Below are 53,556 nucleotides of genomic sequence, written 5' to 3'. Positions count from 1 at the left end.
TAATAACCCTTCAGACATAACTTTGATACCTTCAGCATCATTATCCATTACGTCGTGATTCATGTAACCATGAATGTGTGTATCAACTAAACCAGGTGCAATCCATTTACCACTTTGATCAATCACCTTTGCTTCTCCATCTGGTAATTCTTGTGAATACACACCAAATAGTCCATCGGTAATTTCTAGGTAACCGGCATTTTTTACACCTGACGATAAAAAGAATTTGTCAGCATAAATAAAAGTTCTCATTCTAACTCGCTCCTTTGATTTTCTACCCTTAAGGTACTCTTATTTCTATCAAAAGTCAATAATGGTCTACACCATTTATGAGTTTTTTGAAATCTTTCGAACAGCTTGCGCCAATTCTTCATAAAAAGCTGCTTTTTGCGGTTCATTTTTCTTTTTATAAATCAAACTTTTCAATGCAAACAAGTCATTTAAAAAGTAATAACTATTTTTTTCTTGCGTCCAACGAATCCCTCGATTGACATGCTCAAGTGCCGTATCGATTTCTCCTTGCTGAAATAAGAATGTTCCATAGTTATAAAAGATTTGTGACAATTCACTTTTGACACGTGTTTCAATCGATTGTTGAAAAAGTTGGATACTTTTACTCAAATAATAGCGTGCTTCCGTTGGTCTTCCTGCAACTCCATAAATCTTACCAATTGCACTAATCAACTGAACTTCCGTATCAGAAACATGCACATGCTCACTATGACTCGAATAAGTCAGCGCTTCTTTTAAATAACAAACAGCTTGAGAAATGTTTTTTGCTAGATAAAATTCACATACACCTAAATAGTAATAGTAACGTTGGTAATCTGCATCTGAGTACAGGCTACTTTTGACTTCATCATTTTTCAAAAGCTGTGCTAATTTGCGATAGTCGCGCCTTTGAAAATAAAAATCTAGCAAGTCTAACTGTTGCAGATTTTTACGAATATCCCCATTGGATAAGGTCATCACATGATCAATGGTCACACCTAGCCGTTGACAAATTTGTGCCATTACCAGAACATTTGGCAATTCTTCATTATTTTCAATTCTGCTTAAAACACTTTGAGAACAAATACCTTGAGAAAGCATTTTTTGTGTCATGTTTCGTTCTTTTCGTATTGTCTTGATAATTGTCCCAAAGGAATCGACAAACGTTTCCATTATGTATCCTCCCCAAAATATGCGTGCTCGCATGATAACAGTATTTTACTTTACGGATGAGTAAACTTCAAGAAAAGGGCTGTTTCACTTTTTCTTGGGAAAGAAAATTACTCACTTACTTTTTGCTAACTTTTTTAACAACAAAGAAAAAGCTGTGACATTTTTAATGCCACAGACATTTCTAAACTGTTTGGCTAGCAAAACAATTCCTTAAGAATCGTCGTTATTTTTGTTGATAAGTCGTCAAAAATTCTCGCATTTTTCCAGCCATGACCTTCAAATCATCTAATTTTGGTAAATAAACGATTCGGAAATGGTCTGGCTGATGCCAATTGAATCCGCCACCGTGAACAAGTAAAATATGGTGTTCATGCAAGAAATCAAGTACAAACTTTTCATCATCAAAAATATTAAAACGTTTTGTATCAATTTTTGGAAAAATATAAAATGCTGCTTTAGGTTTCACTGCTGATAAACCTGGAATATCATTAATCGCATTATAAACATATTCTCTTTGTTCGTAAATTCGGCCACCAGGTAGCAATAACTCATCTACGCTTTGATAACCACCTAAAGCGGTTTGTACGATTTGCTGGGATAAAACATTAGAGCACAAACGCATCGAAGATAACATATTTAAGCCCTCAATATATCCTTGCACTCGTGACTTATCTCCACTAAGTACCATCCATCCTACGCGAAAACCTGCTACTCGATGGGATTTTGAAAGACCATTTAGAGTCACGACAAACAAATCTGGTGCCAAAGTTGCGATTGGGATATGCTCTAAGCCATCCATTACTAGGCGATCATAAATTTCATCTGAATAAATGATTAAATCATTTTGACGAGCAACCTCAACAATTTCTTCTAATAACTCTTTAGGATAAAGAGCCCCTGTTGGATTATTTGGATTAATAATCACGATTGCTTTCGTGCGACTAGTGATTTTAGCCTTGATGTCTGCAATATCCGGATACCACTCCGCTTCTTCATCACAAATATAGTGAACGGGGTTTCCTCCTGCAAGTGCAATGGAGGCTGTCCATAACGGATAATCTGGCATTGGGACTAAAACTTCATCACCATTGTCTAACAACCCTTGCATACACATTGAAATTAATTCACTGACACCATTACCTGTATAAATGTCGTTGATTGTAACATTAGGAAATTTTTTTAATTGACAGTACTGCTGAATCGCTTTTCTTGCAGAAAAAATCCCTTTTGAATCAGAATAACCTTCTGACTCACGCACATTCATAATCAAATCACGAATAACTTCATTAGGTGCCTCAAAGCCAAACGGGGCAGGATTCCCCGTATTCAATTTCATGATGCTAATTCCTTCTTCTTGCATGCGGTCTGCTTCTTCAAGAACCGGACCACGTACATCATAACTAACACCTTCTAATTTGTTGGACTTTTCAAATTCTCTCATATTCTCCGATCCCTCATTTCAAAAAGTTAGAAACTTCTGACTATATTATCGATAGTTATTTACTAAGTTATCCAATATCATACTCTATCCCGTATAAATATACCAGCATATTTCGTTAAATCCAGTCCTTCAACCTTATTTTTTTAACTATCATCGTTTCTATTTTGCTGATAGTCATTCCATAAATTAGCGCCCCAATCCATTGCCACACCACAAACGACACCAAGCATCAAGCCAAACAAAATATTTCCTTTTGCTAAACCAATTAAAAGCCCGGCAAGCATTCCTAATCCAGAAAATTCACCATCATATTTTTTCATCGTTCTTTTCACTACTTTCTATCTTGACATCTGAAGCAATCATCGCTATGATTATTTTGTTATTTATTTTGCAGACGTGATGGAACGGCAGACATGCCGTTTACCGTTAGTAGTCTTGCATTTTCTATCCTAGGCAGGTGTGTTGGAATTGGCAGACAAGTACGATTGAGGGTCGTATGAGCGTTCGCTCGTGTGGGTTCGAGTCCCATCACCTGCATTTTTTAGCTCTTAAAGCAATTATTGCTTTAAGGGCTTTTTTATTTAGCATACCATAATCAAACAAGAATAAATTATAATTGATTTATCGAACGTTTGTTCGTATAATGTTTCTGAGGTGATACTATGCTAGAAGTCGATGAAGTCTATCTGTGGTTCAAGTATGACCCAACGCATAAATTTATCAATGATTTATACAAATTTTGGGACACTGAAATCATATTTGAAGCTATCGAAGATAGATTGCTAATCAACTTGCATTATAGCCAAAAAAATTACATTAAGATTTCTGCATCGAAGAGTATGATTGGCAAGTCGATCTATTTTTTATTTAATGTTAAAACAGATGTCCCCGATGTCCGCCAAAAACATCAGCGTTATGACTATATTGGCTATTCTTTCATTAAACCAGACAAGGAGTGATCGCTTTGGAACGACTTTATGGAACCATTGATAAAATTAAAATCGTACAATACAGTTCTTCTCCGCTCGTACGATTTAGCTTGAATGATGTTAATTGCTTAATTGCTAATCACAGTTTGAACTTCTTAGCTGATGTTGAAGAAAACATGAGTGTCACGATTTTTGGATATTATAATAGTAGAAAACAATTTGTCGTGAAAAAATATAAGCTAAACAGCAAACCAAAAATCGTTGTTGAATTTGAAAAGAGCATTTATCCAAACAAAAAACCTTACTAAAAAAGTAAGGTTTTTTCGCTTTTTATTATGTAAAAGTGTTGACTTATTATAACGTATACGTTATAATAAGTATGTAAGTTAGTTAATGACTTATAAATCTAATGAAAGGAGTTAGATATGAAATGGAAGCATAGAAAAAAGAGAACTAAAAAAACTGAATTGACCTTCGAAATCAACATTTTGTTTTTCAAGTTCTCAATTAAACGTAGCTGGGAGGGTTAACCTCCCCAGCTTCTATAAATCCATTATATCATATCATGTGGCTAATATGAAAATAGGTGATAAAAAGGTCGTAAAAAAAGGCAACTGGATATTCTCATTAGAAAGGATTAAATTCGATTGGAAAGCTTTACTAGCTTGGTTAATCGTATTAGCAACTGTCGGTTGGTTTATTTGGTTTAAGTGAGGTTGATAACATTGAAAGAGAATAAAACTCCTGCTTCTCAACTGGAAGCAAGTCGAAAATACAGAGAACGCATTAACACTGATGAAGAAAAAAAGGCACATCGCAATTACATGACATCAAGAAGAGCAGCACGATCATTTGTAAATACGAAAGCAACTCTCGAAGATTTAGCAGAACTAGAGCAACTGATTGCAGAACGAAAAAAACAGCTTGAGAGCTAGGAGGAAAAATCATGGATGAAGTATTGAAGGCATTTTACAACGATGTAATCATAGAGTCATTTAATCAACAGCTTGCGGAAAATGGCGCAGTTAACGTGAGCATTGGTTCACGTGATGAAATGATCGAAGCAGCAAAAGCAATTAATGAACTAGATGACTACATTGCTTTTGTTCCCGAGGGCGGAGGTCTTCGTATTCGGAAAGCTGAATATACTAAAACATTCACTGATGTTTATCTTCGATTTGGAATTATTCCAGACGATGAGCGTAGTTATAACTATATCTCAAAAGGTTATGAAGATGGTGTTTCAGTATTTGAAATGAGAAATGAAAAACCCGTGCTGTCAAGCCTACAGTTATTAGACAGCTATTCCGGACGCAATAATATGCAAGCTTTTTTAGTCACCGGTGACCGTGTCGGGACTGGGCATGATGGTGAGCCATTGCTTAAAAATGTTCAATATATAAAGAAAATTAATGTTGACACTTTTACAGATACAATGAAAGTTTTAGACGAAAATTTTTCTATCAAAAACGGTGAATTCAACTCAGAATATAATGAAATTCATCTATTTTTTACTACTGGAGAGCTTGAAGTTTCGTTCGCAGGATTTTACTACAGCAAGCCCAAACCCCACTTCGACGTGCGTATGGGTCATGATTTATAAATTTATGGAAGTGATTAATTGAAAACTGGAGTCAAAGGAATTACCTCCTACACTCAAAACGAGGTAACGAAATATCGCGTTGATCTAGTTGTGAATCGTAAACACTATCAAAAAAGAGGATTTACAACTTTAGAGTCTGCTCGTAAATACAGAAATGAATTAGAAGAAAAATACAAAAAAACTGTTCAAGTAAATGCGGACGATATTGTTCGCACTTACTTGAATAGTAGCTCTATCCGAGAAACAGCTATTCATCATAATATGTCACGCCAAAAAGTGCGAAAAATTTTGATAACTGAAGGTGTCTACTCTACTCCACAAAGCATCCAGGTTAATGAATTGCTCGACAGTGGTTATACGACACAAGAAATTGCTGATAAATTGGATGTTTCCGTCGGGACAGTTAATAACTTATCCGCTTATCGTAAAGGTGAATATGATGTTGGTAAAAAATAAAACAATAAACTTTTTTTATCACGAAAATATATATTCTCTTTGCAATTGCTTATTTTACTTGATATACTATTATTGTACAAAAGTAAAGTGTTGACGTACACCATACTTTGTTGTATAATGTTTAACTTTTAGAATGGAGGAAGAGGAAATGACAATGAGAGATTTAGCTGATCATGTAATTGCCCATGCTCAAAATACCGAAGTAGGAATTACTAACTTACAGCTTCAAAAAGTACTCTACTTCACATTGATTAATAGTATCAGACAAGGGCTTATAAATGAAGAGTGGTTACAAGAACAATATGATTCAGAATTTTTGGTATGGAGATATGGACCTGTTATAGAAGATATTTATGAAGAATATCGTATTTACGGAGCTGCCAATATCTTTGAACAAAAACAGGAGGCAGAAGAATTTTCATTCTTGAATCCGATTATTGAAAACCTATTACATGAAAATGTCTTTAATTTAGTAAACGAAAGCCATCGCCATGACCGTTGGTTGAACAATAGAAACCAAATAATTTTTGGTCGTAGTGATGTACCTTACAGCGTGGAGGATTTGATTGATGCAGCAGGATAACAAACTTAGCCAACGCGATATTAAAAAATTAGAGCAGAATTACATTCACAGTGATTCTGCTTCTTTTTCTTTTGTAAAAAAAATAGAAAAATTATATTCCGAATACATAAATAACCAAGACGCTTCGCCCGCTAACCTAAATGAGGAATTAGATAAACTCTATGCTTTAGCCTCAGAAATCAATCCCGCAGCGTTACCTTACGCTGAACTAACTACTTTAATTTTCATAAATGATACAACTGAAGAAGCAACTGGATATTTCATTAAGATTCTTGAAAACTTTTATATAAGCAAATTCACATCTAAGAAAAGGGAAAAACAACTAACCAAGGCCGATGAAACTGCAATCTCAGCTTTAGCAAAAACGAAAGAGCATTTAAGTTTAGCTTTGAATCAAAAAAATAATCTTTACAACGAACAGAAAAAAGAATTGGCAACTTTAAAAAGTATTCTGGCTAAGGAACAAGCTCAATTGAAAACTTTACAAGATCATACCAATGCCTACAAAGAGAAATACGATAAAATGACAATTGATTTTCTTAGCATGATGGGTATATTTTCAACAATCATATTTGCTGTTTTTGGTGGATTATCACAAATTGGTGCCATCGGCGACAATCTAGCGGAAACTCCCATCTCTAAAATTCTTATGTACGTTTCTTTGTCGTCAATCACTTTAATATTGATTGTATTTATTTCTTTTAACGCCATTTCTAAGCTTACAGGACTAAAATTAAGAAGTTGTACTTGTAAAACAGAAGAAGAATGCACGTGCACGCTTAGACAGAAACACCCTTCTCTTTCCTTTAGTTTATTCTTTTTCGTAGACTTATTTTTATTTTCACTAGTTTTAAAAGCAATAAGGTACTCTGATTGGGTCAGCCCTTTTAGGGATATATTTGTTTTTAAAACTGATAACTTTTTGAAACTTATAATTTTTAGCATTTTCATCATTTTTAATGGCCTTGTATTACTAAAACTTCTTTTCCCTCAATCCAAGCGTTTTTTTATACGGTGGATAAAATTTATATAATTATGTACTGCCCCTCAGTGAGGGGCTATTTTTATCGTTTAGGAATATTCAAATACCAACGTGAGTCGTGAAAATCTTGCGCTCCACCTTGTGTGTTTCCTTTTGAATCATTGGTTGCACGCATCATGACATAGACTTTTTTATTCGGGAATCTACGCATATTGAATGAAATATGATAACCAACGTTTCCGCTTGTGCCGTATGCAGAGTTTACATCTGAACGTGAAACCCCATTCGCTTTTACACGAGCTAATTCTTTGCCAGTATTATAGTCCATAATAAAAATATACTCGTATTTGTAATTAGCTACGTGCCAACCTGCCACATGCAAGTTCGCATTTTCGATTTCTCCGAATTGGTCAATGTGAGCGGAATTTGTTCCATCTGTCAGTGTAGGATTTGCTGCACCTGCTCTGGTTGGATCAATCACGGGTTTATCGTTTGAAGTAGTGGGATTTTCATCGGTAAATCCATGAGCTAAATCATAAGCAAGCTTTTCTTTGCTGACTCCCATTTGCGATAAGTAACCATACGGATCGGTGTGATTCCCCCAAACATAATTTGTCACCCACAAATGAGAAATGATTCCTTTTGTAAATAAAGAAGTTCCTTGATCAAGAGTCAATGGAATTCCATATTTTTTTGCACTATCTCTTGTATATTCAATGTAAGCTCGATAGTTTTTTTCAAATAATGCTTTATCATATGTGCGCTGTAATTCAATTTGTACAGGTGCATAAGGGTTGGCGTTACCAGCTCCCCACGAAACATATCCTTGCTCACCCACACGATAAACAATCCCACCGTCACCAATAACATCTGTGGTATAAGGATTACTTCCGTTATAATTATTTTTCATGTTGGCTGCTACGTTTCTTGCAGGTGCATCTATCCCAGTTTCATGTAAAATAATTTTGTTAGGGATTGCTAGCCTTGAATCACCTTGATTAGGCGCTAAATTGAATTCATTGTTAATTGTGTAAGCAAAAGCATTAACGGGCAATAAAAAAAGAGCTACAATAGCTCCAAACAAAAATTTCTTTTTCATGTAGTACCTCCTATTTATTCGAATTGTATGCAGAAACACCAGTAACAACACCTAAGAAAGTAGCAATTGCATTGATGGTTAAAACAGCCATATCGGCTCCTTGCCAACCGTAAGCTTTTCCTAATGTCGCTACTAAAACGGACGCTGCAGGTAACACTGTCAGCACACCCCACTTTATTACGTTGTAATACTTATCTGGTAAAATCATAAAACTGTCCTCCTATAATTTTGTTAAAAAATAGCCAATAATGGTGATGCCAAGACCTATCATATAACCCCATGACCACTTATTATTGGCTTTCATTTCTCTAATATCATCAGCATTGTTCAAAGCGATAGAATATGCTTTTTCAGCTTGATCTTTTGCACTTTCTGCTTTTTCTCTTAGAGCTTCATAGTTATCAAGCTTAGTTTCAATACGAACCAAACGCTCGACAACATCTTGCACTGCCTCATCTTTCACTTACTCACCAACTCCCATAAGAAAAGACGTACTCAATTGAGCACGCCTCTCACATTTTATTTACTAATAATTTGTTCCGCTTCTTCTTCAGTGATGCAGGTTGGAACAAATTCTTGTACTTGTTCATCTGTAAAACAGCCCCAGTCGTACATCATCTTGACATCATCAAAACTAAACATATTACTCGCCTCCCTCAGTCGGATTTAATTGTTGCTTAATTAATTCAATGTCTTTGCTATTTTGTAATGAAGCAAGCATTGTTTTTGAATTGATTTGAGCTAGACTTTCTGATTTTGCTTTAAGCTCTGCATTTTCTTTTTTGATTGCAAGATCATTTAGCATAAGTTTTGCGTTTAGTTGACTTAAACTATCCGCTTTTTCTTTTAATTGTTCATTTTCTTCTTGTAGCACAGGATAAAGAGCAGTTAAGTTGTCTAGTTTCTCTTTATCCAATTCATTGATAATTTCTTTCCATCGCGCTTCTGATGGAATAAAAAACTGATCTTCTAATTCGATTTCTTCCAGCGGTGGTACATCCGTAAACGGCACTTGAATTGGAAAATCATCTGCTACTTCGTACTCTTTACCACCCGTCCGACCATATTGCCAAACCCTTATCATCTTATTTCCCCCTTATAACTAAATAATTTCCATAACGTGAAAATGAATAATTTGTCCTGAGATTAATTCTTTACCGCTTTCCATTGATAAACCAAGAGAAATTTGTGTTCCTGCTTTGATTTCCATATATCTTGAAAAAGCAACATTATGTCTGTACCAAAGAGTTCCCTCAGTGGCTGCGCCAACGCCATATCCTGTGCCAATGTACTGAGTCTGCTCCTCATTGTTCCAAACATCAATGTACGCCCATTTCCCAGCCGAACCTCCTAGCTCGAGTACTGCAACTCCATCGACAAACAACTTACAATCTCTTAAAACTTCCGCTTTCGTTTGATCAGAATTCCATTTCAAAGGATTACTTTTCATTTTTCTTCCATATTGCTTGCCAATAGTTGTTGCTTCCCTTCCTACCGGCAAGCGACCTTTGTCAGCTATTTTTTTAATTGAGACAGCTTGAACATACCATGCTTCAAAAGGCAGTTCTGTATCAGTAAGAACAGATACCGAATTAATCGTTGGCACTTCTAAGAAGTTTTTAACGCCTCCAACCGACTGAGGGTCTGTAGTATTAACTGTATTGGAATCATTCATTGCAGTTTTCCAAGGAAGTACTGAACCGTTTCTAACAATTCTATAAACCATCGTTTGAGCTGTCGTATTAGCAATTAATGTTTGCGTCGCATTATTTACATCTATACCTGCACCAATCAGCATAAAAACACCGACATTTTGTAGCGTTGGAGGTAACTGACTATAGTCTTCCATCGTTTGGCTATCTGCTGTTGATAAATAATACCAGCCAGTGTAAAGACGTGCGAATTCTTCATAGCTTTTCGGCTTAGGACTTAAACTACTCAAACGAACAACTGCTCCATCATCACCCGTCAATTTATGCATTTGTGCGTCATCTTGTGATACAACTTTGCGCCATTTAGTTGGAGTATATCCGTCGGCTTTTTTTTGAATAACTCGCCAGTACGTTACAGGTGGCTGTGATACTCCATCAGTAACATTACTGGTAATTCGTTGTAAAAAATTGTTAATTGTTGCATTTGGTATATTTTCTACAAAAACACCATAAATAAATTCTGGCGGTAATTGAGTAAAATCAGACATTGCTTTACTTTCTTTTGTGGTTAAATAATAAATTCCTGTGTTCTCGCTTAATTCAAGATAACTAGTTGCTTGTTTTCCGGTAGTGGTTGCTTCAGCAATTCGATGTGCTGCACCTTGATAATAGCTACTTGATAGCATCGTGCTGTTTGTCTGCGCATATTCTGACCAAGGATTCCACGTAACGGGCGAAGCTGATTCTTGTTTACGATATAAGTGTCGAGTATTAACGACCGGATTTGCCGTATTTCGATACCATTCTTGAACCACTCCTCCACCTGTGTCACCAGGATAGATTGTTATCCAACCAGATCCAGCCATACCAGTTTGTCGGATATAGTGATCCGCAGGAATAAAGGTATTTGATTCTGCACTTGTAATATAGTAAAAGCCTGGTCGCGTCAAATCATCGATGGTGGTTGGACGAGGATTTAAGTCAGCTAAACGCATCGCTCTTCCATCATCAACAGTTAATTTATGTTTCTGAAATGATTTATAATCAAGTGCATCCATTTCTGCTTTAATCGCTTCTAAACGATCAATCACTTCTTCGAATCCTTCAAAATAGTAATCATCTACTTCTTGCGTTGTGGCATCGATGGGACTTCGCTTGATATCAAAAATAAAACGACCTGCCGTGTCTAGCGACTGATCGTTTGGAAATTCTATATAAATACTACCTTCGATTTTTCCAACATATCCGAGCAGATTATCTTTAATCACGATAGACACAATCCCGTTTACTCGATCTTCAATCGTAGCTAAATAGTCATGACTTCCATAACCGCCCTCAGCAGTATCTGAACGGAATTTTAAGCGGATTGGAACGATTGTTCCATCTGGTAAACTTTGAGCAACGCCGTCTTTCATCAGCTTAAAGCGAAGTTTTGCTGTGCTTCTGTCGTGCGACCAAAAGACGACATTTGTCTGAATTGGATTGATTGCTTCTGCTTGAATTTTGATTAAAGACTCATTCAATTTATAAACCATCAGCTTAACACCGTCCCTTTCGCAATGATCAATCCTTGAGCACTCGCTTTATGTTTTGTTGTTGCAGATAACGTTGAAGTTGTCCCGTCGCGTACGGTTCCGTTGTCGGCCTCAAACGCAATATTATTTGAAGCTCCAGTCACAGTACTTGAAGCTCTCGTTTCACCGAACAACCGAGAAACGTTGATTTGATTTTGATTTGCAAAATATGAATCATATATATGCATTTTTGACATACCACCAACATAGCTTGCAGTATGGTCGCTCATGCTTTTAGTATTTTCAGCTACTCTAACTTTGTATAAAGCTAGATACCCTCCCTGCTCGCAACAAAAACTGTACTTACGTCCTTCGTAAATAGGCGCATTAGCTTGATCTACAAGTTCTAATCCTTGAGCTTGAAAATAACCAGAACAATAGAAGAAAGATACAGATCTGACTTTCACAGGCATATCTGATTTTGTCACATCGAGTGTACTTGGACTTTGTATCGTTCGAATAATTATTTTTCCTGCGCTGATTCCTCGAATAAATACATCTTCTAAATATACCCCGTCGTCAATCCAAATCGTTGACGTTGATGTGTTAATTAGTGGTATTTGATTTATAGCAATTTGAATTGTTTTAAATGGTTTTTGTTCAGTTCCATCACCGGTTTTATCATTTCCGTTTTTTGCAGAAACATAAATATCCACGTTTGAGCCGCTTCCTGCGTACAAGCCTGCGATTACTTCGTTTAACTGACCAATTTGCTCTTTCTGACTCTCTAATTCTTTTTCAGTGTCAGCTATTTTTTGGTCTGCTAAGTCTTCATGGTAAGTCAGTCTTCCTTGTAATGTAGCGAATTTCTCGCCTTTATTATTGACTCGTGCGTCTACCACTTCGTTAGATGAATCTCCCCCAGCGTTCAACACTAGATTGTCGATTCGGCTATTAGTTGCTTCATTTTGTGAATCGACTTTTGTTTCTAAGCCGTTCAAATAATCAACATTATGATTGAAAATTTCTTTCCATTCACTAGAAATTCTATTTTTGACTAATTTTAATAGTCCCAAGTCACATCAGTCCTTTCTTAGTTAAATTGGCCAGAATAGCAGTCATCGTTTTTTTCGTATTACTTAATACAATCTCGGGCGGTTTGTTAGGTAGCGCAGGAAACGTTTTAATCCCAACCACCTGAATATAAGTATTGATATTCAGCGGTTCATAAATAAATGGAACAAAGTCACCTTTTTTCGGACTAATTTTCCACTTAAGAATCACTGTCCCTGAAACTGAAGGATAGTCTTGTAAATCGTTTTTTAGTCGTTCCATCATATTAGCTGAAACAGTGTAACGTTCATCTTCAACTGGATCTTGGATACGAATACCCCATTTTTCTGATTCTGGACTTGTGTATGTTATCGGAGTGAAGTAGTAGGTTTCATCTTCTTTTTTCTTCCCGAATCCCTTTATTTGTGTTTTTAAAGAGTAGGTATCAATTTCAAATGAAACTTCATCTGTATTGTATTTATATCGAATTTGTTCCTCAATTTTCTCGCCATACTCTGTTGTTGGATAAAAAATTAAATGTTTATTGTCCGGAATAACTACTGCATTATAATCTGACAGAATTTCATCAATGAGTTTTAAATAATTTCCATCGCCAAAGTTTTCTTGTTCAACTGTTAAGAATTTTTTATTTGGATCAATCACTTCCCAAGTGAACCCTTTGTTATTTGTCTTAAATACATGTTCTAGCAGCTGAGTAATCGATTTTTTACCACTTATTTGATCATATTGATATCCATCTTGCACCGTGTAGTAAATATGAGTTGCTGTGACACTTTTAACAACTAGTGGTCCACTCGCATCTTCTGACATTCCTTTTATCACAAACTTTTGTCCACCAAAAATCACTAAAGATTCGAATGTGATTAAATCGAATGTTTCTGAGTTTTTTTCGCTTCTTTTAACAGAAAAACTAATTTCCCAAGTTTCATTTTGTTGCCAATTTTCGTAAAAAGAATCCTTGTCGTAATCGACAAGGATTTCTTCTTTTGTTTGCTCATAGTTGCAAATAATTAAATCATTCAAATTATCACCTACCTATACAAAAAACGGAAATCCCATGACGACTTCACACGTGTAATATTTTGAATTTCAATTTCGTTTATCCCTTCAGACAGAGTTATTAAACCGTGATTTGTGTCTATACCACGAGCCACACCATTCAATTTGGGATAAACACCTTCAATCGTCAATGTCTGTCCTCTTGCTGTAGACAACGCAGGATAATAAACAAATCTATCACCTGTCGTTCGATTAAATACGGTTAAATTTCCTTCCGATTCACCTTCTATTAGAATTTTCATATCTGTGTTTCTAGGATCTATCACAAAATCTCCTGCATTAAAAATGCTAAATCTGCTCTTCTCAAACGAATACTCATAATCTAATGACTCTAAGTTTTGCGAAAACTGCCATTCATCTAGTAAATCAAAGTTACTTAGTGTTGTTGAAACAGCTTCTGAGTAACCATCCACAACAGTGAACGTGATTTCAATTGTTGAATAATCATTTTCCTCTTCTAAAAACTCAAAATTTGTAGGATTTACTTTAAACCTTTTTCCTGGTTCGAGTTCATGAATAATATAGTATTGATACCCTACAAAAATCATTTGCTGTAATTCTGTAACCATCAATGTTTTTTCGTATTCATTTCGATAAAAAATATCAAACGTTAGTGACAGATCAAACGGACGAAAAGAAGCGCTCACCTCTCTACTCCCGTTCACTCCTTCAAAGTCAGCGTAGGACACTTCATAAACAGGTGCTTGCCGCTTAATTTCCTTACAAATAATTTTATCTTTCTTTTGAGGGTCAAAACTGACACTATCTTGAACAAAAAGAAGTTTATAAAACAATTATCTTTCACCTCCCTGCCGTATATTGAAGCTTGCTCCAGTCAGAACCCAAAAAATCATTTGCAGCCTTACCAATGTCTGACTTTTTAATACCAGAATCTTTCCCAAGAATCGCTTTAAGAATCATCATCAATTCATTGTGTTGTCGTTGCTGCTGCTTAATGAGTAATAACAGTTCTTCTGAGTTATCTGATTTTGCCGAATCTTTCGTACTACCGTTCTTGTTTCCAGACAGAAAAGCGAGTGCTTCTCCTATCAACTCAATCGCTCTAGTTTTTTTGGTCATAGGCACTACCATTTCTGGTTTATTTTTTTCGCCACCTCTATAAAGTCCATCCTGAGTTATCCATCCACCGTTCTCATAACCAACACCTTTCCAGCCAGCCAACAAACTACCATAAGTGCTCTTCGTGTAACGAATTGCAGCAAGAATATTACTGATTGGATCAAAAATATCTTTATCGAATCCAGCACGAGCGTTGCTTCTAAATGTTGGATCAATTACTTGCATCAATCCTTTTGACGGCGTTCCTCGCTTCGCATTGTCATCCCAAAGGTTAATCGCTCTTGGATCTCCGTTGGACTCCGTTTGCATTTGGTAAAGCAACGCATTCAGATTTGCAGTACTGTACTGATTTTCCATCTTTAATGCCTTAGTGGCTAGTGATCGCCATTTTTCAACACCACCACCGCCAGAACCAGCATTAAAAATATTTCCAGAACCCATCGAACCGTTCAAATGGACATGATCAAAGTGATCTCCATCAGGCCAATTTACCCAATTTCCGCTTGCTCCTGTTCCAGAAAGTCCCATGCGATCTCGAACTTTTCCGTTCGTGATTACATAAGCGATTTTTGAAGGGAACTTTTCAAACGCATAATTGGCAGCTTGTGTATAAATCGGACTACCACCTGTTACTCCTGGTAATGCAATATCAATTGCTTGGTGTTTTCCATGATAGTAGGCGTCTCCAGGACGATACCCAGATGTGATAGTCATACCAGGGAATTTCGACATCACTTTTTGTGCAACATCAACTAAATACTGATAGACACCATTTCCATTCATGCTGCCATCAAAACTTCCATGTGTGAAAAATTCACTCAATTTTGATTGAAGCATAGTATTAGCTGATTGAGACATCAACTTGACACCAGATTTTGTCATATCCAACCACGGCTCGCCGATACCGTCATACTTCACTTTACTATTCAGGAATTTTTGCATTGCTTTTTCATCATCTAACAAATCCACAATATCAAAATTACCGATACCATTTTCATATCTTGGAACGTCTAAACGACTTTTTAGTTTTTTCGTTAATGACGCATTTAAAACTTGTGCTCCTTTTGGCAAATTAACTAATAAGTCTCTTCCTTTTGCAATGAATCCTTTTCCGTCAGGCATTTGAACGTACTCTTCATGAACAGGGCCTTTTTGATCGTTAATCATAGCTAGTCCGCCGGGGTGAGCCTCTGTCCCTTTTGCGTATTGCGGAACTGTCCAAGTTCCGATTGATTTGCTAGACTCTACTTCTTTCAATACATAATTGACACCAGAAATCACACCGTTGACACCTTTACCAATGCCGCCAACCATTTTGTTGGCTACACCGTTCATCGTTGCATTCAAAGAACTACCCATCGAGTTAACGCCATTTATCAATGACTGCATCAAGAATGATCCAGCATTATAATAACCACCAGATTTTGAGCGCAAATTATTAACTGAGTCATTTCCTAGTTGATTCACTCTTGCAATAAAAGACCCATACAACGAGTTCCAACCGTTTAAGTTGTTTTGTTGCCAAGCACGACCATTGCCATACATTGGTGAATTGTAACTGCGTAATGTCGTCATTGCTTGATTACAGAATGAATTGATTACGCTAATAAATGACCCCGTCAGGCTATTCCAACCGTTCATTAAATTGCGATTCCAAGCAAGTCCTTGCAAATAATTCGGTGTATTTTGTATTTTTAATGCAGTTGAGTATTGATTGATAAAGAGTTTTTCATTACTCATGTAAGTAGGAACAACAGAGTTCCATCCGTCAGAAAGATTAGTCAACCACTCAGAGCCAATTAAAGCAAACTCAGGTGTTTTTTCTTCTAACTGTTCAGGTGTGATCGATTGAATATCTGTAGCTGCACTTGTTTTTGGTGCAACTGATTCTTCAGTCGTGATTCCTACACCTGTTTGTTGTCTTAATACTGCAGTTAATTCATTTATCGCAATAACTAGTGGTGCAAAGTTTGGAATTGTTGATACTGTAGAAATATTACCGATCCCATCAGCGTATCTTGAAAAGAGCTTTTTAGTTCGTGAAGCTTTTAAAACTTTTGAACCTCTTGGCAAATCAAGAACAACATTTCGCCCTTTTGGAATAAATGAATTTCCACTAGGTAGTTGCACGAGTTCTTCGTACATAGATCCTTTCTGGTCGTTGACCATTGCGGGTCCGCCGGGGTGGAAATTTGTTCCTTTTGCATTTCCAAGTGGGTTATTGCCTTTGAACACAGACTCTACTGTTAACTTCTTAAAGTCTTCTCTCGGAAGTTTATCCCAAGAATCTTTAAGGTTATTTATATCTACAGAAAGCCCTGAGGCGTTACTTACTGCATTCAGAATCTTCTCAATGGGATTAACTTTTTCGTTATAGGTGTTGATTACTTCTGTAGCATCGCTCACCGCACCCGTCACACTAGCGTTGTCACCTAAGATTTTTTTTAGCAACGGAAGTACATTTTTGTTGTATTCTTCCACACTAATTGTTCCATCTCTGACTTTAGCTAAAATATCTTCGTTATTGCCTAGCATTTGTTTGACTGGATCAGGTAATTTTTTCCAAGCTTCGAAAGATTCTTTCGAAGTGAAAATTTTATTCAACAAGTCTGAATTGTCAGCAAGCATATTCTTTTGATCTGTTGGCAATTCATTCCACTTATTTAATGACTCTTTCGAAGTAGTAATCTTCGTCAAAAAATCAAGATTATTTGCAAGTAACTTTTTCTCTGAATCTGGAATTTCGTTCCAGCGTTTTAAACTTTCTTCAGAAGAGAATATTTTATTTAGAAAATCCGAATTCTTCGCATATAGCTCTTTAATCTCTGGTGAAGTTTCATTCCAGATTTTTATTTTTTCCTCTGATTTAGAGAGAGTTTGTAGAAACTCATAATTGTCTGCATTTAAATCTTTAATCTCGGTTTTATAGTCATTCCAAAGGCCGAGATTAAACAGTGTTTCCGCCATAACTTCTGGTGTATTCGAATATAGAACAGCTTTCTTTTGTTCGAAAGTAAGCTCATCCCATTTACCATTAACTTGTAGGGCTTGAGTCATTACTTTTGTCACATTACTATCAAGCATAGCTTGTTGTTCAGTGAATGTAAGGCTATCCCATTTGCCATTAGCAATTGCAGCTTCAGCAATCATCATTTTAACATTCGATGATACATCAGCATCTTTACTAAGCCACATCAACTGATTCCAACCAGCCTCTGATTCAGCAGCTTCGTTTACAGCTTCTTGAGCATTTGTTTTAACTTCACCTGTTTTTTTATCAAGAACTAATCCATTCCAAAACTCTCCAAATTCATTTGCTTCATCTAAAGTTAACTTAATTTTTTCTTGATTTTCTTCTGCTGTTTTAGCAGCTGCTCTAGAAAAGTCACCCATAGTTTCCATCATCTTTTTATTTTGGCTTACTGCTGATTGTGCAGCGTCACCCATTGAGGAAATCAATTGCCCATTAGCTAAAAATACTTCATCTGCTAACTCTGGGTATTTACCTAGTATCGTTGCCATTTGATCTTCAGTAATTTGGTTAGCTGAATTACTGCTAGTTTCAAGTAAATTCAGCATTTTTTTAGCATAACTACTATTTAATTCATAGCCAGCATCAACCAACTTGTTTTTCATGTCTTCTTGCATTTTGGAGTATTCAATTTTTGATTGTTGCCGCTGTTCGCCAAGAGATTGTAACCATTCAGTTGCTTGGTCCTTTGTTGCCTGCGTAACATCACCAGTCATCGCCTTAAGAATTTCCTGAGTCTCTTTTTGCCCTTTTCCTAACGATTCTACATAAGCAGTTGCTGATTCTTCTGCTAAAGCCTTAATACGTATTGTGTCGTTATAAGTTAATTCTCGGTGACTGTTGGACGCTTGTTCACGAATACTTTGAATTTTCTCATTATTCGTCTTAACTATTTCAAGATATTCTTCTTGATTGTTAATTTCTTCTTGAGTTAATTCGTCTCCAGCATTTTTAACATCTTCTGGCAATGAGTTAACAATTTCTTTTAAATTCTCAATTTTTTTAACCATATTTTCTTCAATGGATTGCCCCATTTTAGAAAAATTGGTCACAATGGATTCCGTATTTGTAGAAATTCCTTGTTCTAATAACGTAAACTCACCAGATGCATTTTGAGTATTAGTTTGCATTTTTGTTAAAGTTTCGTCTGTTGTTTGTCCAACATCTAATCCCCAACGTTTTACCCTTTCGGAAGAATTCCAAGCTTCTTCTCCAAAGGTTTTCCAAGCACCATAGCCAAGTGCTAAAGCACCACCTACACCAACAACCCCAAGCAATGCAGGTCCCAACAATCCTAAAGAAGTCGTGACTGCTCCAATTCCGCTTGAACCTGCAGCAGTAGTTGCTGCACCTGCAGTTTTACCCAGCGCTGTAGTCAAACCACCTACTCCGCTAGCACCTGCTGTTTTAACAGCTGTCGTTCCCGCTGCAGCAACTGTTGTAGAGAATGATTCCATTGCTTTTTTCTCAGCAGCTTTTGCTGCTAAATCGACTAAACTACCAGTTAAGTTACCAACTGCTGTCTTAGTTTTCCCAATTACCTTAGTCGTAAATCCTAACACTTTCGTTGTTGGACCAATTGCAGCGACTATTCCTACCCATTTAATTATGTTTCTTTGTTGATCATCACTTAATGAAGAAAAAGATTCTGCTAAATCACCTAAATTTTTAATTAACGGTTTTGAAACTTCTAATCCGTCACGCAACGCATCCACAAAAGGTCCACCCAGATCAATCGCTGCGTTTACTGCTTCGTTTTTTAGCAGCTTCAGCTTAGATTCTGTTGTTTCATAACGTTTATTTGCTTCATCCGTCAAAGCTACATTTTCACCAAACGCTTTGTTTGAACGACTCACAGCATCTTTAAACAAATCACTGGCATTACCTGCGCGCAACAAGCTATCTCGCAAACGTACTTCTCTAATGCCCATTTCATCAAGCATTTCAATCGCAGACGTTCCTTGCGCTTCTGCGCCACCTAGACCCTCAACAAATTTACCAATAGCGCCAATGGCATCTTCTTCAAATGCTTTTTTGAACTCTTGTGCTGACATTCCGGCAATTTTACCGAAATTTTCAAGGTTGCTAGAAGCTTTCATGATTCCTGTCATTTCAGACGTTGTCATCCCAATTGAATTGGCTAGCGCTTTAAAGTCTTTTGAACTATTAGAAGACATCAATTCTAGCTCTCTTCGAGTCATTCCTGTTTTAGCAGATAAGTTTTCCATCTGGCCAAGTCCGGTTTTTGCAGCTACCTGCATATTCACCATGACCTTAGATATAGCAGAACCCAATTATGTTATCGCAAAGGCTTTTTATCCTTTACTTCTTACTGTCACCAGTAAGTTCGGCATATATTTTTACCCTCGTCTTATCCCGTTAGGGTAATCGACACTCGTGGGAAAATTTTATTCTATACTTTTTGAGTAAACAAAAAGCATAGGTTCATTTCCTATGCTCTACGGTGATACAAGCTCTTTAGTTCTTGTATTTACCTCGGTATTGACTCTTTTAATATAAACTAAAGAGTGTTTTACCGATTTTGTCGATTTTACACTGCTGATTTCTCAGCAACGGGGCAGTCTTACTTACCCATCTCTGCTTCAATACCAACCGATGAAAGCGCTGCGGCCAATCCTAAAATATCTCCTTGGCTCAAACCAATTTGACTACCTGCACCTGCAAGTCGAAGCGCCATCTCTGTAATTTCTGATTCAGTAGTTGCAAAGTTGTTCAATTTTTGTTATCGTGCGGGCTTTTTATCCCTCACTTCTTATGGTTTCCCATAAGTTCGGCGTACATATTCACCTTTCTTTTAGCAAGTTAAGGTGCTAACCACTCGTGGAAGTATTTTCGCTCTCTTAACGCTCAACTTCTACGCTCTACGGTGGCGAGTGATTTTCTCGCTTACCTCGGTATTAGCATGGTCTTATTACGACTTTAGCCTTCACCGATTTTGGTTAGTGTTTTATGCTACCAATTTCTTGATAGCCGGGCAACAATTTTTACCCAAATCAACGATAGAAGCACCTAAATTACTAAATTGATCCTGTGGTAATTTTGTGATATTGGCCAATCGAGCTAATGACGTTGCCGCGGTTTCGGCTGACATATTTGTCGATTCGCCCATGTCGATCATTGTTTTTGTAAAGCTAACAACATTTTCCGTTTTTATCAATTTTGTTATCGCAAAGGCTTTTTATCCCCTGCTTCTTATGGTTTCCCATAAGTTCAGCATACATATTCATCTTCAACTTTACTTGGTCAGATGCTAACCACTCGTGGAGGTATTTTTGCTCTCTTAGCGCTCAACCTCTATGCGTTACGGTGGCGAGTGATACTCTCGCTTACCTCGGTATTAACCTAGCAAAAAAAGACTTATAAAAAGCCCTTTAAGATATTTGGTATATTCTCTATTTCGTAGTAAGGAATTGCTATGAATGGTATTCTATTGTCTTGGCAGTATTTTAATTTGATGTTATCTCTCAGTTTCTGTTTTTTAAAAGCCGTTTCTCCACCAAAAAAATCTCTTTCTTTGTAATGTTGTTCTCCTTGAAATTCTATAAGAACGATACTATTATTAGAAAAAACTGCAAAGTCGAAAGGTAAAGGATTTTTTAACTTGCATTGATTTATTTTGTATTGAGTTTCATAACTGTAATCATTCTCAATTAAATATTTTTCAATAGCTAGTTCACCTTTACTAGCATTACATTTTGGGCAACGTTTCCCATTGTAAAAATTTGAAGGTTTAGTTTTCCAAGCGTTCCCACATTTTTTATGCTTTAATAATACTTTTTTATTAACAGATTCATATTTTCCAAGCACTTTGTAATCAGGGTCAATTTGATTAACTCTTTTTTCAAATTCTCTTTGTGTTAATTTTATATTATTGGCACACTTTGGACATCTTCTTTTTCCATTTATAAATTTATGTGGAGAAACTTCGTACTCACAACCGCATTTTTTATGTTTAATCAACGTCTTTTTTTCAACAGTAGTAAATTCCCCCAAAACTTCATACTCCCCATTCGCTACGAACATAAATTGTTTTAAAAATTCTTCATGTGTTCGATTGTGATTTGGTCTCATACAATCGGGACATCGTTGTCCATAAGAAAACTTGCTTGGAGTCATGAAAAAATTATGTCCACAAATCAAATGTTTTATCTCTACCTTTTCTTTTGAATTTCGGTATTCAGATAAAAGCAAATAACCTCCTCCATATTCGACCTCTTTTTTAAATTCTTTATGTGTTTTCGAATGTACTTGAGAGAGTTTTACTCTATGGCAGTTTTTGCAAGAACCTTTCAAAATATCCCACGGATTCTTATATTCTGTCGTACCACAATGAGAACATCTAGAATATATTTTAGTTTTTGCATCTATATATTCAGATAAAATTATAAAACGTTCTCCTTGTTTTTCACGAACTTCTTCAATAAATTCTTCATGTGTTTTTCTTTTCAAAATAATTACCTCCCCAGATAATCAACCCAAAAAGCGTAGGAAAGGAAGCGGGTTACTTCCTGTTCGAGAGCTACTCTATCCTACTCTCTTATTATACCATTTTTTTGCTTTAGCCTTCACCGATTTTGGTTAGTGTTTTAAGCGACCAATTTCTTGGAAGCTGGGCATAAAATTTTACCCAATTGTCCGGCAGCTTCTGCTACACCAGCAATTTCTTGATGGCTGGCAGGCAGCTGAGTTGCTAGTTTTCGAAGACCGCTTTCTAAATCGCTATAAGAATAAACAACGTTTCCGTTCGAATCTATAACCTCATCGTTAGTTTTCTTTCAATTTTGTTATCGTGTGGGCTTTTTATCCCTCACTTCTTATAGTTTCCTATAAGTTCGGCGTACATTTTGAACTCAAAGCATGAGCTCTCGAACACTCGTGGGAGCATTATATTTATTCAGCTCCTACGCTCTACACTACTTACTAGCCTTACGTAATCTAGTAAGTTAGCACGGTATTAACATAGTTTTTGGTATAATAAAAATCCTAAAACTTTAGTCTTCACCGTTTTTGCTCGATTTAATTACCCTTACATCGCTATAAGGGAGGGCAAAGAATTCACCCCTGCGAAGGCACTTTCCCAAGAAATAGCAGCAGTTGTAACTGCTGCAGTTCCTGCAACGATTGGTGCTGTCACTCCAACTGTTAAAGCAGTGCCAGCGCTAGAAACCTTGTTTCCAAAAGACTCGATTCGTTTTCCTGATTCTATCCACTGAGCTGACTCCGCTTTTAGCCAACCAGTGGTTCCTTCTGTTTCTACCTTCATGCGAGCAAGTTGCCCGACAGTATTTTTCATTTGAGTTTCGTAACTAGCTGATTTCGCAGTTGCCTGATTTAATTGATTAGCATATTTCACAGTTGAAGCCGTAGCATTTCCATTTGCATCAAAACTATCCTTGTAAGCTTTTGTTAGCAATTCGACTTGGCGCTCATTGGATTGGAGCACGCTCCCCAAACCATTGTACTTAGCTTCAAGCACTCCGAGTGAATTCCCTGACGCACTCATCACTTTCATTTGCGCTTGCATTGCTTTTGTCTGGTGAGTGACTGCATTTTTTGCTCCTGTTAATCCTTTAGATAGCCCTGAGCTATCTAAATCTAGCTTGATAATCATGTTGCCAAGCGGCTTTCCCTTTGCCATAGTTTTCCTCCTTTCTATATAGATTTAAGAAAGTCTTTCAAATCAACTTCTTTTGTTTTTTCTTTTTTAGGTTCTGTGCAAGCAATTTTCACCATCATCTCAATTGAATTGTTCTCAATATCTGACAATGACCAGCCGGCTTTTACCAACTCTCTGCACAAATTTAAGTACATTTCTTCCGCTTCTTCAGGCGTTACTTTTTTGCTTCTGGATCGGGATTTTCTTCAACTCCCATAACTTGTCCTAAAATGTCATCCAAGACTTCGATTGTTTTTTCGCTAGGTAACCCGTCTAAGATTTGATCGTCAGTCAATTTGTCATCTCTAAAAATTTGTTTAGCAAATGTCAAATAATGTTCGAGCTGATCCCACATTTTTGTTCCTTCAGTATTTAATTTTTTAATTGTTTCTAATGCCGTTCGATAATCTTTCCCAGTTGTATCCAAATTTTCAAAAACTTCTTTTTTGCCTTCTTTGTTTTTTAAAACTAGTTGTACTTTCGCCATTATTTTTCCTCCTACATAAATAAAAAGGCTAACTAATAATAGTTAACCTTTTACTGATTTCTATTTAATTTCAACGCGTTTTTTGCTCGCGATTACTTCATTATTTTCGTTCCAACCCTCAATCTCAACGAGGTCGTTTACATCAGTTATCCCCGCGTTAATGTAGTAGTCATACTTACCATTGAGAAATGTTCCGCCAATTGCTTGGCCAACCCCATTAACGTATACCCGCGCACGTTTAATATTCCCTTCATAAGAACCATACATATATTTTTCACCGATCGTGTACACATCAGGTATTATCGCGGGGCTAACTGGGTGTTACAGTGACGGTACATTTAGCAATTTTCCCACCATCATTCGTTGTAAAAGTAACGTCTGTTGTACCATCGGCAGGTGCATCAGCTTTAACTGTCACTGTTCCACCGCTAACAGTCGCAACAGCTGTATTTGAGCTGCTCCATGCTCCCGTTTTATCAGTTGCGTTTGTCGGAGTTACTGTGGGAGTTAATTTTAGCGTTTCACCTTGTGCTAATGTAGCTGTTGTTTTGTCTAAAGAAACTCCTGTAACAGAAATAGGTAACGTTTTAAAGGCTGGAACATCCACCTTTGCGCTTTCTACTTCATTTTCAATAGCTATAGCATAATAATCGCCTGCGGCTACTTGTGTATCAGCAGAAATCCCTGTAATCGCTAATGGGCTTTCTCCTTCTACAATTTTTGTTCCATCTTTTTTATGAATTCTAAATGTACGTGTCATATTGTTCTCCTTTCTTAACTAAGCGCGACGGTTGCCCCATCCGTTGTTGGAGTAACGGTCCCAACAATGGGGCTTGTTACTCCCCCGCTGGGAAAACTAACCCTTTCAACTCTGCAATAGAAGCTTCTTCTTTTCCGATATATTTTGCTACGGATTGGCCATTGGCTTCTCCATCAGCGTCACTAGCGACAGCTGCAAAAACATATTCTTCAGCATCTGGTTCAAAGGCATCATTTGTTAAAGTATTTAAGTTAATCGACTCACGACTGAATCGTCCCTTAAACACGGCAAGCATTGCTAATTCTCCACTTAAATCTGACGATTCTAACAAAACAGCGCAGTAAGGAGGCTCTGTGTCTTTTCCCAAGAAGCTGATTTTGCTTTCATTTGTTGCATAGCCTAAAATTTTATCGTTTACTTCTTCCGGTAAATCTAACAATCCAAAATTCACACTGACATCCCCAGTACCTTTTTGAGAAACGTAATAAGCAATGTCAGAACCGTAAACTTTCGATGGCTCTTTTGATAAACCAGTAATCTCAGCTGAAACAGTAGCACCTTTGTCTTGTTTACCTTCAATTACGAATTGATTAGCGACTGGAATTTTCCCGTTTTCATCAAAGACACCAATCGTCATTTTTTTAAATCCTACTAAAGTCATAAATTTTTCCTCCTAATTTTTGACAACAAAAAAAGACACGATTTTTCGTGTCTTGGTTCTTGTTATCCATTTTTTAATAGTTCGTATCATAAATTTTTGTATTTCCGTCGTAGCGACGTGCGTCTACAAAACGTTTCGTTTCTGTAAAATACTCATCAAGTCCTTGACCAGAAACTTGACCAAAGCCCAGTTTTTTCATTTCTTTTTTTATTTCATACTGAATTTGCTTACATGTTGTTCTATAAGTCGATTCAACATCTATTTGAATCAAATGCTCTATTGACAGTTCTTGGTCACTGCCGTGATATGCTTCGTTAGGCACATCCACAGGTCTGATTGTGATAAAAGCACCTGTCTTATCTGCTGTTTCTGGTTGTTCATAGAATTTGATGCGATATTGTTCTGTTTCTTCGTTGTAAGTCATAGAATGAATATATTCATTTGAACAAAGAGATTCATAAATAATATTGAGCATATCTTTCATAAACTTTTTTTAACCTCCTGTGCTACTTCATTGAGGTATATTGGTTCTGATTTTTTCAGTGACTTAGTAATTACACCAAATCCACGTGGTTTGATTTGTTTGCCTTTTCGCGTATACCCCCACTCATTTAAGTGAATAAGTCGATATCGCTGGTGTGGCCCATTCCAACCGATTTCAGCCTCTACTTTTTGACTTTTGTAGGTAGCATCTTTTCTTACAACTTCATCGATCGTATATCCTTTATCTTTAAATACGAGCAGGTCTGTTTGAAGATTCTTCTCGACTTTTTCAGCACCAGTGTTCACGGCCTTTCTGGTCACCGTTCGCATTTTCTTTTCCCCAAGCGTGCGTTCAAGTGCTTGTATCGTTTCTTGTATTCCTTGAAATTCTACACTTCTAACCATCACGTGTAATTCCTAAAAGGATCGTAATGAATCTATTTTCAGCTATGTCATTTCTTACATCTAAAATATTCCAGTTTCCAGATAAACGGTAATCTTTAATCTCAACAAAATGATTATTTATTGGAATATACTTTCCTCTAGGGTCTCTAATGATAATAGTTGTACCTTCTTTTGTACCAGTACCGTTTAAAATTTCTAAATCTTTTCTTGAAGGAGCGTAAATTTCTGCGCGTGTACTATACAACACTTTTTTCTCTTTTTCACCTGGTTCTGGTCCACTATTAGGTTGATATTCCCAGAAATAAACGACTGTATTTAATTTTCCTGTTCTACTTTTTCTCAATACTTCCACCTTCTTTAAAAACTAAATAACTAGCTTTTAATTGTAAGAGAATTGAGTTAAACCCTAAATCGTATTCTCTTAGCGACCCGCTCTGCGTTTGAGATTCGATTGTTGCCGAACCCGCATGGTAATAGTGATCTGCTAATAACAAAATAGCTAAGTTGAGCAAATCATCGATCTCATTTTTTTGTGAATAAAAAGAGGGCTTATCGTTGCCGATTGCCCCCTTCGTGTATGCAATTGCTGCCATTGTCGCACGCTTAATACCTAGAACGTCATCTGAAAAGTCTTCCCGTAAAGCTGTTTTTATTTCTTCCAAATCTTCGGACTTGTTTGGATCTAGCATGATACATTCACCACCTAACCAAGGTTCACAGTCGCCCCATCAACAGTCGGAATTACATCCCCAATCACTGCAGGGGCTATGCTTTTTTTACTGTTGCTAATCGAAATGCTGAGGCTAATTTAATCTGATGGTCGAACCAAGCAGTCACTACAAATGAATGCATACCAGTCTTAACATTTTTATCTTGTTCATATAAAGCATTGATATCGTAGTTATAGTGAGAATAGCTAAAGTCTCCTACAACAGGAGTCACTGCTTTATCGATAAACACTGTTGGATATCCTAAGACTTCTTCTGGTTTTTTCCCAAATAGAGATTCTGCACCGTTAGTAAGGTCTTTAATCATTGAATAGTAGTCAGCTTTTCGCATAGCAACAACTGCATTCTCAGCAAAATTATCTTCTAAATCAGCAGCTGCTTGAATAATCGATTCAAATAATGTTTCAGCTTCAATTTTCTTGATGTTTACAACTGTTTCATCATAAAAACTCATATGTTCCTCACCTGTTTTAGGAGTCGTAGAGAAGGCCACTTTTTTCTCTTTAAAGGCTACTCCTCCTTGTAAATTTTGCTCAACAGTAGAAACTAAATCTGTATTCGTTCCATTTACAACTGTTTCTGATAGATCAGTAAATACTTTGAATTTATGACGACCAAATGTAACTACACTCCCTGTCGCTTTTAGCTCTTTAGCTGTTTGTCCATCTTCAATAAAATCGTCATCATCTAAAGTAAATGTCACTTTTGGTAATTCCAAATTTGGAATAGTTGTAATGGCAGATAGCCCCCGTAGTGGATTTTTCACTACTGGATCTGAAATGACGCTAGTTCCAGTATTTTTTGGAATAAAACTTTTACCACCAGTTGATGTATCATCAATTAAAGCTTGAAAAATATTGTTATCATAAGATTGATTCAACTGATCCATAGCATCCTTCGACACTGCGTCTTTTTTCATAGTTGCTCGAATCAACGCAGCTTTCGCATCAATCAGTTTTTGTTTTGGGTCTTCTGCTGTCGAAAAAGATTGTTTAGATAAGCTCGCTTTTTGTTCTGTTTCCATTTGATCATGTTGAGCTTTAATAATATCAAATCGTTGTTGCAATTCCTCCGAAGTTTTATTTAGTTGGTTTAATTCTTCCACGCTAACTGCCGGATCTGCAGCTTTTTGTGAAATTTCATCTTTTGTTTTCTGAATTTGATTACCAATCGTAGTCATATCCTGTTTTAATTCAAAAATTGTTTTCATAAATTATAGTCCTCCTAAAATTTCGCCAATAAAGGCCTTGTCTTGTTGTGCTTTTTGGATAATTTCTTCCCTTTTGCTTTTACTCAATTCCTTTTCTTGTGTTGACATCAATAGCTCATCAGGAACATTTTGATAGGCAGCAAAGAGTTTTTTACTGATGGAGGCAGCTATCTGATTCGTAGATTCTACAACATCACAAAGCCCCAAATCATAAGCATCCTGAGCGGATAACCATGTTTCTTCATCCATAACTTGTTTAATTTTTTCTTCCGTTAGCTTCTCACCAGCTTTATTTAAATAAGTAATAACTGAAGACTCAGCTATTTTATCTAAATCATTCGCTTGCTTTCGAAGTTCTTTTGCATTTCCAACGGAAAATGTCCATGGATTATGGATCATCAACATACTATTTTCTGGCATAACAACTTTATCGCAACTTGCAACAATTACACTTGCAATTGACGCCGCTAATGCATCGACATAAGCAGTAACTTTGGCCTTATGCTGTTTTAACATATTTCCAATCGCAATTCCTTCAAAAACCGAGCCTCCAGGTGAGTTTATGTGTAAATTGATTTGATTAACTTCACCTAAAGCTTTTAAATCTTTTTGAAAGCTAGCTGCTGTTGTATCTGCATCGTCCCATTTATAAGAGACAATTTCTCCAAAAATAAAAACATCAGCTTCATCATTTGTTGATTGTTTAATTTCCCAAAATTTTTTCATTTCTACCCTCCTTTCAATGAAAAATAAAAAATCGTTACTTTTCTGCAACAATTTTGATGTATTTATACATATCTTTATCTATATCTTTAATTAGCTTTTCATAGCTTCTCATTGCTACTTCCTTATTGAACAGGTATTGTGCCCTGATTAACAAAACATATAATTTGAAAATAGTTTTTGTTTTAATGTGTAATTTTATTGTTTTGTTCTCGATAACGCTCACCCCCCACATCCATAAAAAAGACTTATTCTTCATTGTTCAAGTCTTGATTACTTGATTTATTTGATTTTCTTAGCGTAGGGTCCATTTCCTGAGGATACATGTCACCTGAAATCCATAATTTCGAAGCTTTCCCACCTCTAGGAGGCATCTCTTCTAACATTCTGGCCTCGTCAGGAGACATCCATCCATCACGGATACCTCCATGGTAGAATTTTTGTCGTGCATCACTATCTCCTCTAAGCAATCCCATCATATTAAACTTAAAATAGTATCCTGCTAATCTTTCTTTTTTAGTGAGAATTTTTTTATTAAACTCTCGCTCATATTGTTTGACGATTGGTGTGAGTGTCATATTTACAAACAACTGCATCAATTGCTCATTAGATGAAAAACTACTGCTAGACGAATTTAAAAAAATACTTGGTACATTATAAACATTAGCAATTCTATCTCTAGTAATTTCTTCTGTTATTTTCATATCTGTAGCCACAAAATTTCTTTCCATTTCCTCGATGGTTACGCCAGGCTCTTGAAATAAAACCCCTCCATTTTCTTCATAAAAACGCCTAAAGTCTTCAACAACAGCCTCTCTTTTTTCTTTATCTACGCTAGAAGCATAAGTTAAAATAAATGAGTCTCTAAGAGATTGCATTTCTTTTAGAGAGAATTCCCTGACAGCTTTATCAAAATCATTTGAATTTTTTAAAACTTTTATTGGGCTAATCCCTTTCCAGTTGCCGCTTCCAGCGATATGTCTAACATGAATAACATCAGAATTATGGAAATAAAATGTTTTTCCATCGTTATTTACTTGATACCAAAGCTCCTTGCTGTTTTGCTCAATTACTGGCTCTACATATGTCGGGTTAAAAGGAACCAGCATATCGAGTTGCCCTCTAACATCTCTAATAATCAAAGCATATCCGTTGCCATTTGTATTTCTACTAACCTCAAGAACACCTATTACTTGATCCAAAGTCTGATTTTTATTTGGAAAGTAAACTAACCGATCCATATGATCATCAAATTGCTGATCATAATTTAGATACTTTTTGAAAGGTAAACTAGCTAAAGTATTACTTAATCTCGAAACTACCGAAAAAATGTTTTCGTTTGTCTCTAAAGTAGAATTTTCTATACCAAAAAATGTTTTTCCAATCCATGCCTTAAAGCTGCTCGTTGAACTGTAATCTTTAATGACGGACTGCTTTACAAATTTTGGAGTTAGTTTGTTCACAACTTTTTGAAATCTATTCATCGCTACCCTCCTTTCATCATATCTCTAATGCTTATGAATCCAACCGCACCACTTTGATTTGCCTTAGTGGCTAACATTTCAACTACACTGACATGGCTATTCAAAACCGCTGCAAAGCCATCAATTTTCCGATTTTTTGATTGTTTAGTTGGCATCCAATTATTGTTTCTATCCTGAACCAGTTTTACATTTGACAGATACCAACGAAAAATTTTTTGATTATTAAAAATTACTTTCCCGTCCAGAAACCTCTCTTTAAAATCTTTCATAGGCCCACCAAGGGTTATAAACCCCTGTACAGCTTCTTCCATGACAAATCCGAAATCAATTAGTTGCTGATTTAAAATAAGACTGTTTCTCCGGTCATACCTTACTTTTAATATTTTGTATTTTTTTGACTGTTCTACAAACCAATCAAAAACGTATTGATAATCTACATAGTTGCCAGGTGTGATGGTTAAATCGCCAGTTTTTATCCAAGCATCTAAGCGCTGTTGATTGTTGTCATTGTTGTATCTTTCTTGAGATATCCAATTATGTTCCAGTATTGCTAATTCACCAGTTTCATAAATAGGGAACTCAAGGCAAGCAGAAGTAAAGTCCTGTGTTTCTGATAAATCGTATCCTGCAACACATTCCTTGTTTTCCATATCTTTCCAGTCTATTACTTTGCTGTTTTTATTTATTGTTTGCATATCTAAAAATGATAATTCATCTATATCCGAAAACAGATTGAACTGTTTTGTAATCCAATCAGCACGTTCCTGAGGACTATTTCTTTCTGTTTTCCAATCTGTTACTAAATCAACAAACGACATTAGTCCTATGTTAGGATTCGCTTTAATCCAATTACGTGGATCATCAGCTTCCATCATATCATCAAGTTTTGCAACAAAATAAAAAACCCGCTCATCTAGTCCATCTTCAAGATGTTCCAAACAATCGAGTGCATTATCATAATATTGCATTAGTGGTCCATCTAATACATAACCAGCAGTAGTAATGTAGGTAATCAGAGGTTGACGTCTTGTTCCACGAGATTTTTTAATAACATTTATCAGTTTAAAATTGATAAATTCATGTATTTCATCAAATATAGCAAAGTGAGTATTTAATCCATCTAATTTTTTACTATCAGAAGCACGAGCTTCCATTTTTGAAAAAGTAGACTCATCTTTAATTGTTGATCGTTGAGGCTTATATTTTTTATCTAATCGAGGTGATTGTTTAACCATCTCTTTTGTTTTATCGAATAAAATAGACGCTTGATCCTTAGCATTTGCCAGTACATATACATTTGCACCTTGTTCTCCATCGTAACCGAGCATATAAGCAGATAAACCACTGATTAAAGATGTCTTTCCATTCTTACGTCCAACGAACGTCAGCGCTTCACGAAATCTTCGAATGCCAGTATCTTTATGCACCCACCCGAACATTGACCCTATGATAAAGTGTTGCCACGGCTGCAAAACAAAACGATCAAAATCTCCTTCTGTCGGACGGCAATTTTCTTCAATAAATCGAATTGGCCGGTGGCCAGCTTTTTCATCGAAAATCCACGGAAATTCTTCTGTGCCCTGCCTTTTCAAATCCATTAGATGTCGTTTTGCAGCTAGTACATTTTCCTTGCTCGCCGGTATAGACTTGTCTATCAATCGCTCAGCATACCAAGTCGTCAATAATTCCGGATAAGGATCTAAAAGAATCCCTCCCCATGAAGCCTGCTCATTTTTATAGTTAGACCACCATTTTTCTAACTCTGAATAAGATAGCTCCATTAAGTCCATTCGGAATCATCCCCGTCGTCTTGCGCCAACTTGATGGCTAATTTTGCTCTAGAAGCAGGTGATAGCCCCAAATCACTACCAAAAACACGTACATTTTTTGAACAAGTATCCATCTGCTTAGCTAGCGGATTACCATACATTTCAGATGGTTCCACAAACTCGTCTCCACTGTCTTCCGCCTGTTTTTTTCTTTTTTGGTATTCTTTTTTATATTCTCTTTGCATTTTTTTATATTGCTTATGCAAATTGACATATTGAGAGTACCAGTCACTATACATTGCCATAGAATAGATATCCGGGTTCATTACAAGGTCGATAGATAGCAATTCTTTTTTTATAAACTCAAATACTTCTTTTCCTTGTTTATCTAACCAAGAAGGCGCTCTAATTTCATCTGCCTTCATTTGCATTTTTTCTTCAAATTCAGCTCGTTTTTTCAAGTCTTTAGTATTTTTCTTATTGGGATTCTTTTGTAGTAACTGTAACCTTGCGCTTTTAGCTGGTCGTGGCATCTTATCACCTTCTTTCATCAAAAAATACCGTGAATTTGAACAACCAAAAAAAATGAAAAGCGGTAATTGTGTACAGGAAGGAACTCACCGGTCTTGGCGCTCTCCTAATCCTACTTTTCGAAGTAGGGGGGCTACTTAATTTCGATATAATCCAGACTCAAAGTTAGATCATTCATTCTCGCAACGTCTATTTCTGGCAAGTTCAGCGTTTTACCAAAATATCCACCATCCAAAATTACATTCTCTTTTCTTACTTTATTTTTAAACTCTTCTAATTGTTCTATTACGCCCTCTAACCACTCTACTTGTTGAGTTACGGTTGCCTTATTTGTTATGCCAATGCCATGCGACTGTTTATTCTCTTGTTGCATAAAACTTCACAACCTTTCTTTTTGTCTTTATTTTCTTCTTACCTCCAGATTTCTCTGGATGCTCTTTGTTATGACAGGAAAGACAAACAAGTTCAAGGTTATTTATGTCCCAAAACTTAGTTATATCTTCTCTTGCTTCGATTACGTGGTGAACAACCACTCCTCTCGTGACAATCCCTCGACGCTTACACTCTTGACATACACCAAAGTCTCTAGATATGACTAATTCTCTAAGCTTTCTCCACCTGCTCGTTTTATAAAGTTTATCAATTTCATCTCTTAATCTAGCTTCTCCCATTTCTATTACGTAGCATCTTCCACTGTTCCGATGTATAAAATGCTGGATTGACATAGTACATCAATCCACGTCTGCTTGTTACCGCCGTTGTTTCTGCCAAATCTTCTATGATCTGCTTTGCTTGATCATATCCAAATTGTTCTACAAATCTCCAAGCGTTCCGCTCATTGATAGTAACTTTTCCAAAGTTAGTCACCAACATCGTCATTCCCCTCCACCCCATCTTTCTTGATTTCTATGCCGAGACATCAATTATATTAAGCGTCTCTCTTGTGTCCGATGATCTTTCGGTCTAAGTGTTCACTATCATCGGACATATCGTAATACTCAATCGAGATATCATTGGCTCCATCAGGTGTTCTACTACCATCTTCCTCCGTATGATAATGATATTGCATATCCACTAAGCCGAAACCATCTTTCGCAGGTCCATCCAAACGCTCACCTTTGTAATAAACTTCTGGTACTGAGTCAGTGTCTTTTAGTTTGATTTCCAAAAGATTGCCTTTAATTTCGCCACATCTGGAACAAGTTTCGTTCTGTTCTTCAGCAGATTTGCGTTTTATTTCTTCATCGTATTCTATACATTCAGGATCAGTGTCCCATGGATCCGTGTATTTAAGCACTGTATATTTTGAAGCGAATTTATTAATTGGTTTCTCATTTGCACTCACGATGAACCTCTCAATAAATTTAGTTACTTTAGGATTCTTAACAATCATTGTTCCATTTGGTAATATAAAAAGAACATTATCATCCTCTAACATTCCATCTATCGAAGTTTTAGTGTCCGAGTACTTAGTATCAACTTCTAGTTCAAAAAATTTGTCCATCCTTATTTACACACCCTTCTTCACCTTATCTACATATACATTTACTAACGCTTCCTGAACTTTAAATATGCCTTCAATTCCCAAAAAAGAAACATCTAAGCTCATTCGCTCTTTCAAGAACTTAGCATTGTGTTCAGCATTGAGTGTTTGTTCTGCAATGAAATAATTTAATGCAGCGACTTCATCCATCTTCAAACCAGTCAAACTTATGATATTCATAAACAAATTAGCTAGTTCATCTAAGTCTTTTTCTTCTCTTATCTTCTTGATGATTTTTATATAGTCTGTGTTGTCTTTCATCTAATGTACCTCCCAACATTTTCTTGAATGTGTTCTTCATCAAATTGACCGACACCGCAGTAAATTAAACGACAGCTATCTATTTCGAAAGGAGTAGCTTCTCTCGTCATCTCAATGATTGAGTATTTCTTTTTTATTTGAACTGACTGTACGGCTCTCACAGGATCTTCATTATTCGGATGAGGATATTTATTTGATAGTGATACGTACCAGTAGCTTCTCATTAGCAATCTCCTTTCGAGCAAAATAAAAAGACCGCTCAGTGAGCAATCTTAACGCCATTCTGTTTTCCCGCATTTCACGCAACCCCAGATTTTGTCACAATTCCGTATATACAAAAACACATAATCATGAGCACATTTTCTTCTTTTCCAAAAAGATAATCGTTTTGTCTTAGCAAATTTTTCTCTATCTTTATCTAGTCTATCCATATAGCACACCTCGCTTGCAATTGATGTAGCTAGATTTGAACTAGCGACCTCTCAGTTATAAGCTGAGCGCTCTCGCCAACTGAGCTACACATCATAAATAAAATAGACAGCAACCTGTTGAAATAGATAAGAGGAATGTGTTTTATTTTTTTGTTGGTTGCTGTCTATCTGTTAAAAAAGAGCTGTTTGTTGACTGAAACAAAATAAACGATGTTCTTTTTATTTTTGTTTTTGTGAGTAGTCTTCAAAAACTCTCTGTAAAACAATTCAATCAGTCGAAAACGCATGACAGTTAAAGTAGATTGACTTTTCACGCTGATTGATTGTTTCGTGTCGCTTTGTTTAATCTTTCGACACTATCATAATATCACCGTAAAACGAACCAAAACCGCCACATTTCCGCCAAAAAACCGCCATTTTTTAAGCGTCAGTCACTACACATAATTTGTCTTTGACTTTTAAAGCACAAACACTATAATAGTATCCTCCATTCCCATCATCCGCCGTGCATTCCGCTTTAGCGATTTCATTTCTATTATGATAAACTATGACTTCAGCATAAGATGTATGTCCATCACCATTGTCTATACGCTTACCTTTATCAAAGATTTTTATATCTGTAATAACCGCATCGAGTTTTACATTTGTAAATTCGCCTTCACTCCATGCGCAACAATCAGACTCACTACATACAACTTCTATTTTTGTTCCATCTTCTAAAATTAATTCACTTTTTGACCAGTTTACGATTTTTTTGAAAATAAGATCATTTTTCAAATCTTTTAATGACACGTAACCTTTCCACATTGCGTAACCCTCCTATTTATAAACGATTACTTCACCACATCTATACGCCTCAGCAAATTCAATCAATGCTTCTGATTTCATACGTTGAACACTTCTTTCTGAGTAACCAATCTCTCGACTAATTTTGTAATTCGAATAAGTATCAGTTACACAGTAACTCCAATACAGTATTTGACGACTATTTAAGCTTAATGACATAAGTCCAGCAAGTATTGCGTCACGTTCATTCTCTATGTCTACTAATTGGATAACTGCATCCTCTGTTTTGTTACCGTAGCGTTCGACTTTTGGCATATCCGTTATAATCGGTGATTTAACATCTATTAAAGAGCGTCCTGCCATCCGCTCCAAACGTCTAAAATTCTTTAGTACATTTCTTGCATTGCATCTTGTCTGCTTAAAATCTGGTTCACGTAACAATTGCATCAAGTCAAACCGCCCCTTTTTTATGTTATAATGTCTTTGCTGAAAACATTTGCCATGACCGGGACGGTCTGGCTTTTTTTATTTGCTTGGAAATGGTTCAATGTCACTTAATCGAGCAACTGTGACATTTTTCTTTTGCATAGCTAATGCTTCATCACAAGCTACTGTATTTTCAATTCTGATAATGGCAGAATTTGTATTTATTTTTTCTATATAACCTCGCACTGGATAAATAAATTCTTCTACAACACATCGAATCATTTGACCAATTTCAAAGTCAGATTCTTCTTTCTTCTTCGGTCTTTTGGTTGGCATATCTAATCTTAATCCGCCGATTCCATATGGGTCTTTATAGAACTCATCTTTTAATTTCATCGCCCATTCTCCTTTTGTGAATACTGATTCACCATATCAATGGCTTTTTCAATGAATGCGATCAATAATCCTTTGTAGATAAAACGAGTGTAGCCTTTTGAATCAGCAAATTTCACTGATGGTCCAAATAGCGCTACAACGAAAATTAACATTGCTAGTTCATTCATTTTTTATTTCCTCCAATGAAATGATTATATTTCTTAGTTGAAAAACCACACCGTCGATACTCCTTCAATCGTTTTTCAGGTGCTTCTAAATCAACTAAAATAAATCTTGGCGACAGGTAGAATCCTTCTATTTTCACAGTATGACTTCCTAGTTGATTGCATTTTAGTATCCCAAATTCGTCTCTATACTCGTGATCAAGATCCTTAGCCACTTCTGCAGACTCTCCCGACATTAGAAACATTTCTTCGTCGTCACAAAGACTATAAGTCTCATCGAAATTTCTTGGATATCTAGCTAAATTGCGTTTGATAAAAATTTGTACGTTCATTCTGCTATCTCCTTGTCGATTACTTTTATATCCCATGAACCAATTGAACCTTTCATCCAAAAAGAACCAGTTCTAAAACTGTCGTCAATCACTGTTCCTTTATCAACTTTCTCATAAAAAGCACGATCAACTGGTATAGAAAATTCCACAGCATTTGCTTCATCTTTCATATGTTCTGTAAAATCCAATGACATATGACTTTGCTTAATTTGAATTGTAACAATATATCGTTTAACATCCGATGTGTCTTTCAGATACTTTACAGCATCTTCTAAGTCTTGCTTTTCTTGATTTAACTGATTGATATTATCTTGAATGAGCTGTTGTTCCGCTTCGCTTTCACTGATACATCCAGATAGAATAGCTAGTGAGATTGCAACAGATAAAACAAAATAAAGCTTTTTCATTCTGCTTCCTCCTTCTTAAAATTCTTAACAAGCTCAAGCACATCGTGAGCAGTCATGCTACCTTCTTCTATCATGTCGTAACCTAGATGGTACTCAATCTCTTTTATTAATTCGCCCATGATCACTTGCTGGGCATTGTTGAGTTGTGGTTGTTTTAAATGCCAGTCATCACATTGTAGTTCTCGTCCATCGTCCAGTTCTATGAGATATTGCCAAGTCCTTCCGTCCAGTACAATAGTTTTTATGACTCCTGTAACACCTCTGAATCCTCTGTCAAGCAAAATACTATGCGTAGATGTCACTCTATCACCTATATTAAATTTTTTTATGTGTTCAATTGTCTCACTCATCCTTCTACCATCTCCTCAGCCTCAATAATATTAGAGCTATCAACACCAATACTTGTGATAGTGATATTAGGATCGTGTATAGGATAAACTAAAGCGTTGATAGCAGCCTCCCTAGTTTCTGCTACGACCTCATAAACATCTTTGCTTTCTAAAACAACTCTAAATTTTTTCATCCTTCCACCTCATCCACTTGCACAGCAAACGCCCAATATTTTTCATCGGCTGATTTGATTGTGGCTTCATCTAATTTTGTTTTAAAATCTTTCTCAAAAACTTTTCTAGACTCACTTGTAGGGAAAAACATAGTTTCATCGCTAGTAATGTCGTATCCTAAATACAAAAATTCTGTTTTAAGTTCAGCTGACTCTTCGTCCCAAGCCCTGAAAGGCATTTTCACGTAATATAACGGCTCTTTCTCGACCTCATAACCGTATCTCATCGCATCAGCCAAAATAAATAATTTGTCTGTATCCCAACTCAACCAATCGTAAAAAACGCTAGGGTAGCACCATTTATCGCTTATGAATCCATCTGAATCTGTTGCATACTCAATTTCACTATATAATTCGATTAAATCAAATGAACATTTATGGCTTTGCAACCACTCCACAACAAACTTCTCGTGCTGTTTAAAGATAATTTTTTTCGTCTCGTCTAGTTGCTTTGCTAAAAAAATTCCTGCTTCTATTGCTTTGTTGTAACATGCAGACTTTCCTGACGCTTCGTCTGTGTTCTCGAATTTTAGTTTTTCTAATTCTTCAATCAATTCTTGTTTATTCATCGTGTTCTCCCTCCAAGCGAATCAAAATAGCATTTAATTGTGTGTATTCCTCAATTGTCAATACTGCAAAACCACTATCTAACTGTTCCTTGTTGTTTGTTGCCACAATGTCATCAATATGTTCCATAATTTCTCTTGTTCTGAGTTCTCTGTTATTCATCGTGTTCCTCCTTCATAATCTCTTCGCAATATCTGCGATAACTGGCACAGTCACACTGTTTCCAGCTTGCTTATATAATTGACTATCGCTGTTTACTCCTTTTGCTCGATCAAATGCCCAATCTGGAAAGCCTTGCAGCCGCCAACATTCGCGAGGTGATAGTTTTCGGATCTTAAATCCGTCATAAATCCCTGCATCTGATTTGCTAGCTTTTAAAGTTCTGCTCAATCCCGGGAGAACACCTCTATTAAATCGCTGAGAATCATTGGTATAAACACCGCCGATCAATAACAAATTATTCTCATGCCAACTATGAGAAGATAAGGTAGGCGATATATCATGCAATCCTCCTTCGTTATATCCTCGTGGTTTTTGAAGAATAGCAACTCCGTGTCGATCTTGAGCAGTGAGTGTAAACATTTCTTCACCATCATCTTTAACCCGTCTTCCATTTTGTCGTTTTTCTACTCGATCAGGAGTTAAGACAGGTATTGCTATTTTTTCTTCATACTGTTTACGTTCAGCAATATACGTTCCGGTTGATTGTGCTTCAGTTCTTGTTGTAAGTGTATTGGCGAAAATTTGTTGTCCTTGTACCTCAGTAAGCGTTCTGTCGTTTTTTTCGAAAGGAAATATTTTTCTGGTACGTTCTCCTCTAAGATGTCCGACAATGAAAACTCGCTCCCTGTTTTGTGGAACGTAGTCTTTAGAGTTAAGCACTTGCCATTCCACATCATACCCGATGCCATCCAAGGCTCCGAGGATTGTCTCAAACGTAGCCCCTCCTTCGTGGTTAAGTAGTCCTTTGACGTTTTCAAGGAATAGATAGCGTGGTCTGAGAATAGATGCGAACCTTGCAATTTCAAAGAAGAGAGTTCCTCGAGTATCTTCGAAACCTCGTCGCTTTCCTGCAATTGAGAAAGCTTGGCACGGAAATCCTCCACAGATAACGTCAATATCTCTGATTCCTCGAATAAACTCATCTGATACTGTTGTGATGTCATGCATCTCTACCTCATTTTCTGTATTGTGTATTGCTTTGTAACTAGCTCTTGCGAATTTATCAATTTCACAAAAGCCAACACATTCATGTCCGGCGGATTCCATGCCTAATCGAAATCCGCCAATTCCTGCGAATAAATCAAGAAACTTCACTTGCTACACCTCTTCATCCAAAAAAATTATATGTGTGCCAAGGTGATTTTTTTCTTGCTCGCGCTAGCGATTCTTCAGTCGTCAGCGGCTTATATGATATATCGTGCTTTTTTAAATAGTCATGTAAGCTCGCATATTTTACATGCAGAATTTTTGATATATCTGCTGGACAAATCCCCTCTGACGCTAATTGTCTGATTTCCTTATCCATTGCTTCAAGGGACTGTTTCTTTCTTAGTCCTAATTGCACAGCACGTTCAGTAACTGCTTTGTGACTTCTTCCGAGATTGCGAGCTATAACTTTATAACTATAACTTTTATGATGCTTTCTAATGTACTCGTCTTCCTGCAAAGTCCAAATCCTGTTAGCATAATAGTCTTTTCGTTTGTTACGTATCAGACTCAAATGCAGTTGAACAGCGTTGCCACTACGACCTAAAAACGCCGCAGCTACTTCTAAATCGCTATCTTTTTCTAATGCGAAATACTCAAGATAAATTTCTTCATCCTCATCCCAAAAATTTCTTTTTTCAGCAAGTCCCATTCTTTGAGCTTTATGTCGTACAGAATTTGAGCTTCGCTTTAGATGTTTAGCAATCTTTTCAGAAGTAATTTTTCCGTAATTATTTTTTAAATAATCTAAATCAGATTCAGACCAAGTAGCCATCTGCATCACCTCCTCAGATTAGCCCCAAAATCATTGAAGTGCCCTTCTCTTCCGTTTCTTTAAGAAGATGCCCATAGGTCTTCCGGATCATGTTTGTATCTGTATGCCCCAGCCGTTTTGCTACCACTTCGATTGGTACTTTTTTCGCCATTAAGTAACTAGCTTGCGTATGTCGCAACTTATGAACTGAAATTGGTTTAATATCAATTTCTTTCAGCATGTTAGCTAAGCGATTATTTATATTTGAGTTATAAACGTTCGTATTTTCTCCTAGACCTACAAACAAGGTATTTTCCACAGTGTCTTGTTTATGCTCATCTTGCCATCTTGCAAAAAGCTCAAGCATAATCATCAGCTCAGGGTCAACAGCTACTTTGCGTATTGAAGCAGAATTTTTGGTAAGGAGAAATTGATTCATGTCTTTGCTCTTTCGATATCCCCAAGTCTTATCAACATTCAATTCTGATGTTTCTTTTAAGATGTCGTCTCTTGTTAATCCAAGGATTTCACCAAAACGCATTCCTGTTTTTAAAGCCACTAAAATTATCATCATCGCGCTTTGCACGCTAATCGCCCCACTTGTTTCCGGAGGATTATATAAAGATTTTTGTATCTGCAAAATGAGATGTCGTTTAAAGCGCTGATATTCGTCTATTTCCAGCCACTTTTTTTCTTCTCTCTTTTTCTTTAGTTCCATCGGCGATAGCTTTTGTTCCTTGTACACAAGTTTGATGTTGGCCGCTGGATTGTATTCAACTAGTCCGTCCCCCATTGCATCTTGAAAACAACTCTTCAAAAACTGTAAACTTGTTTGAACAGTTTGTTTTGACCGATTCACGCCGTACGCATTAAAATATTCTTGCAGATCACTACGTTGAATATCTTTAAGCTTCATCTTTCCAAGCTTTGATTCAAACAAATTGCAATACATAAAATAGTATTTTTGTTTTGTTCTTTCAGCGATAGACTCAAATCGAAAAGTGAGTGCCCAATACTTCCACCAATCAGCTAACGTCAGCGCTTTTTTTTCAGCCTTTGTTTTGAACGAAACAGAATCCTCAAAACCGTATCTAATTGCTCGAATCTCTGCGCTGAGATTTTTTGGGCTTGATTTAATTGAAATATTATTTTCAAATCCATAACGCAAAAGCGCTTTGATAGTAAAACCTGTTTCTTTCGCTATTTCTTCAACATAGCATCCTTTTTCAACCAAGCGCACAACCAGACTTTCATGCTCTGGTAAATCATCATATTTTGTACTCAATCCAAGTTTTACCTTTTTGGAGCGGATAGAATCATACGTGCGTCCTATTTTTTTGCACACTTCGCTGATTGGCATAACACCATGACTGTCAATCAACAGTCTTTCTTGCTCTTCATTCCACTCGTGATCCAAAAAATAGGCATCTTTCAATTTTAGTTCTCTGCATCTTTTTTTAATGACGCTTTTAGATTTTCCTAGCTGCGCAACTAATTCTTCAACTGGTAATTTATTGAGATTTTCTTCTAGAAAGGCATCTTGAACCGTAGTCCAAGATGACGGACGCCTCTTTTTAAGACCCAAATCTTTGATTTTCGATTTGATACGTTCAGTTGATTTTTCTAACACTTTTTCTAATTCGGCGTAAGGAGAGTCTAAATGTTTTTTTAAATATTCAATATCTTCCTCACTCCAAATGACTTCTCGTGTTTTTTTGACAAGTTTCATCGACCGAGCGAAACTGTATACTTTCGCTTCACTGCAATGAACTTTTTCAGCGACTTCACGAGTTGAACGTACCGGATAGTTTTCGACAATAAAATCAATTTCATCATTCGTAAAATCAAAACGATGCGAACTTTTTACTAGCCCCAATTTGTATGCTTTCATGCGCACAGATTGCTCTGAACGCTTTAATTCCTCTGCAATCGTTTTGAGATACCATTTGCCGTATTTATCTTTTAGTAATTGCTCTTCTTCGCTTGTCCAAAATTTGTTTTCCAAAATTTCACCTTCTAAAATAAATTAAGCTGTGTAGCGTCCTCCTCAGATCCATACGCTTGTAAATATTTATCTGCAATGGATTTTGAGCTTTCAATATGCTCGATTGGATCTTCAATCCACTTATTAACATCAAATTCTTTTCCTACATTTTTGTTGTGTGGCATGATATTTAAGCTGCTAAATGTCATATAATCGTCTAAATCATTTTGAATAAAATAAACCTGTTTTACTTCTCGTGATAACACATCACCATGAATTACGACTGCGTTCATTCCTCGTATCAATAAATTGAATAGCAAAAATGGTAATGCTCTGTCAGATAGTTCTTCACACTGATAGTAGTAATTTGAAGGCTTGTATGCTGAAATTGGGCATCTCATTCTATCGTCATGCCACTTTTTAATCGTCAAACCGCCCGTGCCAGAAGCAACATCTAAACTTGTGCCAGATCCAGTTTTTTCATTTTGTGTAAGTGCTGATAAAAGTGTCGTGAGCGATTCTGGCGTAAAATCTTGTTTCTTTGTTTTACGTTCTGCATATTCTTCTTGAAAGTAAATGTGAAACCAATCGAAACTCAAATCTGTTTCGTATTTCAGAAATTCTTTGAACATCTCTTCTCGTTTTTCTTTGTCAAATAGCTTTTTCATCAAAATTACTGGCATTTTAAATGAATCATCAACGCCAACAACTTCATTGATTGTTTTGAAATCAAGTGTCATTCATTTCACCTCTGCAATCTCTGCCATAACTAAATTTTTCAAATATCTAAGTTGTTGCTTTACATAGTTTTCATCTTTGCAGCACTCTAAGCGATGATTCACATCTTTGAGTACGGCAAGCGGAAAACTGTATTGACTTAGCAACTCGTTGATTTCATCGATCGCATTCACTTTTTCATCCACTCCTGATTGCTCAGTCCACTTTTTCTCAGAACTTTTATCGGACGTCCACCTGTGTTATCAGCTACTAGCTTTGCTTCTTGATACGAGGTGAATAAGCTCGCTTCTTTTGATGAATCTACTTGAACGCCATCTGATCCCTGATAAACCGATTTTTTGACTACATAGCCATGTTCCTTAATGCCTTTTTTCGCCATATGTGCATCTCCCTATTTAAAATTTGATTGGCTCCCACTTTTTTGGACCCGTCCATCTCCAAAAATTCCCCTTTGTTCCGATGAGAATAAAAACTGACATTCCTGTTTCATCTAAACACTCTGCAATAAACTGACTTTTGTTTTTCTCATTGACTTTGACAGACATCAAACGCCATTCACGCTTATCACAGAATAATTCCATTCGCTTTTTTTCAATCGCTAGTTGAGAAAATTCTTTCATCAGCCAGTCCTCCCAAAAAATCGACATAACCGGGCGTTTTTACGGCAAAGGCTGCTAAGTCTTTTTCAGTTAAATATTTTCGTCCATACTCTTCTTTCATCTGTTCCCATGCGCTCCACGGAACGAAGGCATAGGTTTTTCCGATGCTACAGCAGACACCACAAATTGCCCCCAAGTAGTAGTGACTTGCTAAGCGGTTAGTCTGTTCTTCACTTAAAACTGATTGTTTCAATTTATCTGTGCTTGTCGCTTTTGCTTCAAACACGATTGATTGGCCACCTTTGATTGTTCCTTGAAAATCTGGTTGTGCATGACCTGTGAAGCGGCCAGAAAATGTGCCGTCTCGGTTCGTTTTTGTCGTACGGAACGGTTCTGGCGTTTTATCAATTTCAGCAATGCCTTTTGATCTGTAGTATTTACAAGCTAGTACAATCAAATCTTCTAACTGACGACCTCGATTATTGTTTGCTCTACTTTGCCAACTTTTTGAATAACTCATGCTTATCAATTCATCCTTTCACTTTTCGGAATACCGATGATGGAAACTAATCCAACTGGCATCTCCATTTGCCAATCTAAAATAATTCCTTTGGTTCCTTGAAAACGATAGCCATCAAATCCACCAAAAACAGTAGCTGCAATATCTTCGATTCTTTGTGGTTGATTTACTTCTACTTTGATGAAAAATAATCCAACATCTTTATTTTCAATTTCGTATATATAACCTTTTCCGTTTACGCTGACAGATATAACTTTGTTTTTCCATGAGTGGAAGCCATCTCTAATCTCATCGATCATTGCTTGAATATTCGCTAGTCGCATGACTTACTCCTCCTTCTTAATCATCTGTAAATACAGATGCCAGCCCTTCAACTCATTGAAGACCGTTTCTATTTTCGTAATGTGGTATTTTGGATATTGTTTTGCTAATTCTTCATAACCTGAATCATTTGATAAACAATATTTTTCGATTTTTCTACGTGTGTATTTTGTGTTGTTGACCTGTTTTACTGGTTTTTCTAAGTTTCTTGAGCCAGACCAAGTTTTTATACCCTTTCTCCATCGTGGCTTTTTCTTTAAGTAACGGACTAAAGCTTCTATACCATCTGAATCTGGTTGAATAATTCGTACATTCGTACGCCCTAGAGATTCCTTCTTTTTTCCTCGACCAGTGGACCAACACTCTTCTACTTCATCACGACTAATGCCACCACTCATCAAAAAATGGAAATGGATCCGTTCAACTGCTTCTCCTGACTCATTCAATTGATATTCCATAACGTACAAATATTTGAGTTCTTTTTTTGCTTTTTTGTATTTATTTCGCACTTTTCGGATAAATGTATCTTTGAATATCTTTTTGGCTTCTTCTGGTTTTTCTGGTATGTGTTTATCGTTAAATGTGAATGTGCCGTAATAATCGCCTCTGATAAAATTACCTTTAGCCAATAACCCAAAATATCTGCGACTGCGCTTGTCGTTATTATTTGCTTGGGCTGGCTTGGGCAACACTTCTTTTCGCTTCTTTTTTCTGCTATACGGTTTAGCTGCTTCTACTGGAACTGGACAAATATCCACTTCTTGATAGTCACCAATCGACAGCCTCTTCTCCTGCTGAACAAATAACATTACACTCACTCCTGAAAATCAATAATCGTTTAATGCTCTTGTGTTAGTACCAATTACAAGGACGATAAAACGTTGTTTTAGCAACGTTTGTTTGAATATTTATTCCAGAAATGATATAATGTATTTGTTCAATATTTTCATTTCTGGAGAAAACCCTGTTAAAAAACAGGGCATCTTCAAAACTATTTTTGACTGGTATCACTGGCGGGTGAATCAGTCTATTTTTTTGCATGATTTTGAATTGAAACGATTGTCTAAAATGTCTAACAATCTTTCATACTGTTCATCTGTACATAAGAAATAAAGTTTAATCGTCATTGTTTCATCTGTATCAAACGAACAATTTTCAACTTCACATGTAGAATCGAATTGATTCCAGATAATACTTTTAATTTTTTGTGCATATGGTTTTGCATAATGTTTACTTACTTCGATTGTTAAAATCTGCTCTCTAATCATTCCAATTCTGTTCATTCCATCTGTTCTCACTTTCACGAGTTTTTTTATTGTCATACTCAATGAACCACCCGACTGCTAAAGGTAAAAGGACTATAAGTAAGACCTTTGCTCCAAACATGCCAATCATGCCCCCTGACAAAAAAGTCACTATTACTAGAAACTGTTGCTGCAACTTTTTCATTTTTTCACCTCATCCTTGAAAACTGGCTCAACTGTAATTCCCGTTCTTCGTGTGATACTTTTCGCGATAACCCACCAAGCGTTTTTAATCGCTTGTGGGCTTGGTTCATTTTCAAAAACAATTTCTAGTTCTTTCATGGTTTCACCTTCTTTTTTAGAGTCTATTGTCTTGATGTTTTTGATATAATTTTCTTATCAGTAAGTGGTCTACTGAAATAACTTGTAAGGAGTAAAAAATGTATCAATTCGTAAAGCTAACAATTCCTTTTTTAGAGAAATATTCTTTCTGGATTTCAATCTCTTTGTTTTTGATTTGGGTTGTTCAAACAAAAAGTAAGCTTTATATTTCCCACTTAACCAGAAAAGCAAAGAGAAATTATGAACGTAAATATTTCGAGGTGCTGTTATATAATGATCGAAATCAAAATCACCAAGTGCAATTAACGAGTAGCTGGCTTGATCTCTATAAGAATTATTGGAAAAGAATAAACAACACTTTACTTTTGTCATTTGTTTTTGCTTACATTTCTTTCAACACATCAGCCTATTTCCAAGCCAATAATGATAATTTTTTTAAGTTATTAACCATCTCCACAAGTCTGTTCCTAGCTGGAATAACGTACATCCGACAGCTATACCAAGAATGAATATGAGTATTTGAACATACAAAGACTCTTTGTAATATCTTTTAGCCTTAGCTTCCTCAGCTTGGATACTAAGGCTCTTTGCTATACTTTCTAACGCAATCAAAATTCTTTCGTCCATCGGTTTTCACCTTCTTTCTTTGGATATTTTTAACCAAGCAATAATATCTCAATTCGAGATATTATTGCTTAAAAAAATAATTCTGAAATATCAGAATCTAATTTTTCTGAAATAAGTAACATCTCGTAATCTTGGAACGGATATTTTCCAGCTTCCTTTTTTTCATAATGTTCTCGAGATACACCAATGACTTTCGCCATTTCTAAAGTAGTTACCTTGTTAGATCGACGCACTTCTTTTAGCTTAGTTTTAGGTAATAAAAACTTTACTTTTAGTTGTTTTTTATCAACTCGCTTCACTGCCATCTTCAACTACCTCCTCTCTTATTTGATACAAATATATCTCGTTTTGAGATATTAGTCAACAAAAATATCTCATTTAGAGATTTTTTTGTTGTTTTCTTTTAGTGTTGTGTGATATATTTATCTCATCAAGGAGGGTTAGTATGAAAAATATTCTCGGAAGTGTCATTAAAAACATACGTAAAAGTAAAGGCTTAACTCAAAGTGAACTTAGTAATTTAACTGGATTTAGCCAAAATACAATTTCTAACCATGAAAATATGAAACGATCATTAGATGAATTAGACATAAATATTTACGCAAAAGCCTTAAACGTCACTCCTCAATATTTATTCGAACAAGCGAATGGCAAAAATCAAGTTTCCTACAGAGATCTTGAAGATAATAACAAAGCCGAACTTTTATCTATTTACTCAAAATTGAATACTGTTAATCAGAAGGCTACTTATGACTTCGCAAAGCAAAAGCTTGATGAACAAAATAAAATTGTTTCATTAAATACTTCCGATAATGAAATCTTTACACTTGCAGCCCACTCAAAAGATCCAAAACATATTCATTCTGATGAAGAGATTGCTGAAATCAATGATTTCTTAGATGAAATTGATAAAAAATATGACGATAAACACAAGAAGTAACTTCGGGGTTGGTGTTTTTTATGAACGACTATGAATTATTGTTAGACAAAGTAAACACAGAGTTACCTGTTCTGGAAGTATCCATTCCAAAAAATTACAATAAAGATGGATTGTATAGGAACGGAAGAATCTATATTGAAAAAAATAATTCTATGAAAAGAAAAAGAGAAATACTTGCTGAAGAATATGCTCATCATAAAACGTCTGTTGGCAATATTCTAAATTTAGACAATCCGCTAAATAGCAAGCAAGAATTATACGCTAGAAAGCTTAGTATCGAGCGATTGGTGTCTTTGGATGATTTGATTGAATGTGGTTTCGCGGGTTGTTCAACTAAATATGAATGTGCTGAGTATTTAGATATTACTGAGGAATTTTTAAGAGAGGTAATTGATCATTATCGTGTAAAACATGGAGTTACTTATTTGTATAGAGGATGTATTCTAAATTTTACAGGCGAATCTATAGTAATGATTGATACAGGTTTAAACTAAAAAAGCCCACGCGGCAACGTGGACTCATCTCATTTCTGAGAAATTCTATATAATTATTATATCAAAGAAATGAGGAGAAAAAATGAAAAAGATTGTTGTATTATTGTTAGCTTTATTTTTCGTATCCGGTTGTTCTAACGTGGTGAGTGAAGAAAAATGGGAAAAGTTAGATTTGGGTATGTCTATTGAAGATGTAGAGAAGGAAGTGGGAAAACCTTTAAATACCGAAACTGATAATGGAATAATTTCTGAGCAAGTTTATTCTGATTACAAAAAAATGTATGAAATGAATTCTATAATCAAAAATTCTGATTTAGAAGAAAGAATGAATCAGCTAAATATGATTTACACTAGTTCTAAATCTGATGAAGTAGTTAAACAATATACTTATAAAGTTGAAACTAGTGATAAATCCCGTGAAGCAGAAGTGTATTTTGTGAATGGCGTTTTAAGATATATCAATAGAGCAAATGAATAAAAACTAATATATAAAATATAAACGGCAAACAAAAAGAGAAAAGGATAGTTATTAATCGAAGATTGTATAACAAAATCGAGTATAAAAAGGCTATTTCAGCTAGAACTATAGGAAAAGCTAAAAAATTATAAGAAAACTGGCTTTAGCCTTTGGGACATATTCAAATAAAAACACGCCCCCTCCCTCGCCAAAGTTTGAGTGCGTGTCACCAAAAAATAAAACCTAGAATAGGCTTATTTACTACACCTATTTTAGCAATAAATAGGAGTTGATACAATATGAAAAGCGTTGCGCTATATATTCGAGTTTCTAGTGATCAACAAGCAAAATTCGGAGATAGTCTTCGTGAACAAGAAGATACTCTGAATGAATATGTTGCATCCCAAAAAGACATGTTTGTCCACTCTACTTATATCGACGATGGAATATCTGGACAAAAACTTGAACGTGATGAATTTAAGCGTTTAATGAACGATGTCAAAAATGGCGCTGTAGATTTAATCATTTTTACAAAATTAGATCGGTGGTTTCGTTCATTAAAGCATTATCTAAATGTGCAAGAAGTGCTAGAAAAAAATAATGTCCACTGGATTGCTGTATCTCAGCCATACTACGATACGACAACGGCATATGGACGGACTTTCATCAATCAGGTTATGAGTTTTGCAGAATTAGAAGCTCAAATGACAAGCGAACGTATGAAATCAGTTTTTGCTAATAAAGTTAAGATGGGCGAAGTTATCAGTGGTTCTACTCCTCTTGGCTATTCGATAAAAGATAAGCATCTGGTTCCAAATGAACAAGCATCAATCGCCCGAGCTATTTTTGAATATTACAATCATTGTGGCAATTTAAACCAAACCTCAAAATATTTACTTGAAGAATTCGGTATTCCACGAACAATGCACGCTATTCGTTCTATGTTAAAAAATAAAAAATATATCGGTGAATTCCGTGAAAATAAAAACTATTGTCAGCCTCTCATCTCCCATGATTTATTTGAGTCGGTTAATCGCCAATTATCCATGAATCAAAAAGAAAACACTAAAAATACTTACCTGTTTTCGGGTATCTTGGTTTGTGGTGAATGTGGTAGAAAAATGAACTCGGGACAGAAATCCACCTGGGGACATCGGAGAAAAGATGGCACAAGAATCAAATATCCACCAAAATCTATCTATACTTGCAGATACGCTTATCAACATCCCAAATGTGTAAATACAAAAACAATTCGTGAACATATCCTTGAAAAGTATCTACTGGAAAATATCGACGATTTAATTTCAATGGCAATCAATGAACTACGAGCGGTTAAAGCTCCTAAAACTGACACTCGAAAAAAGCAAAGAGAAATCGAGAAAAAGTTAGATAGATTGAAAGCTGCATACTTAAATGAAATTATCAGCTTGTCAGAGTTTAAGAATGATCGAGAAAAACTTACTAGAGAATTAACTTCTTTATCTGATAAAAACATAGTTGAAAATAATGAACAACGTATCAAAGCACTAGAAGAATTACTAAGTATGAATATCGCGGAAAATTATATTGGTATGGATATGATTGAACGCAGAGCGTTTTGGCGCACGTTTATCAAAACAATCAAGTTCGACAGTCAACGTAGAATTACAGTTTCTTTTGTGTAGAATGTACAGACCTACTAACAGTAAGTGTCAGACATGCAAGATTGAGGGTCTTGTGAGCGTTAGCTCGTGTGGGTTCAAATCCCATCGTCTGCATCACTGAGAGATAGTTCTTTACAGATCTGTCTCTTTTATTATAGAGTAAAATCAATAAAAAGGTCGCGCCAACATCTTGGCGCGACCTTTTATTTTTTGAAGAGAACTGTCAAGTTTTGTTAATTATTTTCTTTAACTCCGTAGTCCTCGACCCTTTTCAATCAAATACCAGCAAACACTATAAAGGACAAGAATGAAGACAACTAAAATAAAAATCGAGAAGAAAATAGGAACATCAATCGTTCCAAGAAATCCATAGCGAAAGCCCGATATCATATACACAATTGGATTGATTTTTGAAACAGCTTGCCAAATAGGTGGTAACATTGAAATCGAATAAAAGACACCGCCAAGATAAGTCAAAGGTTGTAACACAAACGTCGGTACGATTGAAACATCATCATAAGACTTCGCAAAGATACCATTAAGTAACCCAGCCAACGAAAACAAAATGGCTGTCATCAATAACGTGAGGACGACCATTGACCATGAATAAACGTGTAATGGAACAAAAAAGAGCGAAATAATTGTTACCAGTGTCCCAACTAAAACACTTCGACCCAAACCACCAATGACAAATCCCCAGATAATCACATGTGTGGGTACAGGTGCTACTAATAATTCTTCAATATTTTTTTGGAATTTTTGTGAAAAGAATGAAGAAGAAACATTTGCATAAGAACTAGTGATCGCTGACATCATGATTAAACCTGGAACAATGAATTCCATGTAAGAAAATCCACCCATCTCACCAATTCGTCCGCCAATCATTTTCCCAAAAATAATAAAATATAAAGAAGTCGTGATAACTGGTGGTACTAATGTCTGAACCCAGATTCGCAAATAGCGATTGGTTTCTTTGACTGCTAAACTTTTAAGCGCCGTTACATATAAATTAAACATTTCTTTCCTCCACATGACCATTTTCTTCTGTAATTTTCAAGAACAATTCTTCTAAACGATTGGATTTATTACGCATTGAGAGTACCTTGATTCCTTTTTCCGTCAATTGTTCAAAAATTCCATTCACACCTTGATTACGCTCGACCTCAACTGCAAGTGTTTGTTCATCTTCCCAAAGATGGTTGTAACCCAGTAAATCAAATGATTTAGTATGTGGTTCTAAATCGAAAATAAATGTTTCATATTGTAATTTTGACAGTAAACTCTTCATGCTAGTATTTTCAATCAATTCACCCGCTTGAATGATTCCAATATTTCGACAAAGCATTTCTGCTTCTTCCAGATAATGAGTCGTCAAGATGATTGTTGTTCCATGTTCATTTAATTCTCGCAAAAATGTCCACATTTCTCTTCTTAGTTCAATATCAACGCCAGCTGTTGGCTCATCAAGTATCAGTAAACGCGGTTCATGCATCAAAGCACGAGCAATCATCAATCGTCGTTTCATTCCTCCAGAAAGCATTCGTGCGCGAACATTTCGTTTTTCCCATAAGTTCGATTGCTTTAAATATTTTTCACTTCGTCTTAAGGCTTCCTGACGTGAAACGCCATAGTAGCCCGCTTGATTGACAACAATTTGTTGCACTGTTTCAAACGGGTTGAAATTAAATTCTTGAGGAACCAATCCGATTTGTTGTTTGGCACGCACCAAATCAGTATCAAGGTCATAACCAAAAACACTCACTTTTCCAGATGTTTTATTGACCAATGAAGTAATAATACCAATTGTTGTGGACTTCCCAGCACCATTTGGTCCAAGCAGTGCATAAAAGTCTCCTTCTTCTACAGCTAAATCGATACCTCTTAAGGCCTCAACACCAGTTGCATATACTTTTTTTAGTTCGTTTATTTCTAACGCATAAGTCATGAATTTTTCTCCTTGTAAATTGAATTTTTCTTATCTCCAAAGCAGTTTATATGATTCGTTGGTTGTTTAGATCCATTGAATCACATAGGCACAATTAGGTAACAAAATAATTTTTCTCCTGACATGATCGCGCCTGTATTTGTGCGTTAGTTAGGAAAAAGATCTAACATTGCTTTTAATAATTCTGAGGCCTCTTCTTTTTTCAAAAAATAATAATGCCACTTACGATCCTTCTCAACTGAAACGATTCCTACAGACTCTAGAACTTTCATATGGTGGGAAAGAGTTGGCTGTGTAAAATCAAAATGATCTAGGACTTCACAGGCACACATTGGTCTCATCGAAAGTAGTTCAATAATTTTAATACGATTGGGCTCAGCTAATGCTTTAAACATTTTTGCCATTTGCTCATGATCCATTCTTTCCTCTCCTTTGCTAACAAGCCTCACATTTAAATACTACTCAATTACATATTGATAACTATCTATGTATTATCAATGATTTTTCACCTTTCGTCAATACCAGTGTTTCCAAAAAAAGTGCATAAAAAAAGTTACAAAAAACATCGAAATGTTTCTTGCAACTTCTTTAATCAAACTTATTTTGTTTCGCGGTGCAAAGTAACTTTGCGTTCGCGTGGGCAATATTTTTGTTTTTCCAAACGATCTGGATTGTTACGTTTGTTTTTGCTTGTTAGGTAGTTACGTTCTTTACAAGAAGTACATTCTAATGTGATGTTTACGCGCATGATTTTCCCTCCCATACTACTAGAATCCTCTAAGATGACTCTCAGACTTGATAATTTTACCATGATTGTTGAGAGAAATCTACCCTTTTCCGACAATTCGTTAAGTAGTTTTACTTGACGTTTTTTTATTTCAACCATCATTCATTGATAAAATCCAGTTCATTTCGTTTATTTTTTTATTTTGACAAGTAATTTCACTTGAAAAAAGTTTTACGCTGTAAAAGGAAAAGCCAAATCAAACTAGTTTAAAACTGGTTTGATTTGGCTTAAAATCGCCCGAACAAATTAGTTCGCTAAATACATATCATAATAAGCATCTGTGATTTCTTTGGCAATTGTTAAATTCATATGGTCTTTTTCATCCGTTAAGTTCGGTAAAACGACACTGATTGCAATTTCCGGATTATCCGTTGGCCCATAAGCAACCACGTTACTATTCACTGTTGTGATGTCAGGATGACCCTCTGCAACCGTTTCAGCTGTACCAGTTTTTGCTGATAGATCCATTTTTGCACCAGCTAAGGGCTTACC

The 53,556-nt window shown here is 36.0% G+C and carries 77 protein-coding genes and 2 tRNA genes (2 of these 79 only partly in view); 12 read left to right on the top strand and 67 right to left on the bottom strand.

All coding sequences use genetic code 11. The annotated features are described in order from the left end of the window. The 4 genes from nagA to AB3I20_RS04275 form a co-directional block, all read right to left on the bottom strand. On the bottom strand, window positions 1-252 hold the 5' end (the start) of the coding sequence (gene nagA / locus AB3I20_RS04290) for an N-acetylglucosamine-6-phosphate deacetylase (protein ID WP_067481122.1). The gene continues 897 nt to the left of window position 1, outside the view; only the first 252 of its 1,149 coding nucleotides appear in the window; the start codon lies at window positions 250-252; its stop codon lies beyond the left edge, outside the window. 75 nt (window positions 253-327) lie between these two features. Beyond that, the gene (locus AB3I20_RS04285) at window positions 328-1,164 is read right to left on the bottom strand and encodes a helix-turn-helix domain-containing protein (RefSeq protein ID WP_067481119.1); all 837 of its coding nucleotides are present in this window, start codon (window positions 1,162-1,164) and stop codon (window positions 328-330) included. Between the two features lie 223 nt (window positions 1,165-1,387). Then, complete coding sequence (locus tag AB3I20_RS04280) at window positions 1,388-2,605, bottom strand: pyridoxal phosphate-dependent aminotransferase (protein WP_067481116.1); 1,218 nt, start codon at window positions 2,603-2,605, stop codon at window positions 1,388-1,390. A 143-nt stretch (window positions 2,606-2,748) separates the two neighbouring features. Beyond that, entirely contained in the window at window positions 2,749-2,925 is a 177-nt protein-coding gene (locus AB3I20_RS04275) for a hypothetical protein (protein WP_285603115.1), read from the bottom strand. Between the two features lie 133 nt (window positions 2,926-3,058). Between AB3I20_RS04275 and AB3I20_RS04270 the strand changes: the two genes are divergently transcribed. From AB3I20_RS04270 to AB3I20_RS04235, 8 genes are all read left to right on the top strand, one after another. Next, window positions 3,059-3,142, top strand: a tRNA-Leu gene (locus AB3I20_RS04270). Window positions 3,143-3,267: 125 nt separating this feature from the next. After that, window positions 3,268-3,564: a DUF5960 family protein gene (locus AB3I20_RS04265; protein WP_368027012.1), complete on the top strand. Its 297-nt coding sequence runs from the start codon at window positions 3,268-3,270 to the stop codon at window positions 3,562-3,564. Between the two features lie 5 nt (window positions 3,565-3,569). Next, the gene (locus AB3I20_RS04260) at window positions 3,570-3,842 is read left to right on the top strand and encodes a hypothetical protein (protein WP_270375721.1); all 273 of its coding nucleotides are present in this window, start codon (window positions 3,570-3,572) and stop codon (window positions 3,840-3,842) included. A gap of 417 nt (window positions 3,843-4,259) precedes the next feature. Continuing rightward, window positions 4,260-4,469: a hypothetical protein gene (locus AB3I20_RS04255; RefSeq protein WP_179189249.1), complete on the top strand. Its 210-nt coding sequence runs from the start codon at window positions 4,260-4,262 to the stop codon at window positions 4,467-4,469. Window positions 4,470-4,480: 11 nt separating this feature from the next. Continuing rightward, window positions 4,481-5,137, top strand: a complete 657-nt coding sequence (locus AB3I20_RS04250; protein ID WP_086270864.1) for a hypothetical protein — start codon at window positions 4,481-4,483, stop codon at window positions 5,135-5,137. An 18-nt stretch (window positions 5,138-5,155) separates the two neighbouring features. Then, window positions 5,156-5,593 carry a DNA-binding response regulator gene (locus AB3I20_RS04245; RefSeq protein WP_368027011.1) on the top strand — a complete coding sequence of 146 codons (438 nt, stop codon included), beginning with the start codon at window positions 5,156-5,158 and terminating at the stop codon, window positions 5,591-5,593. Between the two features lie 148 nt (window positions 5,594-5,741). Then, complete coding sequence (locus AB3I20_RS04240; RefSeq protein WP_270608143.1) at window positions 5,742-6,176, top strand: Panacea domain-containing protein; 435 nt, start codon at window positions 5,742-5,744, stop codon at window positions 6,174-6,176. Beyond that, the gene (locus tag AB3I20_RS04235) at window positions 6,163-7,209 is read left to right on the top strand and encodes a hypothetical protein (protein WP_270608146.1); all 1,047 of its coding nucleotides are present in this window, start codon (window positions 6,163-6,165) and stop codon (window positions 7,207-7,209) included. The genes AB3I20_RS04240 and AB3I20_RS04235 overlap by 14 nt, the downstream gene beginning before the upstream one ends. A gap of 31 nt (window positions 7,210-7,240) precedes the next feature. On the opposite strand, the gene AB3I20_RS04230 is transcribed toward AB3I20_RS04235, so the two are convergent. The 58 genes from AB3I20_RS04230 to AB3I20_RS03945 form a co-directional block, all read right to left on the bottom strand. After that, window positions 7,241-8,257 carry a peptidoglycan recognition family protein gene (locus AB3I20_RS04230; RefSeq protein ID WP_270608148.1) on the bottom strand — a complete coding sequence of 339 codons (1,017 nt, stop codon included), beginning with the start codon at window positions 8,255-8,257 and terminating at the stop codon, window positions 7,241-7,243. Window positions 8,258-8,267: 10 nt separating this feature from the next. Then, window positions 8,268-8,465, bottom strand: a complete 198-nt coding sequence (locus AB3I20_RS04225; RefSeq protein WP_270346637.1) for a phage holin — start codon at window positions 8,463-8,465, stop codon at window positions 8,268-8,270. Between the two features lie 12 nt (window positions 8,466-8,477). Beyond that, complete coding sequence (locus tag AB3I20_RS04220; RefSeq protein WP_137206670.1) at window positions 8,478-8,720, bottom strand: hemolysin XhlA family protein; 243 nt, start codon at window positions 8,718-8,720, stop codon at window positions 8,478-8,480. A 56-nt stretch (window positions 8,721-8,776) separates the two neighbouring features. Beyond that, entirely contained in the window at window positions 8,777-8,899 is a 123-nt protein-coding gene (locus AB3I20_RS04215; protein ID WP_071868296.1) for an XkdX family protein, read from the bottom strand. A gap of 1 nt (window position 8,900) precedes the next feature. Further along, on the bottom strand, window positions 8,901-9,341 hold the full coding sequence (locus AB3I20_RS04210) for a type I restriction-modification system subunit M N-terminal domain-containing protein (RefSeq protein ID WP_368027010.1): 441 nt from the start codon (window positions 9,339-9,341) through the stop codon (window positions 8,901-8,903). Window positions 9,342-9,359: 18 nt separating this feature from the next. After that, window positions 9,360-11,444, bottom strand: a complete 2,085-nt coding sequence (locus tag AB3I20_RS04205) for a BppU family phage baseplate upper protein (RefSeq protein WP_368027009.1) — start codon at window positions 11,442-11,444, stop codon at window positions 9,360-9,362. Beyond that, window positions 11,444-12,499, bottom strand: coding sequence for a hypothetical protein (locus tag AB3I20_RS04200; RefSeq protein WP_368027008.1), 1,056 nt, complete (start codon window positions 12,497-12,499; stop codon window positions 11,444-11,446). Before AB3I20_RS04200 ends, AB3I20_RS04205 begins: the two co-directional genes overlap by 1 nt. A gap of 1 nt (window position 12,500) precedes the next feature. Continuing rightward, complete coding sequence (locus tag AB3I20_RS04195) at window positions 12,501-13,520, bottom strand: phage tail protein (RefSeq protein WP_368027007.1); 1,020 nt, start codon at window positions 13,518-13,520, stop codon at window positions 12,501-12,503. An 8-nt stretch (window positions 13,521-13,528) separates the two neighbouring features. Then, window positions 13,529-14,350, bottom strand: a complete 822-nt coding sequence (locus AB3I20_RS04190; protein ID WP_368027006.1) for a phage tail domain-containing protein — start codon at window positions 14,348-14,350, stop codon at window positions 13,529-13,531. 7 nt (window positions 14,351-14,357) lie between these two features. Next, window positions 14,358-19,928 carry a phage tail tape measure protein gene (locus AB3I20_RS04185; protein ID WP_368027005.1) on the bottom strand — a complete coding sequence of 1,857 codons (5,571 nt, stop codon included), beginning with the start codon at window positions 19,926-19,928 and terminating at the stop codon, window positions 14,358-14,360. Window positions 19,929-20,251: 323 nt separating this feature from the next. Next, entirely contained in the window at window positions 20,252-20,404 is a 153-nt protein-coding gene (locus AB3I20_RS04180) for a hypothetical protein (protein WP_284591186.1), read from the bottom strand. A 231-nt stretch (window positions 20,405-20,635) separates the two neighbouring features. Beyond that, window positions 20,636-20,845 (bottom strand): phage tail tape measure protein, encoded by a 210-nt coding sequence (locus AB3I20_RS04175; RefSeq protein ID WP_368027004.1) that lies wholly within the window; start codon window positions 20,843-20,845, stop codon window positions 20,636-20,638. 200 nt (window positions 20,846-21,045) lie between these two features. Then, on the bottom strand, window positions 21,046-22,137 hold the full coding sequence (locus tag AB3I20_RS04170) for a hypothetical protein (RefSeq protein WP_368027003.1): 1,092 nt from the start codon (window positions 22,135-22,137) through the stop codon (window positions 21,046-21,048). A 577-nt stretch (window positions 22,138-22,714) separates the two neighbouring features. After that, a complete protein-coding gene (locus AB3I20_RS04165; protein WP_368027002.1) occupies window positions 22,715-23,326 on the bottom strand; it encodes a hypothetical protein in 612 nt (203 codons plus the stop codon). A gap of 14 nt (window positions 23,327-23,340) precedes the next feature. After that, window positions 23,341-23,499, bottom strand: a complete 159-nt coding sequence (locus AB3I20_RS04160; protein WP_368027001.1) for a hypothetical protein — start codon at window positions 23,497-23,499, stop codon at window positions 23,341-23,343. A 20-nt stretch (window positions 23,500-23,519) separates the two neighbouring features. Next, window positions 23,520-23,831, bottom strand: coding sequence for a hypothetical protein (locus AB3I20_RS04155; RefSeq protein WP_067481066.1), 312 nt, complete (start codon window positions 23,829-23,831; stop codon window positions 23,520-23,522). A 60-nt stretch (window positions 23,832-23,891) separates the two neighbouring features. Further along, the gene (locus AB3I20_RS04150) at window positions 23,892-24,122 is read right to left on the bottom strand and encodes an immunoglobulin-like domain-containing protein (protein WP_368027000.1); all 231 of its coding nucleotides are present in this window, start codon (window positions 24,120-24,122) and stop codon (window positions 23,892-23,894) included. Between the two features lie 19 nt (window positions 24,123-24,141). After that, window positions 24,142-24,591 (bottom strand): Ig domain-containing protein, encoded by a 450-nt coding sequence (locus AB3I20_RS04145; protein WP_368026999.1) that lies wholly within the window; start codon window positions 24,589-24,591, stop codon window positions 24,142-24,144. Window positions 24,592-24,667: 76 nt separating this feature from the next. Further along, entirely contained in the window at window positions 24,668-25,252 is a 585-nt protein-coding gene (locus tag AB3I20_RS04140; RefSeq protein ID WP_368026998.1) for a major tail protein, read from the bottom strand. A gap of 73 nt (window positions 25,253-25,325) precedes the next feature. Continuing rightward, the gene (locus AB3I20_RS04135) at window positions 25,326-25,736 is read right to left on the bottom strand and encodes a hypothetical protein (RefSeq protein WP_368026997.1); all 411 of its coding nucleotides are present in this window, start codon (window positions 25,734-25,736) and stop codon (window positions 25,326-25,328) included. Continuing rightward, window positions 25,733-26,140: a hypothetical protein gene (locus AB3I20_RS04130; protein WP_368026996.1), complete on the bottom strand. Its 408-nt coding sequence runs from the start codon at window positions 26,138-26,140 to the stop codon at window positions 25,733-25,735. The genes AB3I20_RS04135 and AB3I20_RS04130 overlap by 4 nt, the downstream gene beginning before the upstream one ends. Next, the gene (locus AB3I20_RS04125) at window positions 26,133-26,483 is read right to left on the bottom strand and encodes a phage head-tail adapter protein (RefSeq protein WP_368026995.1); all 351 of its coding nucleotides are present in this window, start codon (window positions 26,481-26,483) and stop codon (window positions 26,133-26,135) included. The genes AB3I20_RS04130 and AB3I20_RS04125 overlap by 8 nt, the downstream gene beginning before the upstream one ends. Further along, window positions 26,470-26,829, bottom strand: a complete 360-nt coding sequence (locus AB3I20_RS04120) for a head-tail connector protein (protein WP_368026994.1) — start codon at window positions 26,827-26,829, stop codon at window positions 26,470-26,472. The genes AB3I20_RS04125 and AB3I20_RS04120 overlap by 14 nt, the downstream gene beginning before the upstream one ends. Before the next feature lie 76 nt (window positions 26,830-26,905). Further along, a complete protein-coding gene (locus tag AB3I20_RS04115; protein WP_368026993.1) occupies window positions 26,906-28,078 on the bottom strand; it encodes a phage major capsid protein in 1,173 nt (390 codons plus the stop codon). A gap of 3 nt (window positions 28,079-28,081) precedes the next feature. After that, the gene (locus AB3I20_RS04110) at window positions 28,082-28,804 is read right to left on the bottom strand and encodes a head maturation protease, ClpP-related (RefSeq protein ID WP_368026992.1); all 723 of its coding nucleotides are present in this window, start codon (window positions 28,802-28,804) and stop codon (window positions 28,082-28,084) included. Between the two features lie 245 nt (window positions 28,805-29,049). Continuing rightward, on the bottom strand, window positions 29,050-30,285 hold the full coding sequence (locus AB3I20_RS04105; protein WP_368026990.1) for a phage portal protein: 1,236 nt from the start codon (window positions 30,283-30,285) through the stop codon (window positions 29,050-29,052). A 2-nt stretch (window positions 30,286-30,287) separates the two neighbouring features. Next, complete coding sequence (locus AB3I20_RS04100) at window positions 30,288-32,075, bottom strand: terminase large subunit (protein WP_368026989.1); 1,788 nt, start codon at window positions 32,073-32,075, stop codon at window positions 30,288-30,290. After that, a complete protein-coding gene (locus AB3I20_RS04095; protein ID WP_368027032.1) occupies window positions 32,066-32,587 on the bottom strand; it encodes a phage terminase small subunit P27 family in 522 nt (173 codons plus the stop codon). Before AB3I20_RS04095 ends, AB3I20_RS04100 begins: the two co-directional genes overlap by 10 nt. 131 nt (window positions 32,588-32,718) lie before the next feature. Continuing rightward, entirely contained in the window at window positions 32,719-32,958 is a 240-nt protein-coding gene (locus tag AB3I20_RS04090) for a hypothetical protein (RefSeq protein WP_368026988.1), read from the bottom strand. After that, window positions 32,942-33,256: an HNH endonuclease signature motif containing protein gene (locus AB3I20_RS04085; protein WP_285701518.1), complete on the bottom strand. Its 315-nt coding sequence runs from the start codon at window positions 33,254-33,256 to the stop codon at window positions 32,942-32,944. The genes AB3I20_RS04090 and AB3I20_RS04085 overlap by 17 nt, the downstream gene beginning before the upstream one ends. Next, window positions 33,243-33,464: a hypothetical protein gene (locus tag AB3I20_RS04080; RefSeq protein WP_368026987.1), complete on the bottom strand. Its 222-nt coding sequence runs from the start codon at window positions 33,462-33,464 to the stop codon at window positions 33,243-33,245. Before AB3I20_RS04080 ends, AB3I20_RS04085 begins: the two co-directional genes overlap by 14 nt. Window positions 33,465-33,513: 49 nt before the next feature. Continuing rightward, window positions 33,514-34,089, bottom strand: a complete 576-nt coding sequence (locus AB3I20_RS04075; protein ID WP_368026986.1) for a hypothetical protein — start codon at window positions 34,087-34,089, stop codon at window positions 33,514-33,516. Between the two features lie 6 nt (window positions 34,090-34,095). Beyond that, on the bottom strand, window positions 34,096-34,389 hold the full coding sequence (locus AB3I20_RS04070; RefSeq protein WP_368026985.1) for a hypothetical protein: 294 nt from the start codon (window positions 34,387-34,389) through the stop codon (window positions 34,096-34,098). Next, window positions 34,386-34,613 carry a hypothetical protein gene (locus AB3I20_RS04065; RefSeq protein ID WP_368026984.1) on the bottom strand — a complete coding sequence of 76 codons (228 nt, stop codon included), beginning with the start codon at window positions 34,611-34,613 and terminating at the stop codon, window positions 34,386-34,388. Before AB3I20_RS04065 ends, AB3I20_RS04070 begins: the two co-directional genes overlap by 4 nt. Before the next feature lie 227 nt (window positions 34,614-34,840). Further along, window positions 34,841-34,914, bottom strand: a tRNA-Ile gene (locus AB3I20_RS04060). 326 nt (window positions 34,915-35,240) lie between these two features. Then, the gene (locus AB3I20_RS04055; protein WP_368026983.1) at window positions 35,241-35,627 is read right to left on the bottom strand and encodes a hypothetical protein; all 387 of its coding nucleotides are present in this window, start codon (window positions 35,625-35,627) and stop codon (window positions 35,241-35,243) included. 12 nt (window positions 35,628-35,639) lie between these two features. Continuing rightward, window positions 35,640-36,053, bottom strand: a complete 414-nt coding sequence (locus AB3I20_RS04050; protein ID WP_368027031.1) for an ArpU family phage packaging/lysis transcriptional regulator — start codon at window positions 36,051-36,053, stop codon at window positions 35,640-35,642. A 78-nt stretch (window positions 36,054-36,131) separates the two neighbouring features. Next, window positions 36,132-36,428 carry a hypothetical protein gene (locus AB3I20_RS04045; protein ID WP_368026982.1) on the bottom strand — a complete coding sequence of 99 codons (297 nt, stop codon included), beginning with the start codon at window positions 36,426-36,428 and terminating at the stop codon, window positions 36,132-36,134. Continuing rightward, window positions 36,425-36,595 (bottom strand): hypothetical protein, encoded by a 171-nt coding sequence (locus tag AB3I20_RS04040; RefSeq protein ID WP_368026981.1) that lies wholly within the window; start codon window positions 36,593-36,595, stop codon window positions 36,425-36,427. Before AB3I20_RS04040 ends, AB3I20_RS04045 begins: the two co-directional genes overlap by 4 nt. Continuing rightward, on the bottom strand, window positions 36,592-36,924 hold the full coding sequence (locus AB3I20_RS04035; RefSeq protein WP_368026980.1) for a hypothetical protein: 333 nt from the start codon (window positions 36,922-36,924) through the stop codon (window positions 36,592-36,594). Before AB3I20_RS04035 ends, AB3I20_RS04040 begins: the two co-directional genes overlap by 4 nt. Then, window positions 36,921-37,331 carry a hypothetical protein gene (locus AB3I20_RS04030; protein WP_368026979.1) on the bottom strand — a complete coding sequence of 137 codons (411 nt, stop codon included), beginning with the start codon at window positions 37,329-37,331 and terminating at the stop codon, window positions 36,921-36,923. Before AB3I20_RS04030 ends, AB3I20_RS04035 begins: the two co-directional genes overlap by 4 nt. Then, window positions 37,328-37,681, bottom strand: a complete 354-nt coding sequence (locus AB3I20_RS04025) for a hypothetical protein (RefSeq protein WP_368026978.1) — start codon at window positions 37,679-37,681, stop codon at window positions 37,328-37,330. The genes AB3I20_RS04030 and AB3I20_RS04025 overlap by 4 nt, the downstream gene beginning before the upstream one ends. Then, a complete protein-coding gene (locus tag AB3I20_RS04020; RefSeq protein ID WP_368026977.1) occupies window positions 37,678-37,854 on the bottom strand; it encodes a hypothetical protein in 177 nt (58 codons plus the stop codon). The genes AB3I20_RS04025 and AB3I20_RS04020 overlap by 4 nt, the downstream gene beginning before the upstream one ends. After that, window positions 37,851-38,462, bottom strand: coding sequence for a DUF1642 domain-containing protein (locus AB3I20_RS04015; RefSeq protein ID WP_368026976.1), 612 nt, complete (start codon window positions 38,460-38,462; stop codon window positions 37,851-37,853). Before AB3I20_RS04015 ends, AB3I20_RS04020 begins: the two co-directional genes overlap by 4 nt. Then, complete coding sequence (locus AB3I20_RS04010; RefSeq protein WP_368026975.1) at window positions 38,455-38,622, bottom strand: hypothetical protein; 168 nt, start codon at window positions 38,620-38,622, stop codon at window positions 38,455-38,457. Before AB3I20_RS04010 ends, AB3I20_RS04015 begins: the two co-directional genes overlap by 8 nt. Before the next feature lie 12 nt (window positions 38,623-38,634). Next, window positions 38,635-39,777 (bottom strand): DNA (cytosine-5-)-methyltransferase, encoded by a 1,143-nt coding sequence (gene dcm, locus AB3I20_RS04005; protein ID WP_368026974.1) that lies wholly within the window; start codon window positions 39,775-39,777, stop codon window positions 38,635-38,637. Window positions 39,778-39,790: 13 nt separating this feature from the next. Then, entirely contained in the window at window positions 39,791-40,444 is a 654-nt protein-coding gene (locus AB3I20_RS04000) for a hypothetical protein (RefSeq protein WP_368026973.1), read from the bottom strand. Between the two features lie 13 nt (window positions 40,445-40,457). Continuing rightward, window positions 40,458-42,428 carry a tyrosine-type recombinase/integrase gene (locus tag AB3I20_RS03995; protein WP_368026972.1) on the bottom strand — a complete coding sequence of 657 codons (1,971 nt, stop codon included), beginning with the start codon at window positions 42,426-42,428 and terminating at the stop codon, window positions 40,458-40,460. A gap of 11 nt (window positions 42,429-42,439) precedes the next feature. Next, window positions 42,440-43,147, bottom strand: coding sequence for an N-6 DNA methylase (locus AB3I20_RS03990; protein WP_368026971.1), 708 nt, complete (start codon window positions 43,145-43,147; stop codon window positions 42,440-42,442). After that, window positions 43,148-43,318: a DUF6877 family protein gene (locus tag AB3I20_RS03985; RefSeq protein ID WP_368026970.1), complete on the bottom strand. Its 171-nt coding sequence runs from the start codon at window positions 43,316-43,318 to the stop codon at window positions 43,148-43,150. Further along, the gene (locus tag AB3I20_RS03980; RefSeq protein ID WP_368026969.1) at window positions 43,315-43,524 is read right to left on the bottom strand and encodes a hypothetical protein; all 210 of its coding nucleotides are present in this window, start codon (window positions 43,522-43,524) and stop codon (window positions 43,315-43,317) included. Before AB3I20_RS03980 ends, AB3I20_RS03985 begins: the two co-directional genes overlap by 4 nt. Window positions 43,525-43,540: 16 nt before the next feature. Next, window positions 43,541-43,765, bottom strand: a complete 225-nt coding sequence (locus AB3I20_RS03975) for a hypothetical protein (protein WP_270608660.1) — start codon at window positions 43,763-43,765, stop codon at window positions 43,541-43,543. Beyond that, window positions 43,737-44,264 (bottom strand): Holliday junction resolvase RecU, encoded by a 528-nt coding sequence (locus AB3I20_RS03970; RefSeq protein ID WP_368026968.1) that lies wholly within the window; start codon window positions 44,262-44,264, stop codon window positions 43,737-43,739. The genes AB3I20_RS03975 and AB3I20_RS03970 overlap by 29 nt, the downstream gene beginning before the upstream one ends. Window positions 44,265-44,269: 5 nt before the next feature. Beyond that, window positions 44,270-44,587 carry a hypothetical protein gene (locus AB3I20_RS03965; protein WP_368026967.1) on the bottom strand — a complete coding sequence of 106 codons (318 nt, stop codon included), beginning with the start codon at window positions 44,585-44,587 and terminating at the stop codon, window positions 44,270-44,272. A 3-nt stretch (window positions 44,588-44,590) separates the two neighbouring features. Continuing rightward, window positions 44,591-45,394 carry a hypothetical protein gene (locus AB3I20_RS03960; protein ID WP_368026966.1) on the bottom strand — a complete coding sequence of 268 codons (804 nt, stop codon included), beginning with the start codon at window positions 45,392-45,394 and terminating at the stop codon, window positions 44,591-44,593. Between the two features lie 213 nt (window positions 45,395-45,607). Next, the gene (locus AB3I20_RS03955) at window positions 45,608-45,907 is read right to left on the bottom strand and encodes a hypothetical protein (protein WP_368026965.1); all 300 of its coding nucleotides are present in this window, start codon (window positions 45,905-45,907) and stop codon (window positions 45,608-45,610) included. Between the two features lie 123 nt (window positions 45,908-46,030). Continuing rightward, window positions 46,031-46,171 (bottom strand): hypothetical protein, encoded by a 141-nt coding sequence (locus tag AB3I20_RS03950; RefSeq protein WP_169819308.1) that lies wholly within the window; start codon window positions 46,169-46,171, stop codon window positions 46,031-46,033. 695 nt (window positions 46,172-46,866) lie between these two features. Next, window positions 46,867-47,103: a helix-turn-helix transcriptional regulator gene (locus tag AB3I20_RS03945; RefSeq protein ID WP_270659644.1), complete on the bottom strand. Its 237-nt coding sequence runs from the start codon at window positions 47,101-47,103 to the stop codon at window positions 46,867-46,869. A 140-nt stretch (window positions 47,104-47,243) separates the two neighbouring features. On the opposite strand from AB3I20_RS03945, the gene AB3I20_RS03940 reads away from it, so the two are divergent. The 4 genes from AB3I20_RS03940 to AB3I20_RS03925 all read left to right on the top strand — a co-directional run bounded on the left by AB3I20_RS03940 (window position 47,244) and on the right by AB3I20_RS03925 (window position 50,353). Then, window positions 47,244-47,738: a helix-turn-helix domain-containing protein gene (locus tag AB3I20_RS03940; protein ID WP_368026964.1), complete on the top strand. Its 495-nt coding sequence runs from the start codon at window positions 47,244-47,246 to the stop codon at window positions 47,736-47,738. A gap of 20 nt (window positions 47,739-47,758) precedes the next feature. After that, window positions 47,759-48,232, top strand: coding sequence for an ImmA/IrrE family metallo-endopeptidase (locus tag AB3I20_RS03935; RefSeq protein ID WP_368026963.1), 474 nt, complete (start codon window positions 47,759-47,761; stop codon window positions 48,230-48,232). An 82-nt stretch (window positions 48,233-48,314) separates the two neighbouring features. Then, window positions 48,315-48,710, top strand: coding sequence for a lipoprotein (locus AB3I20_RS03930; protein WP_368026962.1), 396 nt, complete (start codon window positions 48,315-48,317; stop codon window positions 48,708-48,710). Window positions 48,711-48,988: 278 nt separating this feature from the next. Continuing rightward, window positions 48,989-50,353, top strand: a complete 1,365-nt coding sequence (locus tag AB3I20_RS03925) for a recombinase family protein (protein WP_368026961.1) — start codon at window positions 48,989-48,991, stop codon at window positions 50,351-50,353. 225 nt (window positions 50,354-50,578) lie between these two features. Here AB3I20_RS03925 and AB3I20_RS03920 read toward each other — a convergent pair whose 3' ends face one another. The 5 genes from AB3I20_RS03920 to AB3I20_RS03900 form a co-directional block, all read right to left on the bottom strand. Then, a complete protein-coding gene (locus AB3I20_RS03920; protein ID WP_067480960.1) occupies window positions 50,579-51,349 on the bottom strand; it encodes an ABC transporter permease in 771 nt (256 codons plus the stop codon). Next, a complete protein-coding gene (locus tag AB3I20_RS03915) occupies window positions 51,342-52,277 on the bottom strand; it encodes an ABC transporter ATP-binding protein (RefSeq protein WP_071868255.1) in 936 nt (311 codons plus the stop codon). Before AB3I20_RS03915 ends, AB3I20_RS03920 begins: the two co-directional genes overlap by 8 nt. Window positions 52,278-52,423: 146 nt before the next feature. Next, window positions 52,424-52,696, bottom strand: coding sequence for a helix-turn-helix transcriptional regulator (locus tag AB3I20_RS03910; RefSeq protein WP_075491349.1), 273 nt, complete (start codon window positions 52,694-52,696; stop codon window positions 52,424-52,426). A 179-nt stretch (window positions 52,697-52,875) separates the two neighbouring features. Beyond that, window positions 52,876-53,025 carry a 50S ribosomal protein L33 gene (rpmG, locus tag AB3I20_RS03905; protein WP_002296119.1) on the bottom strand — a complete coding sequence of 50 codons (150 nt, stop codon included), beginning with the start codon at window positions 53,023-53,025 and terminating at the stop codon, window positions 52,876-52,878. A 285-nt stretch (window positions 53,026-53,310) separates the two neighbouring features. Further along, window positions 53,311-53,556: the 3' portion of a penicillin-binding protein 2 gene (locus AB3I20_RS03900; protein ID WP_067480951.1), read on the bottom strand. Its footprint extends 1,908 nt past the window's final position; the window shows 246 of its 2,154 coding nt (coding positions 1,909-2,154); its start codon lies beyond the right edge, outside the window; it ends in the stop codon at window positions 53,311-53,313.

It is taken from the genome of Enterococcus sp. C50, from assembly GCF_040887505.1.
GTDB classification, from domain to species: domain Bacteria; phylum Bacillota; class Bacilli; order Lactobacillales; family Enterococcaceae; genus Enterococcus_B; species Enterococcus_B thailandicus.
The sequence above is the reverse complement of the archived record's forward strand: the minus strand, read 5'-3'. Positions and strand labels throughout refer to the sequence as shown.

What these genes read in the sequence shown, in the direction of transcription:
- AB3I20_RS04285 (WP_067481119.1), bottom strand. Translation starts at nt 1,164, where the DNA reads ATGGAAACGTTTGTCGATTCCTTTGGGACAATTATCAAGACAATACGA.
- AB3I20_RS04280 (WP_067481116.1), bottom strand. Translation starts at nt 2,605, where the DNA reads ATGAGAGAATTTGAAAAGTCCAACAAATTAGAAGGTGTTAGTTATGAT.
- AB3I20_RS04275 (WP_285603115.1), bottom strand. Translation starts at nt 2,925, where the DNA reads ATGAAAAAATATGATGGTGAATTTTCTGGATTAGGAATGCTTGCCGGG.
- AB3I20_RS04265 (WP_368027012.1), top strand. Translation starts at nt 3,268, where the DNA reads ATGCTAGAAGTCGATGAAGTCTATCTGTGGTTCAAGTATGACCCAACG.
- AB3I20_RS04250 (WP_086270864.1), top strand. Translation starts at nt 4,481, where the DNA reads ATGGATGAAGTATTGAAGGCATTTTACAACGATGTAATCATAGAGTCA.
- AB3I20_RS04240 (WP_270608143.1), top strand. Translation starts at nt 5,742, where the DNA reads ATGACAATGAGAGATTTAGCTGATCATGTAATTGCCCATGCTCAAAAT.
- AB3I20_RS04235 (WP_270608146.1), top strand. Translation starts at nt 6,163, where the DNA reads ATGCAGCAGGATAACAAACTTAGCCAACGCGATATTAAAAAATTAGAG.
- AB3I20_RS04230 (WP_270608148.1), bottom strand. Translation starts at nt 8,257, where the DNA reads ATGAAAAAGAAATTTTTGTTTGGAGCTATTGTAGCTCTTTTTTTATTG.
- AB3I20_RS04225 (WP_270346637.1), bottom strand. Translation starts at nt 8,465, where the DNA reads ATGATTTTACCAGATAAGTATTACAACGTAATAAAGTGGGGTGTGCTG.
- AB3I20_RS04215 (WP_071868296.1), bottom strand. Translation starts at nt 8,899, where the DNA reads ATGTTTAGTTTTGATGATGTCAAGATGATGTACGACTGGGGCTGTTTT.
- AB3I20_RS04210 (WP_368027010.1), bottom strand. Translation starts at nt 9,341, where the DNA reads ATGATAAGGGTTTGGCAATATGGTCGGACGGGTGGTAAAGAGTACGAA.
- AB3I20_RS04205 (WP_368027009.1), bottom strand. Translation starts at nt 11,444, where the DNA reads ATGGTTTATAAATTGAATGAGTCTTTAATCAAAATTCAAGCAGAAGCA.
- AB3I20_RS04185 (WP_368027005.1), bottom strand. Translation starts at nt 19,928, where the DNA reads ATGCAGGTAGCTGCAAAAACCGGACTTGGCCAGATGGAAAACTTATCT.
- AB3I20_RS04165 (WP_368027002.1), bottom strand. Translation starts at nt 23,326, where the DNA reads ATGGCAAAGGGAAAGCCGCTTGGCAACATGATTATCAAGCTAGATTTA.
- AB3I20_RS04160 (WP_368027001.1), bottom strand. Translation starts at nt 23,499, where the DNA reads ATGTACTTAAATTTGTGCAGAGAGTTGGTAAAAGCCGGCTGGTCATTG.
- AB3I20_RS04155 (WP_067481066.1), bottom strand. Translation starts at nt 23,831, where the DNA reads ATGGCGAAAGTACAACTAGTTTTAAAAAACAAAGAAGGCAAAAAAGAA.
- AB3I20_RS04145 (WP_368026999.1), bottom strand. Translation starts at nt 24,591, where the DNA reads ATGACACGTACATTTAGAATTCATAAAAAAGATGGAACAAAAATTGTA.
- AB3I20_RS04140 (WP_368026998.1), bottom strand. Translation starts at nt 25,252, where the DNA reads ATGACTTTAGTAGGATTTAAAAAAATGACGATTGGTGTCTTTGATGAA.
- AB3I20_RS04135 (WP_368026997.1), bottom strand. Translation starts at nt 25,736, where the DNA reads ATGAAAGATATGCTCAATATTATTTATGAATCTCTTTGTTCAAATGAA.
- AB3I20_RS04130 (WP_368026996.1), bottom strand. Translation starts at nt 26,140, where the DNA reads ATGGTTAGAAGTGTAGAATTTCAAGGAATACAAGAAACGATACAAGCA.
- AB3I20_RS04120 (WP_368026994.1), bottom strand. Translation starts at nt 26,829, where the DNA reads ATGCTAGATCCAAACAAGTCCGAAGATTTGGAAGAAATAAAAACAGCT.
- AB3I20_RS04115 (WP_368026993.1), bottom strand. Translation starts at nt 28,078, where the DNA reads ATGAAAACAATTTTTGAATTAAAACAGGATATGACTACGATTGGTAAT.
- AB3I20_RS04110 (WP_368026992.1), bottom strand. Translation starts at nt 28,804, where the DNA reads ATGAAAAAATTTTGGGAAATTAAACAATCAACAAATGATGAAGCTGAT.
- AB3I20_RS04105 (WP_368026990.1), bottom strand. Translation starts at nt 30,285, where the DNA reads ATGAATAGATTTCAAAAAGTTGTGAACAAACTAACTCCAAAATTTGTA.
- AB3I20_RS04100 (WP_368026989.1), bottom strand. Translation starts at nt 32,075, where the DNA reads ATGGACTTAATGGAGCTATCTTATTCAGAGTTAGAAAAATGGTGGTCT.
- AB3I20_RS04095 (WP_368027032.1), bottom strand. Translation starts at nt 32,587, where the DNA reads ATGCCACGACCAGCTAAAAGCGCAAGGTTACAGTTACTACAAAAGAAT.
- AB3I20_RS04090 (WP_368026988.1), bottom strand. Translation starts at nt 32,958, where the DNA reads ATGCAACAAGAGAATAAACAGTCGCATGGCATTGGCATAACAAATAAG.
- AB3I20_RS04085 (WP_285701518.1), bottom strand. Translation starts at nt 33,256, where the DNA reads ATGGGAGAAGCTAGATTAAGAGATGAAATTGATAAACTTTATAAAACG.
- AB3I20_RS04080 (WP_368026987.1), bottom strand. Translation starts at nt 33,464, where the DNA reads ATGACGATGTTGGTGACTAACTTTGGAAAAGTTACTATCAATGAGCGG.
- AB3I20_RS04075 (WP_368026986.1), bottom strand. Translation starts at nt 34,089, where the DNA reads ATGGACAAATTTTTTGAACTAGAAGTTGATACTAAGTACTCGGACACT.
- AB3I20_RS04070 (WP_368026985.1), bottom strand. Translation starts at nt 34,389, where the DNA reads ATGAAAGACAACACAGACTATATAAAAATCATCAAGAAGATAAGAGAA.
- AB3I20_RS04065 (WP_368026984.1), bottom strand. Translation starts at nt 34,613, where the DNA reads ATGAGAAGCTACTGGTACGTATCACTATCAAATAAATATCCTCATCCG.
- AB3I20_RS04055 (WP_368026983.1), bottom strand. Translation starts at nt 35,627, where the DNA reads ATGTGGAAAGGTTACGTGTCATTAAAAGATTTGAAAAATGATCTTATT.
- AB3I20_RS04050 (WP_368027031.1), bottom strand. Translation starts at nt 36,053, where the DNA reads ATGCAATTGTTACGTGAACCAGATTTTAAGCAGACAAGATGCAATGCA.
- AB3I20_RS04045 (WP_368026982.1), bottom strand. Translation starts at nt 36,428, where the DNA reads ATGAAATTAAAAGATGAGTTCTATAAAGACCCATATGGAATCGGCGGA.
- AB3I20_RS04040 (WP_368026981.1), bottom strand. Translation starts at nt 36,595, where the DNA reads ATGAATGAACTAGCAATGTTAATTTTCGTTGTAGCGCTATTTGGACCA.
- AB3I20_RS04035 (WP_368026980.1), bottom strand. Translation starts at nt 36,924, where the DNA reads ATGAACGTACAAATTTTTATCAAACGCAATTTAGCTAGATATCCAAGA.
- AB3I20_RS04030 (WP_368026979.1), bottom strand. Translation starts at nt 37,331, where the DNA reads ATGAAAAAGCTTTATTTTGTTTTATCTGTTGCAATCTCACTAGCTATT.
- AB3I20_RS04025 (WP_368026978.1), bottom strand. Translation starts at nt 37,681, where the DNA reads ATGAGTGAGACAATTGAACACATAAAAAAATTTAATATAGGTGATAGA.
- AB3I20_RS04020 (WP_368026977.1), bottom strand. Translation starts at nt 37,854, where the DNA reads ATGAAAAAATTTAGAGTTGTTTTAGAAAGCAAAGATGTTTATGAGGTC.
- AB3I20_RS04015 (WP_368026976.1), bottom strand. Translation starts at nt 38,462, where the DNA reads ATGAATAAACAAGAATTGATTGAAGAATTAGAAAAACTAAAATTCGAG.
- AB3I20_RS04010 (WP_368026975.1), bottom strand. Translation starts at nt 38,622, where the DNA reads ATGAATAACAGAGAACTCAGAACAAGAGAAATTATGGAACATATTGAT.
- AB3I20_RS04000 (WP_368026973.1), bottom strand. Translation starts at nt 40,444, where the DNA reads ATGGCTACTTGGTCTGAATCTGATTTAGATTATTTAAAAAATAATTAC.
- AB3I20_RS03990 (WP_368026971.1), bottom strand. Translation starts at nt 43,147, where the DNA reads ATGACACTTGATTTCAAAACAATCAATGAAGTTGTTGGCGTTGATGAT.
- AB3I20_RS03980 (WP_368026969.1), bottom strand. Translation starts at nt 43,524, where the DNA reads ATGGCGAAAAAAGGCATTAAGGAACATGGCTATGTAGTCAAAAAATCG.
- AB3I20_RS03975 (WP_270608660.1), bottom strand. Translation starts at nt 43,765, where the DNA reads ATGAAAGAATTTTCTCAACTAGCGATTGAAAAAAAGCGAATGGAATTA.
- AB3I20_RS03970 (WP_368026968.1), bottom strand. Translation starts at nt 44,264, where the DNA reads ATGAGTTATTCAAAAAGTTGGCAAAGTAGAGCAAACAATAATCGAGGT.
- AB3I20_RS03965 (WP_368026967.1), bottom strand. Translation starts at nt 44,587, where the DNA reads ATGCGACTAGCGAATATTCAAGCAATGATCGATGAGATTAGAGATGGC.
- AB3I20_RS03960 (WP_368026966.1), bottom strand. Translation starts at nt 45,394, where the DNA reads ATGTTATTTGTTCAGCAGGAGAAGAGGCTGTCGATTGGTGACTATCAA.
- AB3I20_RS03955 (WP_368026965.1), bottom strand. Translation starts at nt 45,907, where the DNA reads ATGACAATAAAAAAACTCGTGAAAGTGAGAACAGATGGAATGAACAGA.
- AB3I20_RS03950 (WP_169819308.1), bottom strand. Translation starts at nt 46,171, where the DNA reads ATGAAAGAACTAGAAATTGTTTTTGAAAATGAACCAAGCCCACAAGCG.
- AB3I20_RS03945 (WP_270659644.1), bottom strand. Translation starts at nt 47,103, where the DNA reads ATGGCAGTGAAGCGAGTTGATAAAAAACAACTAAAAGTAAAGTTTTTA.
- AB3I20_RS03940 (WP_368026964.1), top strand. Translation starts at nt 47,244, where the DNA reads ATGAAAAATATTCTCGGAAGTGTCATTAAAAACATACGTAAAAGTAAA.
- AB3I20_RS03935 (WP_368026963.1), top strand. Translation starts at nt 47,759, where the DNA reads ATGAACGACTATGAATTATTGTTAGACAAAGTAAACACAGAGTTACCT.
- AB3I20_RS03930 (WP_368026962.1), top strand. Translation starts at nt 48,315, where the DNA reads ATGAAAAAGATTGTTGTATTATTGTTAGCTTTATTTTTCGTATCCGGT.
- AB3I20_RS03925 (WP_368026961.1), top strand. Translation starts at nt 48,989, where the DNA reads ATGAAAAGCGTTGCGCTATATATTCGAGTTTCTAGTGATCAACAAGCA.
- AB3I20_RS03920 (WP_067480960.1), bottom strand. Translation starts at nt 51,349, where the DNA reads ATGTTTAATTTATATGTAACGGCGCTTAAAAGTTTAGCAGTCAAAGAA.
- AB3I20_RS03915 (WP_071868255.1), bottom strand. Translation starts at nt 52,277, where the DNA reads ATGACTTATGCGTTAGAAATAAACGAACTAAAAAAAGTATATGCAACT.
- AB3I20_RS03910 (WP_075491349.1), bottom strand. Translation starts at nt 52,696, where the DNA reads ATGGATCATGAGCAAATGGCAAAAATGTTTAAAGCATTAGCTGAGCCC.
- rpmG (WP_002296119.1), bottom strand. Translation starts at nt 53,025, where the DNA reads ATGCGCGTAAACATCACATTAGAATGTACTTCTTGTAAAGAACGTAAC.